Raw genomic sequence first — 49,049 nt, forward strand, 5'->3', positions numbered from 1 at the left:
GCACCTGCAGTATCCAGCACCACATCGCCGGTAAATTTGGCCTTGACCGGCCCCACCTTCAAGACAACCTTTGCCTCAAGTTCTGTGTCAGAGTGCTTGATCAGTTCTTCGCATCCGGGAATGCATTGCTGCAGGATTTCTGGGTTGTTCAGCGCCGCATAAACCTGATCTTTGGGGGCGTTGATGACGATCTCGTCAGAGAGTTCCATAGCGTGTCCTTTTCTTAACAACAGGGAAATCGGATCTGGTCTGCTTGCTCGCACGTCAGCGCGGCCTTTTTTCGCAGCTTACAGATGAGTTTAGTTATTTTTTTCATAAGGTTAAACCCTCTTCATGTGTAAGGTCTATATAGTCATCCGGCGTGTCTATATCCTTGTAAAACCCTTCGGCTCGCAACGTATGTCGCTGAACCAGCGCGGGATTTTCACGGGTGAACCGCATGCAGCCGGCGCGTGCGGGGTCGGCGGTTAGACCAGCACGCAACCCATGCGGCACGACGATTGGGTTCCCCCTTGTCTCGTCGCTCACCGGGATCGATATTTTACCACGACCTGCCGCGGCATGGGCATCCAACAACGCGCGAATGTCGGCAGCTTGCAGCACAGGTTGGTCGCCCAACCCGATCAACAAGGACGACGCATCGGGGGCATGCCGCAAGCCCACGGCGACCGACGTTTGCTGCCCGGTTTCATAGTCAGGATTGAACACGCATTGCACATCGCAATCCGCCAACGCGCGTTCTACGTCTGGGGCATCATGGCCTGCCACAACGACGATAGGGCCGTCAAAGGCCGCTTTGTATTGCCGCACAACATGGCGGATCATCGGGCACCCGGCGATTGGCAACAGCAGTTTGTTCTGCGCCCCCATGCGCCGTGACATCCCCCCGGCCAGTATGATCGCCGCAACATCACGCATGGGCGACGCCCACCTGCGCGCGTCGGATTTGCACAAGATCAGCCAGGATCGACAGCGCAATTTCTTCTGGTGTGACCGCGCCTAAATCAAGCCCCGCAGGTGCCTTGACCCCATTGACCCAATCAGCCGCGACCCCCAACCCCACGAGCTTTTCTGCGAGGGTTGCGAATTTCCGGGCACTGCCAACAAAGGCCACATGCACGGCTGGTACATCAGCCGACGCCTGCAAGGTCGCCACGTCTTTTTGCCCTTGGGTCGCGATCACGATCACCCTGTGGTGCGGACCAGCCGCATCGCCCGTCGCGGGCAAGTTGGTGACAACCGCCCAATGGAATTGCGGCGCCAGCGCGATCAGGGCCTGCGCGACGGGGGACCCGCCCAACACAACCAATTGCGGCATCGGCAAACACGGCTCGATGAAGATATCGACACTGCCCTTGGACGGGCATCCGTTGCGCGCAAAACTGGTGCCGTCTACCTCGTCGCCGGGGCTGACGCCCATTTCGGCCAATAACTCCTCGGGCGCGACCGAAACCAACTGCGGTTGGCCCGTTCTGAGCGCCGTCAGAGTGGCCTTTTTAACTGCCCCGCGGGTGCATCCGCCCCCCAACCAGCCGTGCAAAATCGTGCCGTCCGCGCCCAGCAACGCCTTGGCGCCCGGTTTGGCGGCCGTCGCACCGGCAGTGCGCACGATGGTGGCAAACGCAAAGGGTTCGTCTTTGGTTCGCAGGTCTTGGGCGACGTCGGCCAATTCGTCGGATAGAAATTCGGCGGGGGTCATATGCGCGTGACCTCTCGGTCTAATGCAGCCAGATCCGCAAGGGTGTTGGCCGCGCAAAACAGATCGAGGTGTGGCAAGGCGGCGGCCATGCCTTCGGCCACAGGTGCATACCCCCGCCAACCCTTCAATGGATTGAGCCAGATGATCTTGCAGCCACGTTTTTTCAGCGCTGCAAGCGCCGCACCCATTTCGGAGGCGGGCGCAGTATCGTACCCATCAGACAGGATCAACACAACGCTACGCCCGTCCACAAACCGCCGCGCGTAGGTTTTGGCAAAACGCGCGAGCGATGGCCCAATCTGCGATCCCCCGCCAAACCCATCCGCCATCAACGACATACGGCCAATCGCGCGCATGGTGTCTTTGTCACGCAGGGCTTCGGTGATCCGCACAAGGCGGGTGTGAAACAAATAGGCGTCAGACGTGGTATCGGCGCGCATCAACCCGGCCAAAAAGGCAAGGAATACGCGGCTATAAACCGTCATCGACCCCGACACATCACACAACGCCACGATCTTGCGCGGGCGGTCCGGGCGGTGCTTGCGCATCAACCGCAAGGGTTCGCCCCCGGTGGCAAGGCTGGCGCGGATCGTCTTGCGAAAATGCAGCCGGTCGCCCCTGCGTGCCGCGATACGCCGACGCGACCGCCTATCCCGCAAGGCGCACCCCAACCGGCGCGCAACAACTTCTGCCTCGGCGATGTCTTCGGGGCGCACCAGATCACGTAGATCCTTGCGCATCAAATTGCCGACCTGCGTGGCGATCAAACGGCCCTCGCCGTCGCTTTCGGTCTCGCCATCACCGCCGTCGGGTGTGGTCGCGGCCCCCGCGCCGCCCGCGTCTTGGCCCTGCGCATCACGGGACGAATGCATGTTATCGTCGGTGTTGCTGGGTTGGGTCGGGACGATCTTTTGTTTGACCCGCCCCGCATCCATCCAATAGCTGTCAAAGAGGGCATCGAACTGCTCCACCTCTTCTTTGCATCCGGTGCAAACCGCCTTCAGCGCCTGTCGGCTTTGCTCTGACTGGGCGGCGTCCACATGGCACAACGCCTCCAATGCCAACGCGGCCTCTGACACACCAAGGCGCAGCCCGTTTTCACGCAAATGCGCCACAAACCCCGACACCCGCGCAGCTGGGCCGGGATCGCGGCCCGCAAAACGGGTCACACGGGTCATGCCGCACGCCCCGCGATACGGCCCGCCACTTCGCGTGTGATCTGCGCGCGGTCGTTTTGGGTTTTCAGCAGCGTCGCAAGCGTGTGTTGCAGCGCTGCCGGGTCATCCGTGAGATCCGCAATCCCCAGCCCCATCACAGCGGCCGCAAAATCGAGCGTTTCCGCGATGCCAGGCACTTTTTCCAGCTCTTCTTCGCGCAGCTTTTGCACAAAACCCACGATCTGGGCGCCCAACCGGGCCTCTATACCGGGGCAGCGGGCGTTCAAAATAGCCAGCTCTGTGGTGCGGTCCGGGTAGTCGACATACGCATACAGGCACCGCCGGCGCAGCGCATCCGACAAATCACGAGTGCCGTTTGATGTCAGGATTACGATAGGTTTCGTGGTCGCCTTGACGGTCCCAAGCTCGGGGATAGTGATTTGAAATTCTGATAAAATTTCTAGAAGGTAGGCTTCAAATTCTTCATCTGCACGGTCGATTTCATCGATCAACAGGACCGGCCGTGCGTCTTGGGTAATGGCGGCCAGCAAGGGCCGTTCCAGCAAGAAATCCCGTGAAAAAATGCGATCTTCGACAGATTTCCCTGTCTCGCCATCCTCAGCCGCAGCACGGATCGTCAGCAACTGACGTTGGTAGTTCCATTCGTAGATGGCCTGCGCCGCGTCCAAACCTTCGTAGCATTGCAAACGGATCAGCTTGGCATCGCGGTGTCCGGCCAGAGCCGCAGCCAGCTGCGTTTTACCGACGCCCGCAGCGCCCTCCAATAGCAACGGCCGACCCAGCGTAAGCGCCAAATGCATCGCCACGCTCAAATCGTCAGATGCAACATATCCGTCAGCGGCCAGGGCCGTCTGTAGATCAGTCCAAGTCATCTCAAATTCCTAAAGTGCCCCCACCCTCATGCGATCCTGCGCAAGGGTGGGGTGTGCAACCGTTACTCGTGCAAGCCCAGCTCGTTGGCGGTGCGCCAAATGCGCCAATGGTCATGCGGCATATTGGTGTGCGTGTTGCCAAACGGGCGGAACGCATCCTGCACCGCATTGGAAAAACACGGCACGCCGCCGACATGGGGGCTTTCGCCGACACCTTTGGCCCCGATGGGGTGGTGCGGGCTTGGCGTCACGGTATAGTCGGTCTCGTAGTTGGGGACTTCCCACGCGGTTGGCAGGAAGAAATCCATCAACGTGCCCGTCTTGCAGTTGCCCATATCGTCGTAGGCGATCTCTTGACCCAATGCGACGGCAAGCGCCTCTGTCAGGCCGCCATGGATTTGCCCTTCGATGATCATCGGGTTGATCCGTGTGCCGCAGTCATCCAACGCGTAAAAACGGCGGATCTCTGGAACACCCGTGTCAACGTCAATGTCCATCACACAGACATAGGCCCCAAACGGGTAAGTCATGTTGGGCGGATCATAATAGCTGACCGCTTCCAAGCCCGGTTCAAGCCCCGGAATAGGCTGATTGTAGGACGCGTAGGCGATTTCCTTCATCGTCTTGAACTTTTCAGGCGCGCCTTTCACCACAAACCGATCTACGTCGAATTCGACATCATCGTCGTGCACTTCAAGCAGATACGCCGCGATCATCTGTGCCTTGGCCCGGATTTTACGCCCAACCATGGCAGCCGCGGCCCCCGCAACAGGTGTCGACCGGGACCCATAGGTGCCCAAACCGTAAGGCGCGGTGTCGGTGTCGCCTTCCTCGATGGTGATGCTGTCGGCAGACAGACCAATCTCGGTTGCGAGAATTTGCGCAAAGGTCGTCGCGTGACCCTGCCCTTGGCTGATCGTGCCCAGGCGCGCAATCGCAGACCCCGTTGGGTGAATACGAATTTCGCAACTGTCGAACATACCCATCCCAAGGATATCGCAGTTCTTCACGGGGCCCGCGCCCACGATTTCGGTAAAGAACGACAGCCCAATACCCATCAGTTTGCGCGTTTTGCCGGCCTTAAAGTCCTCGACACGCTGCGCTTGTTCCGCACGAAGCCCATCATAATCGACCGCCTTAAGCGCCTTGTCCCAAGCTGTGTGGTAATCGCCGCTGTCATATTCCCAGCCCAATGCGGCCGTATATGGGAACTGTTCTTTCTTGATGAAATTAATCCGGCGCAGCTCTGCGGCATCCATGTTCAACTTGATCGCCAGAACCTCGATCATGCGTTCGATGAAGTAGACCGCTTCGGTCACCCGGAACGAACACCGATACGAAACACCACCCGGCGCTTTGTTGGTATAGACCCCATCAACCGCCAAATATGCCGTCGGAATATCATACGACCCCGTACAGATATTCATGAACCCAGCCGGAAACTTGGTCGGATCGGCGCAAGCGTCAAACCCACCGTGGTCGGCGGTGACGTGGCAATGCAGACCGGTGATTTTACCCTCTGGCGTGGCCGATATCTTGCCGGTCATGTGATAATCCCGCGCGAATGCGGTGCTCATCAGGTTGTCCATCCGGTCTTCGATCCATTTGACCGGTTTGCCCGTCACAATCGACGCAACAACCGAACAAACGTACCCCGGATAGGCGCCAACCTTATTGCCAAACCCGCCGCCAATATCAGGTGAAATCACCCGGATATTGTGCTCTTCCAGACCAGAGATCAGCGAAACAATTGTACGGATCGCGTGGGGCGCCTGAAATGTTCCCCACAACGTCAGCTTGCCGTTGACCTTGTCCATAGAGGCAACAGACCCGCACGTTTCGAGCGGACACGGGTGCGTCCGGTGGTAGTACATCGTCTCTTCGGCCACCACATCGGCGTTGGCGATGACTTCTTCGGTTGGCTCTTTGTCGCCCGCTTCCCATGTGAAAATATGGTTGGGGTGGTTGCGCGGTCCGTGCGCCCCATCGGTGGCTTTGCCGTTTTCATCAACCGTGTCTTCGCGCAAAATCACGTCGGATTTCAGGGCCTCAAACGGGTTCACCAGCACTTCGAGCTCTTCGTAATCGACCTCGACCGCCTCGATGCCATCCGCTGCGGCATAGCGATCTTCGGCGACAACAAACGCAACTTCTTGACCTTGGAACAGCACTTTGCCGTCCGCCAAAACCATCTGTTTGTCACCGGCCAGTGTGGGCATCCAGTGCAAGCCCAGTGGCTCAAGATCTGCGGCGGTCAGAACGGCCAGAACACCAGGAACCTCAAGCGCGGCAGAGGTATCAATACCGTTGATCCGGGCGTGCGCATAAGGGGAGCGCACGAAATCGCCAAACAGCATTCCGTCAAGTTTCACGTCATCGACGTAGTTGCCCTTGCCTTGGGTAAACCGTGCGTCTTCGACCCGTTTGCGTGAGCAGCCCATCCCTTTAAGATTGGCGACGCGGTCTTCGCGGTTGTCTACGTCGTCTTTCATTCTGCGGCCTCCTTGGCTGCATTCATCTCGGCCGCGGCGGCCTGAATGGATTTCACAATATTCTGGTAGCCGGTGCAGCGGCAGATATTCCCGGCCATGCCAAACCGAATTTCTTCTTCGGTGGGGTTGGGGATTTCTTCCAGCAATTTGGTCGCGCGGGTGATCATCCCCGGCGTGCAGTAGCCGCATTGCAGACCGTGGTGTTCCTTGAACGCCTCTTGCAAGGGGTGCAGGTTATCCGGCCCGCCGATCCCTTCAATGGTGGTCACAGATTTACCATCCACCTGCGCCGCAAACAGCGTGCAGGATTTCACGGACTTGCCGTCGATCGTGACGGTACAGGCGCCACAATGCGAGGTTTCACAGCCGATATGCGGCCCGGTGATGTTCAGCCGCTCGCGCAGCGTGTAGATCAAAAGCTCGCGTGGTTCAGCGAGAAATTCCTCGTCCTTGCCGTTCACGTTCAGCTTGATGTGCATTTTGTTAGACATGGGGTTTCCTTTTTGGCCCTATCGCGTGGTTCCGTGAGGCAATGCCTCAGGCCCGCGACCAGGCGCGTTCGATTGCGCGACGCAGGATGACACCTGCCACGTGTTTCTTGAATGCGATGGGTCCGCGGTTGTCTTCCGTCGGATCAATGTCATCTAACATTGCCGCCATCGCAGCTTTTACCGTGGCATCATCCAGCGACGTGCCAACCAATGCAGCACCGGCCGCTTCGGAATAAACCGGCGTGTCGCTGAGGTTGGTCATCGCAATTGATGCAGACGTGCACATACCGCCATCCTTGGTGATCTGCACCGCCGCCGCCGCCGTGGCGTAGTCACCGATCTTGCGCTTTTGCTTTTCGTAGGCATAGCCGCCTTTGGGCAGCGGGAACGAGACACCCGTAAGCACCTCATCGTCTTCACGCGCCGTCATGTAGGCCGCTTCGTAGAATTCATGCGCCGGTACGTCACGCGCACCATCCGCCCCTACAAGGGAAAACGTTGCATCAAGACATTGCATCAATCCGGGCATGTCATTGCCGGGGTCGCCGTTTGCCACATTGCCGCCCACAGTGCCCATATAACGCACCTGCGGATCCGCGATTTGCAACGCCGCTTCGCGCAAAATCGGGGCTGCTACGCCAAGTGCCACGTGGTCAATGATGTCGGCTTGGGTGACGAGCGCACCAATGCGTACGGTGTCTGCGTCGATCTCGATGTCGGACATGCCGCCGACATCCTGAAGATCGATCAAATGAGGCACGTCAGCCATGCGCAGTTTCATCATGGGGATCAGGCTGTGCCCTCCCGCCATAACGCGCGCATCGTCTCCGTGTTCCTCGAGAACGGCCAAAACGCCGGCCATATCTTTGGGCCGGTAATATTCGAATGCCGCTGGAATCATCGGCTCTCCTCCCTAAAAGCGATTATTCTTGCTGGAGGTCAGGCTTGCATGCGGCTGTATGCAAGGCCCGTGAAATGTCATGAAATACAGGCGTTTTGCACGAAATGCGCCTTAGGTTGCATGAACTGCGCCGCGCTGCGCACCCAAAGCATCCTGAATCGACTTGAGCTTGGACCGGCTCACCGGAACGGCGGGCAAATCATCCGCTGAAAACAAACACCGCCCCTTATCTTTGGCCCGTTCAAAGCGGGCCACCTTGGTCGGGTTCACCAGATAACTGCGGTGGGTTTGCAAAAAGCCGGTACCGACCAGCCGTTTGGTCGCTTCGGTTATTGGCCACACGCAAAACAGCCGGTCATCTTCGGTGTAGACTTGGGTATAATGTCCATCGGCACGCACCAGTGCGACATCCTGCGGCGCAATAAAAATCCGCGCGCCGTCTCGTTCGCATGGGATCTGAAGACCCTGAGGCAGGGCCGGCGTGTCGTCTTTCTGGGCCGCCTCGGGCGTCGGTTGTGGGTCCGCAGGTGCGGCCACAAGATACGTGACACTGACCCACAAAAACGTACCGAACAAAAGAAAGCTCGAGACGATCACCCCCAGCGCCAAGACCTCGTTGCTCATTGTGGGGCCGAACTCGGTCAGGCTGGGCACAGCCGTGTAGTTGGTGCCTGCCATCGCGAAAAAATGGACGGAACACACCGCAATGGCAAAGCACACGGTCCCCAAAAAGATATTCCGGTTTTCGCGGCGACCATAGGCGACCCAAAACGCCACAACGCACAAACAGATCGCCACCACCGACGAGACCACCAGACCGACCGGTGTGTAAATCGCGCGGCACAGCTGCAACCCCGCCATGCCGATATAATGCATCCCCAGAATGCCCACGCCAACCATTCCGCCCGCGGCACTGATCACCAGCGGCGTCCGTTTGACGAAGTGCAACAACACCAACGCGGCCCCCACGATCAACACGGCCGTCAGCGCCGAGATCAACGTGATTGCGGCATCGTAGTAAAACAAGATCGGCAGTTTCAGCCCGAGCATCGCGATGAAATGCATCGACCAGATCCCACCGCCCAACGCGATAGAGGCCAGCGCAATAGACAGCTGTCGTTGCAAGACAGGTTTGCGCGACAAGTCTCGGGTCAACGACAGGCCGGTAAAGCCCGCAACCAGCGCAACAAGGCAGGACATGATGATCAAAAACACATCGTGGGTCGGTTCAAGAAGTTCCATGCGGCCCAACCTGACGCAATTGCACATTTTTGGCAAACACTCGCCGATACGTTCCGGCCTTTGCCGGTCACATTTCTGTGCTGCACGGTCGGTCGTCGTGAAACAGACGCAGGGTTGTCAGAGCCAGTCTGGGTCCATGTCGGCGATATCGGTGCGCATGGCGGCCATGGCAGAACCTATCTCGGACCCTGAAATCACCAGCTGAAAGCCCGTGCGCAGCAGATCTTGTGCTGATTTCCCGTCGCGGGGCACTGTCCCCAGTGGCATGTTGGATTGGTCCGCGATTTTCTGGATACCTGCGATCGCGGTTTCGACCTCGGAGCAGTTGGTCGCGCCCAGTTTTCCATATCCGCCTGACATATCGTAGGGTCCGACAAACAGCATATCGACCCCATCCACCTTGGCCAGATCTGCGGCGTTCTCGACCCCGATGGGGTCTTCGATTTGCAACATCACCGTCAGATTATCGTTGGCCGTCTCCACGTAGTCGGTCGCAGAGGCGTACCGGCTTGCGCGGATGTCCCCGGCGAAACCGCGCGTGCCCTGCGGCGGGTAGCGGCATGCGGCAACAGCTGCGCGTGCTTCATCGACTGTGTTCACCTGCGGGATCATGATAGACGTGATGCCGATTTCTAGCACCCGTTTCAAAAGCACCGGATCATTGGCCGCGACACGGACCATCGGATGCCCCCCAGCGGCCTCTATCGCGCGCGCCATATGGGCCGTCGTTTCTATTGATGCGGGCCCGTGTTCGTTGTCGATCAACAGAAACCGAAACCCCGCATAAACGGCAGCTTCGGCCATGACGGGGGACCCCGCCTCGAGCCAGAGCGCGCGCGTTTTAAGGCCCGCCGCGATGCGACGTTTGAGCGTGGACATGATGGTACCTCTTGTTTGAGAACGACGCCCTTGGCGCGCAGATGATCGCAAACCCCATGCGTGGATTGGGGGTTCATTCGAACGCTACTGCATGAAGGGCGCGCGGTCTACTGGCACAACTGGCGGGCTTTTTTAGGGGTTGGCCAAACGCGACAAGGCCGGAACGGGGGGGAATAATCCTGCCTGTATCGCGTGATAGATATCTGGCTTGCCCAAGAACTGCCGCGACACCGGGCGCCCGGTGTCATCAATTTCGGGGAACCATCCGCCTCGGTCATGATCGACAAAATGAGCGTCTGCAAAGGCCCAAAGCGCCCGGTACTGGTGTTCGTCTTGAGGCTGCGGCGCATACTTTTGCAGGGCTGCAAGCGCGCCGATTGCCTCTGTGACCGGCCACCAATACCGGTCTTGTTTTGCGGCCTGCCCGTTTTCCAACGTGTAAATAATACCGCCCTGCGGGTGGGCCCCATCGCGCAACGCTTGTTCGATCACGCGCCGGGCCTTTGAGGGCGCATGGGCGTCTGTGCGCCCGTTCAGGTCCCAGTATTGCAACAACAACCGCCCAAGCTCAAAGCTGTGGCCCGGCGTGCTCCCGGCAGGGCGAAACATCGGATTGCCCTCGTACCCGGCATCCACCGTCCAATCCTGATTGAAATGTTCCGGCAACCGCCACCCATGGGCCGGCGCGAGGTCATCAAAGAAAAAGCCCAAAATCTGCCCGGCGCGGTTCAGATATGCCGCATCATTTGTGGCTTCAAACGCGGCCAGATGTGCCTCGACCCCGTGCATGTTTGCGTTCAGGCCCCGGTAGGTCGAAAACGTGCTCCAATCGGCGCGGAATTCATCTGCAAAACGCCCATGCTCGGCCTCCCAATAGCGGGTTTGCAACGTTTCTGTCACATCTGCCAACATCCGGTCTGCATCCGGGTGGCCTGCGTCCTTGGCCGTGGCCGCGGCCAGTAAAACGAACATGTGACCGTAGGCCAGTTTCGTATCATCGGCGGGCGCGCCGTCATGGGTCACGGCGGAAAAATACCCCCCATGCGTTTGATCCCGATGCGCGCGCCACAGAAATTGCATGCCTGCGTCAATCACCGCATCACACCCCGCAAACCCAAATTGTTTGGCCAAAGCGAACGAATGCACCATGCGCGTTGTGGTGTGAAGCTCTTGCGGGCCGTCACCCAACGGGCGCCCCGCAAAATCGGGCACGTCAAAACCACCGTCCCCGCGCAGCGTCCCAACGAACAGATCCAACTGCCGTTGCACATCATTTCGCAGATACGCGTGATGCACCGGGTCGTGGATCCAGAGGCCGTCAAATTCGGGGTCGCCGATGGGGTGCCGGGTCATCGTGTCTGTCAAAGTGCCATCCATTCAATATGATCGTATATGGTGTGATATCAGATTTGGCCACCAATGCGACATCGCATGCCCCTCATCGCCATTGGCGCAGATTATTCCGGCAACCTTGCGTAAATGCATGCGCAGCAGTCACCAATCCTGCGATAATGGCAATACGCCCTTGTTGATCCCCCATATCCCGATACCTTTATTCGCATTCTATTTTCCATCTTGGGCAATACTGTTGCCCGACCTTATTTATGGGCCCCTGCAATGACCGACACGCGCACCACTCCGCCCTTGCTGGGCTATGCAGACCAACTTTCGGCCCGTCCGGGCGACACCATTGCATTCAAAGTATCGTCTTATGCCGCTGAACCGTTTCACGCGCGGCTTGTGCGTTCGATCTCGGCAGACCCGAACCCAGCCGGGCAAGGGATCGTTGAAGAAGACGCGGCGGATTATTTCACGCCCCGATCTGTGCCCTCCGTCGTACGCCCGTTTTTTGCGGGATCCTACGGTATCGCCAACGCCTACGTCACGGTGCCAACAGGCACCGCCGTAACGGTGGACGCAACGGTGTATCCAACGCGACGTTTGGACGGCTGCCAGTGCATTTTCAGTGTCGAAGATCTGGCCCTGCAGTTAGATGCAACAGGTGCCGCCAGCCTTCAGTTGGGCGCACAAACCGTATCCACGGATACGCCGCTAAAGTTGCGCCAGTGGTACCATATCAAAGCTCACATCGACGCCGATGGCACCGCCACGATCACGCAGACCCCATTGGGGCGCAATGCCCCTGCCCCCAGCCAGACCCATGGCCAATTGGCGCCGCACCCCACGTTGTCTGGGGCCCCGATGGTCGCGGCCCGCCTGCACGGTACCCAAGTGGTCGCGCATTTCAACGGCAAGATTGAGGCACCTTCACTTGCAGTTGACGCCACGCCCCTGTGCGCGTGGGATTTCAGCGCGGGGATCTCGTCAACAACCGCCCACGCGACCACCGGCCCGGACCTGACGTTGATCAACTTCCCCACGCGCGCGATGACCAGCGCCGATTGGGACGGATCAGAGATGAACTGGACCCACAAACCCGCCCATTACGCCGCGATCCATTTTCACGACGATGACATCTACGATTTTGACTGGGACACTGATTTTACCTTTACCGTGCCCGACAATATGCCCTCGGGCGCCTACCTGATGCGGCTTGAATGCGACGGCCACCAAGACGCGATCCCGTTTTTTGTGTGCCCACCTTTGGGCCAACGCCACGTTGACCTTTGCGTTTTGGTGTCGACGTACACCTATGCCATTTATGGCAACCATGCCCGGCCCGATTTTAATGCCTCATGGAAGGACAAAATAACCAACTGGGGCGCCTACCCTTACAACCCTGCCGAATTTCCGCAATACGGGCTATCGACCTATAACACCCACAGCGATGGGTCCGGCATTAGCCACGCCTCGCACCGTCGGCCGTTGTTCAATCTGCGCCCCGGATACGTCACCTTTGGCAATACGCCCTGTTCAGGCCTGCGGCATTTTCAGGCCGACAGTCACCTGCTTAGCTGGCTGCACGCCAAGGGCATTTCTTACGATCTGGTCACCGATCAGGACCTGCACACCCACGGCGCCGCCGCAGTTGCAGGCTACAAGGCGCTGACCACCGCCAGCCACCCCGAATATCACACCGCCGAAACCCTCGATGCGTTGCGCGATTACCGCGATACCGGGGGCGCGTTGCTCTATCTTGGGGGCAACGGGTTTTACTGGCGCATTGCCGTGCATTCCGAAAACGACAGCCTGCTAGAAATCCGCCGCGCCGAAGACGGCATTCGCGCGTGGGCGGCGGAACCGGGCGAATATTACAACGCCTTTGACGGTACCTACGGCGGGCTATGGCGGCGCAACGGGCGCGCGCCCCAAGATCTGGTCGGGGTTGGATTTACCGCACAGGGCGAATTCTTCGGCGACCCCTACCGCAGATTGTGCACAGACCCGCAATACGACTGGGTGTTCGAGGGCATCGAACATGACGTCATCGGGGATTTCGGGTTTTCCGGCAATGGCGCTGCGGGGTTTGAGCTTGACCACATCGACTACCGCCTTGGCTCACCCGAAAACACCGTGCATCTGGCCCGGTCTGTCACCCGCGAAAACGGGTTTATGTTGGTCCCCGAAGAACAGCTGACCCATTTGACCAACCTGACCGGGGGCCCCGAAAAAGAAGCGCTGCATGCCGATATGATTTTGGTCAACCACCCCGGCGGTGGGCGCGTTTTCGCAACCGGGTCCATCACCTTTTGTGGCAGCCTGCCGTGGAATAATTTTGACAACGATGTATCCACGTTGCTGCAAAATGTTCTGACAGAATTTCTGGCGTAGGGGCATATTCGGGGCATCTTGCCCGTGAAACGGTGCCTTATGTGTCTTGCGTATTGACGGGGCGGATCTGTTGGCGATCATACCACCAACCAGAGAGGATATAGTGTGAAACAGCCCCCCCGCGACCGCCTTACCAGAGCACATTGGGGCACCTATACCGTCGACACGCGTGACGGGGTCGTCACCGGATTGCGGCCCGTTGACCACGACGACGACCCGTCGCCCATTGGTCACGGGATCACCGATGTGTTGGACGGACCCACGCGAATTACGGCGCCGATGGTGCGCAAAAGCTGGCTAGAAGGCGGCCCCGGCACAGCCGGCCACCTGCGCGGCACCGACCCCTTCGTGCAGGTCACTTGGGCCGAAGCAGACCGTTTGGTGGCCGCTGAACTGGCCCGCGTGATCAAGACCCACGGCAATCAGGCGATATACGCGGGGTCCTACGGGTGGGCCAGCGCGGGGCGGTTTCATCATGCGCAAGGCCAATTGAAACGGTTCCTGAACTGCATTGGCGGCTATACGCGTTCCAAGAACACCTATAGTTTTGCTGCGGCCGAGGTCATCGTGCCCCATGTTCTGGGTGATTTTCGCGGCCCATTGGACACCACCACCAGCTGGCAATCCATCGCCAAAAGCTGCGAATTGTTTGTGGCCTTCGGCGGTGTGCCATTGAAAAACGGCCAGATCTGCCAAGGCGGCGTCGGCGCGCATATTCAAAAAGCGGGCATCACGGCTGCGGCGCAGGCGGGCGTGTCCTTTGTGTCTATATCACCGTTAAAAACCGACATGGATGCCGTCGCCAAGGCCGATTGGATCGCGCCGCGCCCGTCAACGGATGCGGCGTTTATGTTGGGTCTGGCCTATACGTTGCTGGACGAAAACCTGCTTGATCAGGCGTTTTTGGCCAAATACACCACCGGGTTCGACCAATTTGCAGCCTACCTGCGCGGTGACACAGACGGCATTCCAAAGACCGCACATTGGGCCGCCGACATCTGTGCCCTGCGCGCCGACGAGATCACATCACTGGCCCGTCGCATGGCCGCCAAACGCACGATGATTTCGGTAAGTTGGTCGTTGACACGCCAGGACCACGGCGAACAGCCCTATTGGGCCGCAATCGCATTGGCCGCAATGTTGGGTCAAATCGGGTTGCCGGGTACGGGCGTCGGCTTTGGCTATTCCGCGGTGAACAATGTTGGCGCACAACGGCGCCAGATAGACTACGCGGCTCTTCCTCAGGGCCAAAACCCGGTGCCCGACTTCATCCCCGTGGCGCGGGTGACGGATATGTTGGAAAACCCCGGCGCGCCTTTTGACTATGACGGCCAACAGCAGACCTACCCTGACATCCGTCTGGTCTGGTGGGCCGGCGGAAACCCGTTTCACCACCACCAAGACCTGAACCGCATGCGCCGGGCGTGGGCGCGCCCTGAAACAGTCATCGCCAACGAATGGTGTTGGAATAGCCTCGCGCGGCATGCCGACATTGTCTTGCCCTGCACCACGTCTCTTGAACGCAGCGATGTTTCATTCACGCCCAAGGATCCGTTTCTGGTGGCGATGGATCAGGCGATCAACCCCGTGGGGCAGGCCAAAAGCGACCACGATATTTTCTGTGGGATCGCATCAGAAATGGGCGTGGAGGCCGCGTTTACCGAAGACCGCAGCCCCGAAGACTGGCAACGTTGGCTTTATGATATCTCGCGTCAATCGGCGGCGCGCGAAGGGGTCACCCTGCCCGATTGGGACAGTTTTCAACGCGATGGCGTGTACCAAGTCCCCGCACCGGAACACGACACCATCATGCTCAAGAGCTTTCGCGACGACCCTATCGCAAACCCCCTCAAAACCCCCAGCGGCAAGATCGAGATCTTCTCGGAAACCATCGCGGGGTTTGGGTATGATGACTGCCCCGGCCATCCGGCATGGATGGCGCCCACCGAATGGCTGGGCGAAACGCGGGCCTATCCGCTGCATATGATCTCCAACCAACCGCGCAATAAACTGCATTCGCAGCTAGATCATGGGTCAGTCAGCCAATCGAGCCGCACGGATGGACGTGAACCCTGCGTGATGCACAGCACCGACGCCGCCGCGCGCGGGTTGGTGCAGGGTCAGACCATCCGCATATTCAACGACCGTGGGATGTGTATTGCGGGCCTGCACATTAACGACGACATCCTGCCCGGCGTGGTGCAGATCGCCACCGGCGCATGGTATGACCCCGACGCCACACTATGCCGAAATGGCAACCCCAACGTGCTGACCCTCGACAAGGGCACATCGCGGTTGGCGCAGGGGCCCACCGCGCATTCCTGTCTGGTAGAGATCGAAGCGGCCCCCGAAAACGTCGCGCGTTCGACCATCTATGACGGCCCAGAAATTATCAAACCCGCCTAAGGTCAGGACCTACCGTTTGGGGGGTGTCCTTCATCGGTGAACCACCCCTTGCCGGGCACCGCGCCCAACAATTCGGTGGTGTAGGGATGTTGCGGGTTGGCGAAAATATCGGCAGTTGCGCCCATCTCGACGACCTCGCCGCGCTGCATCACGGCGATCCTGTCGCAGACCTGCGCGGCCACACGCAAATCATGGGTGATAAAGATCATCGCAAGGTTCATCCGGTCGCGAATTTCATCCAGCAGCTCCAAGATCTGCGCCTGAATGGACACATCCAACGCCGACACGGGTTCATCCGCGACAAGGATCTTGGGTTCGAGCGCAAGCGCCCGTGCGATCCCGATACGTTGGCGTTGACCGCCGGAAAACTCATGGGGGAACCGGTCGTAGGCCCGGTCATCCAAACCCACAACCCGCAGCAATTCCAACGCCTTTTCGCGCGCCTCTTCGGCGCTGGCCCCATACATTTCGGGGCCTTGTGCGATGATCCGCCCGACCTTTGAACGTGGGTTCAGCGACGCAAACGGGTCTTGGAACACCATTTGAATATCGGCACGGTGGGGGCGCATCGCGGCGCGACCCAACGGGCGCAAATCTGTATCACCCAGCAGAATTTCGCCTGCTTCGGCATCAACCAAACGCACGATGCAACGTGCGACCGTCGATTTGCCAGACCCGGATTCGCCAACGATTCCAAGGGTTTCGCCCGGCGTCAGATCAAGCGTCACCTCTTTGGCCGCATGCACAACCCGCGCCTTGCCCCCAAAAAATCCACCACCGCCGGCATAGGTTTTGGTCAACCCATTGACCTTGAGCACCGGCGTGTCGGCGCGCGGCCGCGCGGGGCGTGGGATCAGGCTGGGTACGGCGGCCATCAAACCTTGGGTATAGGGGTGTTGAGGGTTGCGCAGGACCTCATCGGTGGTGCCCGTCTCGATCACCAAACCGTTTTGCATAACGGCCACACGGTCTGCGATATCGGCCACAACGCCAAAGTCGTGGGTGATAAACACCACGCCCGTCCCGTGGGTTTCCTGCATCTCTTTAATCAGACGCAAAACCTGCGCTTGGGTGGTCACGTCCAACGCTGTCGTTGGTTCATCTGCGATCAGGATTTTCGGGTCCAGCGCCAGTGCCATAGCGATCATCGCGCGCTGGCGTTGCCCCCCCGACAGTTGATGCGGGAACGCGCCCAAGGCTTGGTCCGGGTCGGGCAATTGCACGTCTTGCAACAGTTTCAACGCCCGGCTGCGCCGTTCATGGCCGGGCATTTTTTCATGGAACCGAAAGACTTCGTCGATCTGATTACCGATGGTCATGACCGGGTTCAGCGCCGTCATCGGTTCTTGGAAAATCATCGAAATTTCAGAGCCACGGATTTGGCGCAACCGGGCCTCGCTGATCGCCGCGAGGTCTTGGCCCAGGAAATTAACCTGCCCCTTGGCGATATGCACATGGGGTTTGGGCAGCAGTCCCATGATCGCGCGCGCAGTCAGCGATTTGCCTGACCCGGATTCGCCCACCACACACAGGATTTCGTTTGCGTCCAAGTGAAGATTTGCGGCCTCCACGGCGTATTTGCGTTGCCCTCCCGCAGGCAAGCCCACGTGCAGGTCGGTGATGTCGAGCAAACGGGTCATGAGCGGTCTCTCAGACGGGGGTTCAGTGCGTCATTCAGCCCTTCCCCCACAAGGTTGATGGCCAGCACAGTCAGCAAAATGGCGATGCCCGGAAAAGTGCACACCCACCACGCAGAGCGCAGCAAAGTGCGGCCCGCGCCGATCTGAAAGCCCCAGCTCATGATGTTGGGATCGCCCAGACCTAGAAAGGCCAACCCGCTTTCGATCAGAATCGCTGTGGCCACCATAAGGGACCCGATAACGATGATCGGCGACAGGCAATTGGGCAGCATTTCGCCCAACATGATACGCATATCGCCCATGCCAAGCGTATGACAAGCCTGCACAAATTCGCGGTTCTTAAGGCTCAGGAACTCGCCGCGCACCAACCGCGCGACCGCAGGCCATGACACGACCGCGATCGCGATAACGATGCTTTCGATCGAGGGCTTCATGATCGCGACCAGCAATATCGCAAAAAGAAACGACGGGATCGTCTGAAACATTTCTGTGGTGCGCATCAGCAGATTGTCGACGAGACCGCCGTAATACCCCGCCAACGCGCCCATAATCACGCCGATAAACACCGCGACCAGCGTCGCCAACAGGCCGATCAGCAGCGATGTTTTGGCACCATGGGCAATACCCGCGGCCACATCGCGCCCCAGTGAATCGCTGCCCAACAAAAAGCCGTTTTGGCCGGGCGGCGACATAGATTGTCCCGCCAGACTAAATGGATCCGCCGGGAAAAACAGTTGTGCGGAAATAGCCACCAGGAAGATCGCAACGAGGATCATCATCCCCATAACGGCCGAACGATTGCGGGCGAAGAGTTTCCAAAATGCCATGGGTCAGGCCATCTCGATGCGCGGGTCAAGGGTTGAATATATGATATCGACCACCAGATTGACGGCCACCACCAAAACAGCCGAGAGAAGGAAAATACCCAGCAACAAGTTCAGATCGCGGGCAAAAAGCGCCTCAAACGCGAGCATCCCCAAACCGGGCCACGCGAAAACGCTTTCGACGATCACTGACCCACCGATCAGCGCGCCCACCTGCACGCCCGCCATGGTCACAACCGGCAGCAACGCGTTGCGCAACACATGTACAAACACGATACGCCGTTCTGTCAGCCCCTTGGCACGGGCGGTGGTGACGTAATCCTGGCCCGCTTGTTCCAACATCGACGCCCGCATCAGGCGCGTGTAAAGCGCCAGATAAAAAAGCGATAGGGTGATCGTCGGCAGCACCAGATGATGCGCGATATCCACGACCCTATCCCAACCTTCATAGAACATAGAAAAATTCTCCATGCCCGACGTCGGGAACCACCCCAGGTTCAACGAAAACACCACGATTAACATCAGGCCCACCCAAAACAACGGGGTCGCATAAGTAATCAGCGCAAAGATCGAAATCACTGTATCGCGCCACGTGTTCAAACCCGAAGCGGCAACAAGCCCAAGGATAATCCCAAAACCCACGGCCAGAACGATCGTAGATGTCATTAACAAAAGCGTCGGAATAAAGCGGTCGAAGATCAGCTCACTGACGGGCATATCGTGGCGAAACGAATACCCCAGATCAAGGCTGACAACGTTCTTGAGATACACGCCCAGCTGCACAACCAGCGGCTTGTCGAGGCCGAATTTCTCGCGCAGTTCGGCCATGTATTCGGGCGTCGCGGACCCCGCCTCGCCGGCCAGCACATCCACCGCGTCGCCTTCGGCCAGTTGAAGCAAGAAGAAATTCAGCACCACAATCGCAAACACAATCGGGATAGCGTGCAAAAGACGCGTCACCACATATCGTGTGCGGCGCTTTGAACTGTCCATGATATTGGGACCTTTTTAGAGGTGGGGCACCGGCCAGCAAGTGTTGCCGGTGCCCTTTTGAACTGCGTGACCCTACAAGGTCACTCGGTGATCGTGGCCTTGTCAAACGGGCCATAGGCCCCCAACGCCGAGGTCGCATGATCAACCAGTTTCTCGTTATAGACGGTCAGGAACTCCATCTCGAACAGGTTCGCCACCGGCATATCCGTCGCCAAGATCGTCTGGATTTGGCCATAGATATCGGCGCGTTTCGCGGCATCTGGTTCCTGTGCACCAGCGGTCAGCAACGCATCAAGTTCGGGGTTAGAATACTGCGACGAATTCACAAAATGCGTCCCCTGACGGATTTGGTCGGTGCCGTAATGACGGTGAACGCCCAGCACCGGGTCAGGCAGCTGGTAGAAATAGTTCACGTTCATCTCAAAGTCATATTCGGCGTAGATCCGGTTGAGCCATGTTGGCACGTCTTCATAACGCAGCTCCACCTCGATGCCCAAAGGCTTCATCGCTTGTTTCATGTATTCGCCCGCACGCCGCCAGTCTTCGCCGTAGGGAATAAGATCAAGCGTGATGCTTGCGCGCACGCCATCCGCATCGGGCGCAATACCTGCGTCATCAAGCTCTTTGATCGCAGCTTCCAGATCCCCCGAGGCTGGGTAGTTTGGCAGACCAGATTTATACAAACCGACCTTGTCAAAATTCGATGATAACGCCGATGTTGCGGGTTTTCCGTACCCAAACCAGATGTTGTCGATCAAGAATTGACGGTCCATGACCAATGAAACCGCCCGGCGCATAGCAGGGTTATCAAACGGCGGCTTGGTGGTGTTGAATTCAATCAATGCCATCGGGTTGATCATCGAATAGCCATCGGTTGTCACCGAAAAGCCGTCCTTTTCACGCAGACGTACCGCGTCAATGTTTGGGATGGCGCCATAGGCCCCGTACATCACTTCGCCCTTTTCCATGGCCGCAGTCCGCGTGGACGCATCAGGCACAAAGCGGCCGACGATCCGGTCAATCTGGGGCTGGCCCACTTTCCAATAGTCTTCGTTTTTGTCCAACCGAATGTACTGGCCCTTTTTCCATTCGGTAAACTTGAACGCGCCGGTGCCGATAGGGTTTGTCGCCAGATCAGAGCTGCGCAGGTCGGTGCCGTCCAGCAGATGTTTCGCGACCATCGGGCTTTCGTAAGAAGACAACGCGCGCAGCATGTAGGGCGCCGGGTTCGCAAGGTTAAACACAGCCGTGTGGTCATCAGGCGTGTCGATAGACGTGACTTCGCGGAAGGTGTTGGGCCCGCGCGGATGCACCTTTTTCAGCACGTCCAGCACCGAAAACGCGACATCTGCCGATGTGAACGGCGTGCCGTCATGCCATTGAACACCCTCGCGCAGCTTGAACGTGACGGTCTTGCCATCTTCGCTGACGTCATAGCTTTCGGCGAGAGACGGCACGATGTTCAGGTCATTGTCGTAGTCAAACAGCCCGTCATAAATTTTGGGCGCGACAAGGCCGATTGGCCCAGATGTCGACAGAAACGACGCCAAAGAGGGGGGTTCTGGCTGCACCAAATACACAAGGTTTTGCGCTGTCGCAGTCAAAGGTGTCAGCGCAAGTCCTATCGCACATGACGCGCCCATAAGCAGGGTCTTAAGATTCATTCTGATATCTCCTTGTTGTCGATCCTTGCCCAACTGAGGTTGGACTTATTGTTATGTTTGACAGTTTTATGACTGATAGGCGGTCCTCGGCGACGTTACGTCAAATGAAAAAGTTAGCATTCTCGACTATGGCACCAAGGCGTGCGAAATTGCTACATTTTTAGGCGCGCGCGCTAAAAAGAACCGACGAATAGAATGACGTGCGCCTAGTTTCCATGCCCCTACAAGCGCACATCACGTTGTTTTTAAACGGCTATCATCCACACGCAGCCCCCTGCCTATCGTGTCAAAGCAACGGGGCACCCAACAGGCCACGATTTAGGTCACGCATCCGTCGTCCACAGCTTTGAAACAAACGCACGCGCCAGCGAACCGCAGCGCCCTCACGGGCTTGCACGCGCCAAATCATCGGGCGTATTTAAAGACCCTAAATTTCGCGTAAACCGCCCCGAATACATGTGCAATTCGCCATATGATTGTGTAACGTTGGTTAACTATTTTGGGAAACGATCGCTGATGCTCATTCATGCACTGACGCCGCGACACCAGGTAACAGGCTGGATGCGGTCCCTTGTCTGGTGCTTTCTGCTGGGGATGTCCGGCGCGTTTTACAACACCCCGCAGGCCATCGCGCAAGACACAACCGTACCGGAGAACGAGCCTCCCCTCATCGTGGGCGCATCTATTTTTCCGCCCATTTCCGTGCAAAATGCCGATGGCACATGGTCTGGATATGCCGCTGACCTCGCGCGGGCGCTGTCCGAAGAAACCGGTATTGCCATAGAATTCAAGGCCTTCGAAAACCCCGCCGACGTGATTGGCGCGCTGATAGCGGGTCAGGTGGACATGCTGCCTGCTCTTGTCAAATTGCCGGTCACACTGGAGACAACCGTCTTCTCGACACCCGTCGCCGTTGAGTTTTTGCGGTTGATTGCCAAACCCGCGCTGGCTGCGTCTTTATCGCACCAACCCATCCACGAGTTGCGGATCGGGGTTATTCCACCGGTTATCGGGTCCGATATGGAAACGTTGTTTTCACATAACACCCCGGTCGAATTTGCGTCGGTAGACGCGTCGCTGGTCGCGCTTTTGGTCGATGAAATCGACGCCCTCCTTATCCCCAATTCACTGGCCTACACACGGTTTCGCGCCGCTGATCTTGAACATCTGTTTGGGTTTATCGACCCGCCCATCCGCACCGTCGAACGTTACATGCCGCTGCACAAAAGCCGTGCGAACCTGATGCTCGCGATCAACGCGGGGCTTGCGCGCATGCAGGCCGACGGGCGGCTTGAACGTCTGTCGCGCCAATACGTCATCGATATCCCGCCCTACAAACTCCACAACGACGACGGCACGTTTTCGGGGTTTTCGGTCGAAATGATACAAGATCTCGCCGAATTGCCGATCTGAAGATCGAATTCCTACCAATCACACAGGAAAAAATCACGCAAACCGGCGTTAGCCCGGATCGCCTGCAACAGATGGATTTCGCGTTAGCCGTGGAGCGGTTTGAAATCGAGATCTTTTCACGTTCCGGTGAGACCAATTGTTTTTCAGACCTTGATAGCCTTGCCGGGCTGACTGCCTGCGTGCAAACAGACAACCTTGGAGAGACCTTCGCGGACAATCACGGGGGCTTGGATGTCGTCCGGTTCGACACATTGCCTCGCCTCGTGGATGGGCTCGAAGACGGTTCTGTCGATGTGATGCTGTTTCCGCGCCGTGCTGCGCATGCAGAAATTCAACGTCGCGGCACTGATGGCCACGATATTCTGCACGCGATCAAATCCGAAGAGATCACCCGCAAACTGCCGATTGTCGTCATGACAAGTTCCCGCGATCAGGCCGATATTGATCGCGGTTATGACGCGGGTGCCAATAGCTATGTTGTAAAGCCGGTTGATCTGGAAGGGGTCCTTGGGGCTATCGCACGGCTGCGCGAATATTGGCTGAAGATCGTCGTGTTGCCGAGGGTTGGATGGCGTCTATCTTGATCATCGATGACTACCCCGAAGATCGCGAGTTGCTCGCAGATCTGCTGAACGACGCGGACCCCGACACGACGGTACAGTCCTGCACGGACGGGACTGCTGACTTGGCGAAGATCACCGCGTGTGCGTTGGATTGTGTGTTGCTCGACATGTGCCTTGATGGCGAAGACGGCCTGCAGGTTCTTGCATCCATTGGGGGTGTACGCAGATCGTTGCCAGTGATTGTGCTCACCGGCCAAGGCAGCGAAAAAGACGCGGTCGAGGTGTTCGTCGCGGGGGCGGCCTATTATTTACCCAAACGGAACCTCACCACAAAAACGCTTTGCACCGCTGTTATGCGTGTTCTCAAACAGGCCCAGATCGAACGCGAACTGAAAGAAAAGCGCGTTGCGTTGGAACGGTCGAACCGGCTTGATGCGGTTGGGCAATTGGCTGCGGGCATTGCGCATGATTTCAACAATCAACTGGGTGCTCTGAGGATGAGCGTCGAGCTGATCAAAGACGCCGTTGTGACAGACCGTGCCCAGTCACATGTAAACGCGGCACTGAAGGTAATAGCAGAGGCGTCGCATCTGGCGACGCGGTTGCTGTCCCTGTTCCGTCAGGGGGAACTGGTGGGTAAAGACGTCGCGCTGGTCGATGTGTTCAGTGATTTCCAAACATTGGCGTCCAGATCTGTCGCAGACCCTGTGCTGCTGCATATTTCTGACATCACCGATGATATGGTCGTGCATTGCGACCCAAACCACCTGCTGAACGCGTTGTTGAACCTGGTCATGAATGCCAATGACGCCATCCTTGAAAAGGAAGTCATTGGCACCATTCGCGTCACCGCAGAACGTATCGACAACGAGGTGCACATTGTTGTCGCAGATGACGGCGCGGGCATGTCCGAGGACGTTTTGCAGACATGCAGCGACCCATTTTTCACAACCAAGCTGGATCGCAACGGGACAGGCCTTGGTTTGGCGATGGTTCAAAACTTTGCGGTCGAAGCACGGGGCGCGCTTTTTTTCCAATCGACCCTCCGCGAGGGGACGGCAGTGACCCTTGTTTTGCCCAAAGGCGCGCGTATGGCCATGGCGCATCCTTCTCCACCACAAGACAACATGCTTCCGCATTCCGGCGCCCATATTTTGTTGGCAGAAGATCAGCTGATGTTGGCGATGATGACAAAAGAGCTGCTAGAGAGCGAAGGAATGCAGGTCAGTTTGGTGAATGATGCCGCCGACGCCCTCGAGTTTCTCACAACCAACTCTGCGGTGGATTTGTTGATCACGGATCTCAAAATGCCCCGTATGAGCGGCATCGAACTGGCAAAAGAAGTGCGCGTGCAGTGGCCGCACATAAAGATCATCTACACCACCGGATACGCCGACAACCCAGACCATAACGCAAGCGAAATACTCGGCCCGATATTGCAAAAGCCGGTTGAGCCGAATGAACTTATTGCGCGCATACTAACGGCGCTCAATACAGACAGCTGACATCATGGACCGGCCCCTGTTGAAACGGGGTGCCGCGCCCGGTCAGCTGTCTTCAAAGACCCGAACGCGGGCATTGATGACGTGATCGCGCATTGCCTGCCGTGCGACGTCGGCATTTTGGGCCTGAATACCGTCAAAGATCGCGTAGTGCTCAGCCTGAACCATCTCCAACCGCGATTGGGTTTTGGACAATGACAGGCTGCGTGTCAGGTTCATCCCGGTGAGGATGTTTGTCTTCATCGAATTGCGCGCGGCTGAGAAATATTTATTGTCCGATGCCTCGCATATCACTGCGTGAAAGGCCTCGTCTGCATCAACGCCAAGCTCGCCGTATCGGATGCACCGGTCCAGTTCTTCCAGAATTTCGCGCATTTTGGCCAAATCGCTTTCGCTGCGCCGTTGGGCGGCAATATAAGCCGCCTCCCCCTCTATTGCTGCGCGAAATTCGAACGTGCGTTGGATATCCGCAATGGACCCCACTGGCGCAAATTCCAAAACTACGCCTTCGGGGCGCCGTTGCACAAACGACCCCGACCCTTGGCGGGACACAATCACACCATCTTCGCGCAGCTGTTTCAACGCCCGGCGCAGGATGGGGCGCGACACCGACAGACGTTGGCTCAGATCATGTTCCGTCGGCAACCGGGTCCCGACGACAAAGTCCCCCTCGACGATCATAGCCAACACTTGTTCGTAGGCCTGATCCGCCAACGATCGGTCTTTCACGGGCCGTTCTCGCTTAAATAGAATATCGCCAGATTCGGATTGGCTGTGGTTGTTTTGCATAGCTAAGCGTCGTTCTCTTGGGGTCCGCGCGGCGAGAACAATCAGACTGTGGGACCCGTGATAAGTTATGGTACCCGTAACCCTCGCCCCCCGCGCGGCAAATTTTCTTGTGTCTGAGGCGTACCCCTCGCAATAATCAAATCACTGTAAACAAGAGACGAATTTGATCCGTGCCTATTAGACAGGCAAAGCTACTGGGCTTGGATCGAGCATTCCACCCCTTTTCAACGTTTACAACTATTTACAAATATTTTCGAATATGAACAACCTGACACACCGAGAAGGCGCTGGCTATAATTATCCTGTCGCTTAAAAAAATATGAATTCTGGGAGGAATCTTATGTTACATTTCAAATCCATCAAAACCATTGCGACCGGCACCGCCGTCGCGGCATCGCTTCTGGCGACATCTGTTGCAGCCGAAACCGCGCTGCGCGGTGCGAGCCTTTTTGATGAAGAGCACGCCTACACAAAAACGCTGCGCGAATTTGAACGGCTGGTTGGCGACAAATACGAAGGCGACGTGTCTTTTGACATCAGCCTGAATGGCGAATTGGGCGACGAAAGCGATTTCGTGACCTTCCTGCAGCAAGGCGTGGCAATCGACTATGCGATCATGGCCCCGTCCAACATGGCGACATTCGCGCCGTCTATCCCATTGATGGACATGCCGTTCCTGTTCCGCGATCTGGATCACTGGAACAACGCATTGGCCAGCGGCGTTATGGCCCCCCTCGAAGCGGAATTGCTGGAAAAAGCCAACATCCGCGTGATCGGGTATGCAGGCGGCGGTGTGCGCAACCTGGCATCGGCCGCGCCTATCGGCACAATGGAAGAGCTGGGCGGCCACAAGATGCGCGTCATGGGTGCTCCGATCCAAGCGCAGATCTTTGATGCGGTCACAGCAGCCCCATCCGCGATTGCATATAACGAAGTGTACAACGCGATCCAAACCGGCGTTATCGCAGGGTTTGAAAACGAAGCGGCCTCTATCCAGAACCTCAAGTTCTACGAAGTCGCACCGCACATCACCTTGACGCGCCACGCAATCACCGTGCGCCCATTGGTTATGTCTGAAAGCACGTTCAGCGGCTTGTCTGCCGACCTGCAGACTGCGGTTCTCGAAGCGGGTGCCGAAGCAGGTGCCTTCGGTCGCGAGCTGGAAAGCCGTCAAGACGGTGAAAAAATGCAGGAAATGATCGACGCTGGTCAGGTTCAAGTGCAGGAATTCGCCGAACGCGGCACATTGCTGAAATTGGTTGGCCCGGTCCAAGACGCCTACGCCGCCGAGCTTGGCGCCACTGACTTGCTTGAAGCGATCCGCGCTCAATAATCGCGCACTCCACGATACCCTAAAGCTATCGGCACTTATCGTAGTGTCGGTAGCTTCTTTTTTGAAACGGACACCCCCCATGATCGGACGTATGTTGAACACCCTTTGCGACGGCTTACGCGTGTTGCTTGGTGCTCTGATCGCAGCCCTTGCCATTCCTGTCGGCATGCAGGTACTTGCCCGCTACACTGGCGTTATCCCTGTCTATCTATGGACAGAAGAACTGGCGACTTTCATCTTTGTCTGGGTCGTCATGATCGGCGCGATGATCGCCGTCTGGGATCAGACCCATTTTGATGTACGCGTCATGCCCGACTCCAAATACCCGTTGCTCAAGCTGCTGCAAGACGGCTTCGTCTTGATCATGATCGGCGGGTTTGCCGTTATTTTCGCCTGGTACGGGATAGAATATGCGCAATTCGGCGCGATCCAAAATTCTGTCATGATGCGGGCGAATATGTTGATCACCCATATCTCTGTCCCCATCGCAGGGATCCTCTGGACCATATTCACCAGCTACCGACTATATGAGGCCGTCATGGTCTACAAAAACCGCGCAGGAACCAGCACATGATTATTTCGACAGGGCTTGCCTGCGCCATCCTCGTGGGCGGGTTTATCTTTCTTGTGGCCATGCGCGTGCCGGTGGCCTTTTCCTTGGCCATCGCTGCGGTCCCCATTGTACTGCTGGAAATCCGGCTCACACCGTTCATCGTTTTGGATCGGATGTTCCAATCATATAACTCGTTCATCCTGCTGGCGGTGCCATTTTTCTTGCTGGCCGCCAACCTGATGAATTCCGGCAAAGTCACTGACAAACTCATTGATCTGGCGCGCGTCCTCACCGGCTGGATGCCCGGCGGATTGGGTCACGTGAACGTGGCAGTGTCGATGCTGTTTGCGGGCATTTCGGGCTCCTCCACCGCCGATGCGGCGGGCTGCGGCAAAATCCTCATCCCCGCGATGATCAAAGAAGGCTACGACCGCCGGTTTGCCATCGCGATCACCGCCTGTTCCGCCGTGATGGGCGTAATCATCCCGCCCTCGATCCTGATGATCGTCTGGGGCGGCGTGATGCAAACATCTGTCGGCGCGTTGTTTTTGGCCGGTGCGATCCCCGGCATTATGATCGGGCTGGCCCTCATGGGCACGGTGTTTGTCTACGCCAAAGTCTACAATTACCCCATCATCGGCAAGCCTACATTGGCCGAAGTCATCACCGCGTTCAAAGGCGCCTTCCTCGCCATGCTGACACCGATCCTCGTGATCGGCGGTATCGTGGGCGGCATCGTCACCCCAACCGAAAGCGCTATCATCGCGGCGGGTTATTCCTTGATCTTGGGGATGTTCGTGTACCGGACCGTGACGGTCAAAGACCTTGGGCACATCTTTTACGACACCGGGCGCTTTGCCTCGATTTCGTTGTTTGCCATCGGGTCTGCATCTGCCTTTGGTTGGCTGTTGGCCTTCTATCACGTGCCGCAACTGGTGGTCGACACAATGACCAGCCTCGAATTTGGGCCTTTCGGCACGGCGCTTGTCATCGCCGGGTTGTTCCTGTTCTTTGGCCTGTTCATTGACGCGATCCCAACGATCATCATCTTGGGTACGGTGCTGTTGCCAGTTGCCACGGCGGCTGAAATCCACCCTGTGGTGTTTGCGATCATCGGGATCGTATCGCTGGCATTTGGCTTGGTCACACCGCCCTATGGCCTCTGTTTGCTGATATCCGCAGCGATCGGCGGGTTGAACGTCGTACAGGTCATGCGCGAAGTCGTGATCATCCTGATCCCGATGCTGCTGATCTTGCTACTAATCATTGTGTTCCCCGAAATCGCACTATGGCTCCCCAGAGCCCTGATGCCCGACACAATCAATTAACCGCAGGCAGCGCACCCGCTGCCATGCCTCTGCCCCCCAAATGCCCAAACGCGCCCAACGCGGGGCATTGGGGGGCGGATATTTTCAAACCACCACAAACGGCATCGCACTACGCCCACGCGCGTATTCGATACGCCGGGTGCGTTATTAACCTTTCATATCAAACGCTTTTGACAAGCATTCATATCGTGCCATGGGCGCGGTTTGATTATGCGATCTTGGTATCGTAAATCCTGATCAATACTGATTGAAAAATACGTCTGCAGCTTATGGCAGAAAATGTGGCACTCTGTCTTAACATCAGGAGCCCCACATGGAATCGAACCTCGCATCACAGCCTATGACGCACGCGCAGCTTGCAAAAATGAGCGTGCACAGTGTCAGAAATGCCCTGCGTGCGAATGTCTATTCCGGACATACTGCGGGGCTGTGTACCGGTCGGCTACAGTGCAACCTTGTTATATTACCCGCCGCTGAAGGTGCCGATTTTCAACGTTTTTGCGCCGAAAACCCTGTTTTTTGCCCGCTGACAGGTGTCTCGGAACGCGGTCAACCCAGCATGCCCAACCTCGGCACCGGGATTGATCTGCGCAGCGACCTACCGATGTATTTCGTGTACCGCAAAGGGCAAACCGTCGAACAGGTGCTAGATATCAACGCCCTGTGGCGCGACGATTTTATGGCGTTTGCCGTTGGGTGTTCGTTTACGTTCGAACATGCGTTGATGCGCGCGGGCATTGAGATGCGCCACATCACAACGGGCGTGACGGTCCCGATGTTCCACACGAACATCCCCACCGTTCAGGTGGGCCCCTTTGGCGGGCCTGCGGTGGTCAGCATGCGCCCCATCCCCGAACACCGCATTGATGACGTAAAAACCATTTGCGCGACTTTTCCCCATGCACACGGCGCGCCGATCCATATCGGGGATCCCGCAGATATCGGCATTGCGGATATGCACGCGCCAGATTGGGGCGCCGCGGTGCCCATCAAAGATGGCGAAGTGCCGGCCTTTTGGGGCTGTGGTGTAACCACGCAGGTGGCCCTGTCGCACGCAGAACCCGATATCGCCATCACCCACGCGCCGGGGGCCATGTTGATCACCGACGCTGACGAAACGGCACCGCGTGATGTGCCGTCGCTTTGACCACACTGACCTTTCAAAACCGTAAAAAACGTACCAACCAGGAGAGACCTCATGAAATCCACGATCAGCCTAATGGCGATGACCCTTGCCCTGACCAGCAGTGCCGCCTTCGCTCAGGAACTTGCCGTTGTCGGCAGCTGGAGCGGCCTGCCCCTGCACAAACAATACGAAAAGCCATTTTGGGAAGACAAAATGCCCGCCGCCAGTGATGGTGAAATCACCGCTGCGCTGACAACCCACGACCAGATGGGCATCGGCGGCGGCGACGTGTTCCGCATGCTGAGCCAAGGCATCTTTGATGTCGGCATGACCGTCGCAGATTATGCGGTGTCCGATTCCGCCGCCCTCGAAGGGTTCGACGTGCCGCTGATCGCCACGGATGCCGATGCCGCACAGGCAATGGTTGCCGCGGGCCGTCCGTTGATGGACGAAATCTTTGCCGATGTGTTCAATGCCAAGGTTCTGGGTGTGGCCCCCTACCCGCCTCAGGTCGTGTTTTGCAATGCCGAAGTCGGGTCGCTGGCCGATCTCGAAGGTCTCAAAATTCGCGCCTCTGGCCGCATGACCGGCAAATTGCTCGAAGCTTTGGGCGCCGAAGCCGTCAGCGTCAGTTTTGGCGAGGTTCCCGGTGCCTTGCAAAAAGGTGTCGTTGATTGCGCCGTTACGGGGGCCGGTTCGGGGTATAGCGCCGGGTGGTGGGAAGTCTCCACGCACCTGATGCCGATCCCATTGGGCGGTTGGGACCCTGTCGTCACGGCCATCAATCTGGACAAATGGAACGATATGAGCCCAGAGGCCCAGACCCTGCTTGAAACAACCGTTGTAAATGAATTGCAAACGCCTGCGTGGGCCACGGCACAAACCGCGTTGGCCACCGATGTGGCGTGCCTGACCGGTCAAGGCGACTGCCCCGGCGCCGCGCATTCCATGACCCTGGTCGAAGCCACTCCCGCAGACGAGGCAAAGGCGCGCGATATTCTGGTGTCGCAGGTGTTGCCCGACTGGGCCGAACGCGCGGGCGGTGATTGGGGCCAACGTTGGAACGCGACCGTCGGCGAAGCCACCGGCGTCCAGATTGACCTGAAATAGACGGCAGGTCTGAACATGACAAAGCTCCTCTCGCACCTTCGGGCGCTCAACGAAAAGCTGGCAATTGCGGCGGGTCTGCTGCTGTTGCTGAGCGTCTGCGTCACGCTCTATGACGTGATCGCCAGACCGTTTGGCGCATCCCTTGGCGGCACTGACGAACTGTCGGGCTATGCCATGGCAATCGTTGCGAGCTGGGGCGTCAGCTATGCCCTGACAGGTCTGGCCCACGTGCGCATCGACATCGTTCGCGCGCGCGGTGGGTCAGCCGTCAGGGCGTGGTTCGATGCGGTCTCTATCTTGTCGCTGGCGGCGGTGGCATTGGCCGTCGCCTACCGCGCATGGCCGGTGTTGGAAAAATCAATCTCCAACGGCTCGACGGCCAACACCACGCTGGAAACACCCCTGTGGATCCCACAAACGTTGTGGATGGCCGGGTGGGTCTGGTTTGCCGTCTCGGCGGTGGCCATGGCAGGCGCGGTGTGCCTGTTTCTGATCACGGGCCGCAACGATGACATCGAAGAATACGCCGGATCACGAGGTGAAGCATGATCCTGTTCACATCCGCCGGGCTCTTGGCTCTCTTGGCGCTGTCGATCCCGGTGGGCGCGGTGCTGTTTCTGCTGTCCTTTGGCATTGATTTCTTCTTTAGCCCCTTCCCGTTGATGCGTGGCTTGGGGCAGGTCGTCTGGTCGTCTTCCAACAGCGCCACCTTGATCGCGATCCCGTTTTTCGTACTGCTCGGCGAGATCCTCGTACGCAGCGGTGTCGCCCAGCGCACCTATGCGGCCCTTGAATCGTGGGTCTCGTGGATGCCCGGCGGGTTGATCCACGCCAATATTGCCACGGCCACGTTGTTTTCGGCGACGTCTGGGTCTTCGGTGGCCACGGCGGCGACCGTCGCATCTGTGGCCACACCGCAAGCGGAAAAGCTAGGCTATGACCCCAAACTGTTTTCAGGTGCCATCGCAGCTGGCGGCACGTTGGGCATTATGATCCCGCCGTCTATCAACCTGATCGTCTATGGGTTTCTAACCGAAACCTCGATCCCCAAGCTGTTTTTGGCGGGGTTGATACCGGGGTTCGCGCTGGCGCTGTTGTTCATGGTGGTGACGGCCATATTCTGCACCATCCGGCCTTCGTTGGGGGGCCCCGGCATTTCTGCCAGCTGGCACAAACGCATCAAGGGTCTCGTTGACCTCATCCCGCTTTTGGGCCTCTTTGGTGCGATTGTCGGGTCAATTTACGCCGGTTGGGCCACGCCAACCGAGGCCGCCGCAATTGGGGTGGCCATGGCGTTTGCCATCGCCGCGACCCAACGCGCGATTACGGTCAAAATGATCATCGAAAGCCTCAAAGGCACGATCCGCACCACGTCTATGATCATGCTGGTGGTGATCGGCGCCTATGTGCTGAACTTTGTGCTCACCGCTGGGGGCGTCAGCCGCGCCTTGCAGGATTTCCTGTCAAACCTTGGGCTGGGCGCGCTGGCCACGCTTTTGATCATCGTGCTGATGTACATCATTTTGGGGTTCTTCATCGAAACGCTCTCGCTGATGGTCGCCACCATCCCGATTGTTGTGCCGATCATCGAACAACTGGGCTATGACAAGCTGTGGTTTGGGATTTTGATGATCATCCTCGTGGAAATGGCCTTGATCACCCCGCCCGTCGGTCTGAACCTTTATGTGGTGCAAGGCGTGCGCAAAAAGGGCAAACTGGTCGAGGTCATGTTGGGCGTGATCCCCTACGCGCTGGCCATGTTGGTGATGGTTGGCCTGCTGATCCTGTTTCCCGCTATCGCTCTTTATCTTCCCGAACATCTTTAGGACATACCTATGCAAGTGACCCATGCCGGGCAGGCGATGACCCTGTCAGTTGATACCGTTTTCGTGGCTGGCTGGACGGGCCGCGACCCCGCCGCCGTGCAGCACCACATTGACGAATTGGCCGAATTGGGGATCGCTCCGCCCTCGCAGGTGCCGCTCTATTATCGTGTCTCGAATGCGCTGCTGACGCAGGACCCGCTGATTGAGGTTCTGGGTGAGACCAGTTCCGGCGAAGTAGAACCCCTGTTGGTGCAGCAGGACGGGAAACTGTGGTTGGGGCTCGCCTCTGACCACACCGACCGCGCGTTAGAGGCCCATTCGGTTGCGGCCTCAAAACAGGCCTGCCTGAAACCCATGGGCTATGAAGTCTGGGCGTTTGACGACATCAAAGACGACCTTGAAACCATGATCTTGCGCTGCAACATCCGCGAAAACGGCGGTTGGGTGACGTATCAAGAAGGCACGCTCGCGGCGATCCGCCCCTTGGCAGACCTGATGGCGGGGGCGGATTTCACCGGCAACGCGGCGATGCTGTGCGGCACTTTGGGGGCCATCGGTGGCGTGCGCCCGGCAGCAGCGTACCAAATGACGCTGGAAGACCCCAAACGCGGGCGCACCATCACGCTGGACTACTCCGTGCGCACGCTTCCTATTGTGGCCTGACCGCCGTGATGCTGGCGGATGACATCGCACGGCGTCGCGCCGCACTTTGGCGGGCCCTGCCGGATGACGTCCGCGCGGTGTTGGTCTTTGGGTTTGGCGATGCCCTTGGTGCGGGCACGATGTCCCATGGGGCGTTGCGGTATTTGACCGGCTGGAACAGCCACGAGGCCCAAAGCCTCGCAATCCTGACCCCGCAAGGGTGCCGCCTTTTGGTCAGCAGCCCGTTTCTTGCACCACCCAGCGACCTTGGCGCGCAAAGCCTCCCATCCAACCGGTGGGGAGAGGCAATTGCGGCGCATGTCGGGCCGTCTGGCCCCCTCGCAACCATAGGGTTTGGTGAAATGCCCCATGCGACACATAGCACCCTTTGTGCCGCGCTGGGGGGGCATGCCGTCACGCAAGCCGATGATATTTTATCCACGCTGCGCATGGTTAAATCCCCCACAGAGCTTGCCTCTCTGACAAAAGGCGCGGCTTTGTGCGACGATCTGTTTGATCGGTTGCCCGTGCACATGCGATCCGGCGAACCGGTTTGGAAAACCCAGCTGCGGCAAGAAACCCACGCGCGATTGTCCGGGGCCGACTATTGCCGCACATGGCTGACCGTGCGCCCCATCGCCGACCGCCCGCGGTACTGGCCCGAAGAAAACCGCAACATCCCGCAAGACGGCGATCAGGTGTTGTTCGGGATTGCCCTGACCGTCAATGGCTATTGGGCCCATGGCATTCGTATGGGCACGGTCGGCCCTGCGCGCGCAGAACACGAGGTGCTCTGGAGCATCGCCCACGACGCCCTGTTGGCAGGCGAGGCCGCGCTGACACCGGGCTGCCCGGTGGGCGATATCGAAACCGCCATGTCTGGTGTGGTGTTATCGCGCACTCGGGGCAGCGCGGATCTGCGGCGGTTTCGCAATGGGCATGGCCTTGGCGTGTCCTACGAAGACCCGATGCTGTCGGATCATTTTCCACAGCATTGGGGCCCAGAACAGTTTCGAACCGCGCCGCCAGATGCACAAACCATCGAAACCGGCATGGTGTTTGAACTGCACCCCAATCTGTTTATCCCCGGCCTTGGTGGTGCCGCGTTGGGCGATATGATGACGATAGAACCGGCCGGCGCGCGCGCGATGCTACACTTCCCACGGCGGCTGTTCTTGTCATGACAGAGCCAACCGTGACATCCTGTGACCACCCCCAGGTCGCCGCAATAGGATCACGACACCCATGACATTGGACCAATTAATGACCTTTCTATGGGTCTCGCGGTTGGGCGGTGTGCGTCGCGCGGCCCAAGAGATGAACATCTCGCAACCGGCCGTATCAGGCCGCATCGCGGCATTGGAACAATCGCTGGGGACGCGCCTGTTTGACCGGGCACAACGGGGCGTGACCCTGACCAAAAAGGGCGTATTGCTGCAAGAGTATTCCGAAAAAATTCTGGATCTTGTCGAAGGCATCAAGGCCGACATCACCCCACCGGACGCCGAAGACAGCCTGCTGCGCGTGGGGGTCGCGGAAACCATCGTGCAGCTGTGGCTATCGCAATTTCTATCCGCGCTCTATGAGGCATACCCCAAAATCCGGGTCGAGATCGTGGTGGATGTGTCCGTCAATCTGCGCCAGCAACTGTTGGAACGCAACATCGACATCGCGCTGCTGATGGGCCCGATTTCCGAATACACCGTCGATAACGTCGACCTGCCCAGCGTGGCGTTGACCTGGTTCAAACCCGCGGGCCGTCCCGACCCTGATTTGCGCGACACGCCTGTCGTGACCTACAACCGCAATTCCCGCCCCTACCGCGACCTGCGGCGCCAGCTGATTGACCGCTATGGCCATTCCACCCAGTTGTTCCCGACCAGTTCCATTCACGCAGGCTTAGAAATGGTCGCAACGGGTATCGGCGTGGCGCTGTTTCCCCATCAATTCGCGGAACACTTCGTCAGGCAAGGGCGTATCGTGCCGTTTGACCCCGGCTGGAAGCTCGATGACCTCGGGTTCACCGCGTCCTTTCTAGGCGATCCACGCAATGCCCTGTGCGCGCGTGCCGCAGATATCGCCGCGCTTTGCGCCAACACATACCTAAAAGAGTAATCACAATGCCCACTGCCTTTCCATGGTCCGCCGAAACCGCCGCCACCCGCCTTGCCGACGTGCAGGCCCGCCTTACCGCAGACACGCCAGACGTCCGGCATGTCTACACCCATGTGTTCCACAACGAACCGGTTGTGCAAACGGCATCGGTGCTGAGTGGGGCCTTGGTTTCCATCAAAGACCTCTTTGATGTGAAAGGGCATGTCACCCACGCGGGGACAACCTTTATGGCGCGCAACCGCCCCGCCACCGCCGATGCAGATGTTGTAGCAAAGCTGCGGGCGCAGGGTTGCGTGCTGGTCGGTCACACCAATATGACCGAGCTGGCCTATTCGGGGCTGGGGCTGAACCCCCATTATGGCACGCCTGAAAACGCGCTCTATCCGGGGTGCATTCCGGGGGGCTCGACGTCAGGTGGGGCCATCAGCGTGGCACGCGGTTTGGCCGATATTGCGATCGGCACGGATACGGGTGGGTCGCTGCGGATCCCTGCGGCCTTCAACGGGATCACCGGTTTTAAACCAAGCCAGACGACCATGTCCCAAAGGGGCTGTTGCCCGCTTTCCGCCAGTCTGGATAGTGTGGGGCCGATGGCGCGTGATGTGGCCACCTGCCGTGCCGCGTGGCAGGCGATTTCGGACCCTGATATAGATAATTTCCAGGAGGTTAAGCCAGAATTTATTGTCCTTGATAACTTCGGCATGGATGATCTGGAGCCAGCAGTACGCGCCGGTTTTGATGCCGCAGTCAAGCTGCTCCAAGAGGCCGGATGTACCGTAAAAACGCAATCCTTTGCATCCCTTGAGGCAATGAAAACACTGGCTGTCTGGCAGTTTTCAGCCGTCGAAAGCCGCGCTGTTTATGACGAGATGTTTCAAGCCCAACTTGACCAGTTTGACCCCCGTGTCGCCAGCCGGATGGCCCGCGCCGACGAGGTATCAGCCGTGGCCTACAGGCAGACCTTAAACCAACGGGCACGGCTGATCAGGGCGTTTGAAGCGGATCTGGCCGGTCGTGTGTTGTTGATGCCAACGGTGCCTATTTTGCCGCCAAAATTCGATACGATGACCTCAGATGCAGCCTATGGGCGGATCAACCTACAAGCCCTGCGCAACCCGACCATCGCCAATGTCATGAATGGCTGCAGTATTTCCATGCCGTTTTCCCACAATGCCGAAACGATCGGGATTATGCTAATAGCGGCCGGCCTGAGCGATCATAGCCTGCTGGATCTGGCCGCCCGTTGCGAGGCCGTTTTTTAGGATATTCTGGCGGCCAGATGGACCGCCGCAGACCGTATGCGCAGATCGCGCGGATTGCTTGTAAAGCTCTGTGTGTAGAAAATTCTACAGACCAAGCATCGTATTGATTTTTCACGAAGTCGTGGGCCCTTAAATGTATTCGAAAGACTTCCCTTCTAGCAGTTAGCAAAGACTGATTCGAGGGAGACGAAATGTCTATCGTAATGCGTATTTATCTAAGTATGGGGGCGATGGTTGCCCTAATGCTCGTGGTTGGCGGTTTTGGTGCGTACCAAACAAGCAGGCTCGCAAGCACGTTTGTTGATTATAGGTCTACGGCCAAAGAGAGCCTGATTGCAGGCGATATCATGGAAGATATCTTTGAGGCACGCCTGGCATCGTCCAAATACCGTTTGACGGGTGATCCTGCGCACCTCGAATCCGTACGCGAGAACATTGCAGAGGTTCTGGAGTTCGAAGGGCAGCTCCGCGAGATGATGACGGGGTATGAAGGTTTAGAAGAGCTGGAACAAATTCCCGCTGCCCTCGAAGAATATGAGCAAAGCATGGCTCAGGCCGTTGAGCTACAGGCCCAACGCAACCAGTTGGTGGACAAAGCTTCAGCGTCGGGTCTGAAGGCTCGGCGGCAGCTGTCTGACGTGATGGAAACCGCATTGCAGGATAACGATGCCAGTATCAGTTCTGCTGCCGGGCTGGCCGCTACGAATTTGCTTTTGGGGCGTCTGTATTTTGAGCGTTTTCTGGTTTCAAACGACCCAGATGATGCGGCACGCTCGACCAAAGAAATCGACACCGCCCGCGTAGGTTTGAACACCCTTTTGGGAGAGCTAGAAAACCCTCGCCGTCGTGAGTTAACGCAAATGACCATGACCGACCTTGATGATTTTGACACAACCTCATCCGAGGTGGCCGACGTAATATTCGCGCGTAACGCGCTGTACGGCCGTGTGGACAACATCGGGCCAGAGGTTTTAACAGCAATCGAACACACTGTGGATTATGTGGTTGATCAGCAAAACACATTGGGCCCCGCAGGTCAGGTCGCAGCACAGAGATCCATCATCATCGTCGCGGTTTTTGCAATCCTTGGCAGTGTGTTGGGCGGTGTCTTGGCGTTTGTCACCGGGCGCATCATCTCGCGCAACTTAACGACCATTACCGAGAATATGAAAGAGCTGGCAGACGGCAATCTCGAGGTGGATATCCACCCGACCCAGGATGACCATGAGGTTGGCAAGATGACCAACGCAATGGTCGTATTTCTAGACAATGCTCGCCACGCCAGAGATCTAGACATTGAGGTTAAGGAAAAGGAAAAACTGGAGCGCGAGCGCGAAGCTGCGGATCGAGACCGCGATGTCGCGTTGGAAAAGGAACGCCGCACCGCCGAAGAAGAAGAGCGCAGAAACGAACGCGAACGTATGGAAATTTTGCAGAATTTCCAAACAGATATGGAGCGTGTCCTTGGCGAAGCTGCATCGGGAAATTTTTCCAACCGCATGTCTGATAGTATGGATGACGAAAGCCTTGCCGGACTGGCCGATGTTATCAACCGTCTGCTTGAGGCCACTGAAACGAACATTTCTGATGTCGTCAGCAGCATCGGTGAACTGTCCAAAGGCAACTTGGGTATCCGCATCGACGGCCACCGCGAAGGCGTGTTCGAACGCATGCAAAGTGATTTCAACCAAGCACTGACAACACTATCGCATACCATGGCGCAAATCATGAACAATGGGCAAAGCGTGTCGTCCACTGCGGCCGAATTGGAATCGTCTTCAGGAAGCATGGCAAAGCGCGCAGAGGACAGTGCAGCTGCGGTCGAGGAAACATCTGCAGCCGTAGAACAAATCACGGCGAGTATTCGCCAAGTTGTTCAAAACGCCAAAGCAGCCGACGATGCAACGCATAGAGTCCGAGAGCGTGCAGCCAAAACGCGAGAGGTTTCGAATGAAACTGAGGCCTCTATCAACGCGATGATAGACGCATCAGCGCAGATTGATCGCGTGGTGAAGGTGATCGAGGATATCGCATTCCAGACCAATCTGCTGGCGCTCAACGCAGGCGTAGAGGCAGCGCGTGCAGGTGAGGCGGGTCGTGGGTTCTCGGTTGTCGCCTCTGAGGTCCGTGCGCTTGCACTCCGGTCGCAGGAAGCCGTTCAAGAAATCAGCCAAGTGATCGAGAGGAACACTAAAAGTGTCGAGGCAGGTGTTGAACAGGTCGGACTATCCCGGCAGGCGCTAGAAGGCATCATCAGCGAAGTCGAAGTCGCTTCGGGGCAGATCAGCGATATCGCCACCGCAGTCGAACAACAGTCGGGAGGTATCGATGAGGTGAATACCGCCATTCAGTCTATCGACTCTGCGTCGCAAACCAACGCGGCCGCGCTCGAAGAAATGACAGCATCAAGTGTTTCTCTAAGCGGCGAAGCAACAGCCCTTGCGAACGCATTGCGTCAGTTCCACGGGGTGTCTTTAGCCGCTAAACCAGACGCGCCCGAACAAAAAATAACACCGCCAGATGCAAGCCTGCCTGAACATATAGAACCGCAAAAAGCTGTGGTTGGAGCAACATCGACCCAGACTGGATGGGAAGAATTTTAAACCAAGGCGGTTCTTGGAAGGTCATCTTTCCGAGAACCGCCAACAAGATATGGCTAACTTACATTCCTGCCCTGCCGGCGCTTCGAACGGTCTCTTTTTTGAACGCAGATCGGAACAATGCAACCTAACCCCTTTTGCAATTCCCGATCAGACCGCTCGTTCAAACGTGAAGGTCACGCACCGACATCTTACACAATGACATCCAGCGGCACCTGATCTCCGACACCGAAAACCTGTTTATATCTGGCGATTTCATCCTCTGGCCCCATTGCTTTGTTAGGATTGTCCGACAATTTGACCGTGGGCGCGCCATTGGCCTCAACTGCTTTACACACCAATGAAAACGGAGCCAGTCGATTGCCAGGAACCAGACGGCGAAAATCATTCGTCAGCAAGGTGCCCCATCCAAAAGACACATTCGTGCGCCCCGAAAACTGGCTGTGCAGCAGCCGGATTTTGTCGACATCAAGCCCATCGCTGAAGATGATCCGTTTGTCAGCCGGATTTTCGCCGCGCTTGCGCCACCAATCAATAGCCAGTTCGGCCGCCGTGGCAGGGTCGCCGCTGTCGATCCGAATGCCTGTCCAACCTGCCAGCCAATCAGGGGCTTTGTCCAAAAACCCCTTCGTTCCGAACGTGTCGGGCAAGATGATCCGCAAGTTGCCTTCGTGTTCGTCGTGCCAGTCGGACAGGACGTCATAGGGGGCCTGCGCCAATGCTGTATCGGTCGCAGCCAATGCGGCGTAAACCATCGGCAATTCATGCGCATTCGTACCGATCGCTTCCAATTCGCGGGTCATGGCGATTTTGCAATTGGACGTGCCTGTAAAGGCTGTCCCCAAACCCTCTTGCATGGCTTGAACACACCAATCTTGCCACAAATAACTATGCCTGCGGCGGGTGCCGAAATCGGCAATCGAAAGGTCCGGAATATCGCGCAGCGCTTCGATTTTCTCCCATACGCGCGTCATTGCGCGGGCATACAAAACCTGCAGCTCGAATTTGCCCATAGTGTTTAGAACCGCTCTGCCACGCAATTCCATCAGCACCGCCAATGCCGGGATTTCCCACAACATAACTTCCGGCCAGCTGCCTTCAAACGTCAGCTCGTATTGATCGCCTTTGCGTTCCAAATGGTAGGGCGGCAAACGCAGTTTCTCGAACCACTCCATGAAATCCGGGCGAAACATTTGGCGTTTGCCGTAGAATGTATTGCCGCGCAGCCATGTGCTTTCTCCGCGTGACAGCGACAGTGACCTGATGTGGTCCAATTGCTCGCGCAACTCGCCTTCGTCGATCAAATCCGCAAGCGGTACATCTTTGGACCGGTTGATCAGGCTAAAGGTCACCCGAGTATTTGGCTTGTTGCGAAACACGGACTGACACATCAGCAATTTGTAAAAATCCGTATCGATCAGGGACCGCACGATCGGGTCGATCTTCCACTTATGGTTCCAGGCGCGGCGAGCAATATCAACCATCAGACGCCTCCAACCGAACACCTGCCGCCCGCATCCCATCACGGGCTGCTCCCAAAGACCCGTCCAGGTCAATCGCGCGGCACAGGTCCTCGCGGACGGTTACGGCAAACCCCAACTGCGCGGCATCCACCGCCGAGAAGTTAACGCAAAAATCCAGCGCCAGCCCTACGATTACCACTTTATCGATGCCCCGGGTGCGCAGGTATCCTTCTAGCCCGGTGGGGGTTTTATGGTCATTTTCGAAAAAGGCCGAATAGCTATCAATCGCTGCGTTGTAGCCCTTGCGGATGACCATCTCAGCGTGATCTGCGTGCAATTCCGGGTGGAATTCAGCACCCGGTTGGCCTTGAATGCAATGATCCGGCCACAAAACCTGCGGCCCGTAGGGCATATCTATCAGGTCATATGGGGCTTTTCCCTCATGCGATGTCGCAAACGAGGAATGGCCCGCGGGGTGCCAGTCTTGCGTGAAAACGACGGCCTGAGAGTCGGCCATCAACGCATTGATAGGTGAAATGATACGATCCCCGTCAGGGACAGCCAGCGCCCCCCCTGGACAAAAATCCTGTTGCAGATCGATCACGATTAGCGCCTGAGACATATGCACCTCCTCTTCGTTTGCCTTTGGGTACGGGGCCACGTGCGACGCGTCAATGGCAAGGGATACGTCCCGTGAGACATCTGAGGTCTTGCTTGGCGCGCGCGCAGGGCATATTTGACCGCATATGTACACGATTGCCGCACTTTATCATTTCACCCGGTTTGAAGATCCGATGACCTTCAAGCCAGATCTATTGGCTCTATGCATCGACCAAAAGGTCGAGGGCACGCTGTTGTTGGCCCCGGAAGGGATCAACGGCACGATTGCCGGGCCGCGTGCAGGCATAGATGCGGTTATTGCCCATCTGCGCGGGCTTCCGGGGTGCGAGGCACTTGAGTGGAAAGAAGCGCAAAGCGACCATGCGCCCTTTGGCAAAATGAAGGTACGGATCAAGCGCGAAATCGTCACAATGGGCCAGCCGGACGTGGATCCACAGGCCTCTGTGGGGCAATATGTTGACCCACAGGCGTGGAATGCGCTGATTGCGTCACCCGATGTGGCCGTGATCGACACCCGCAATGACTACGAAGTTGCGATTGGCACATTTGAAGGTGCGATCGACCCCAAAACCGAGAGCTTCAGTGATTTTCCGACGTGGTGGGAAGACAACAAAGACCGGTTTCACAACAAGAAAATCGCGATGTTTTGCACCGGTGGCATCCGCTGCGAGAAATCGACGAACTATTTGTTGGGGCAAGGGGTAGAGGATGTGTACCACCTCAAGGGCGGTATTTTGAAGTACCTCGAAGAGGTTCCCGAAGAAGAAACCAGTTGGAATGGATCCTGCTTTGTTTTCGATAATCGGGTCAGTGTGGAGCATGGGCTGCGTGAAGGGCCGCACATGCTATGCCACGGCTGCCGGCGCCCAATTGCGCCGGACGACACGAAACACCCCGATTATGAACATGGTGTCAGCTGCCACCATTGCGCCGCAGAGACGTCGGACTGGGACAAAGATCGGTTTCGCGAGCGTCAAAAACAGATCGCGCTGGCCAAATCGCGCAAGCCCTAAGCCACCTGCCCCACCGATACCCCCAAACATCGACGACTGTGGTTAAGGAGAAATTAAACACCTAATTTCAAAAAGATACACTAAAAAACGCGGTGACCCATGGGCGGTTTTTGGCGTTGATTTGAACAAACACAGGGCCTGTTAAGGAGGTAGAAAGACCTTCGAAGGTATCCCTGTTGTTGGGTGAATATGAGAATGGTGAGTTATGGCTGCGCAGAGCAATCTGGCACCGGTCATCATCAAACGGAAAAAGATCATTGCAGCAGGCCACCATGGTGGCGCGTGGAAGGTCGCTTATGCGGACTTCGTGACGGCGATGATGGCCTTTTTCATGATGATGTGGCTGTTGAGTGCGACGACCGAAGAACAACGGGCTGGGTTGGCGGACTACTTTGCGCCGACCATTCCGGTAAACCGTGTTTCCGGCGGGGGCGATGGTGCCTTCGGCGGGGAGAGCATCTTTTCCGAAGAGACGCTACCGCAGAACGGTCTGGGTGCAACCAGCGAATATGCCGCGCAGCAAGACCAATCCCGCGGGGACAGCGGCACCAGCAGCGATGATGGTGAGCAAGATGCGTCTCAGGATGCATCGGTCGATCAATTCGAAGATATCGTTGAGGCACTGACCGCCATGGGTGGCGAGAGCACGGTGATGGAAGAGGCGCTCAAGCATGTTGTGACGCGTATCACGGATGAAGGTCTTGTGATTGAGCTCTTTGCGCTTGATGGTTTGCCGCTGTTCGTCGCGGGGACAGATCAGCCCACAACTCTGATGACAACCCTGATGGATATGGTCGCGAGTGTCAGCCAAACCGTCACAAATGCCATCGCGGTCGAAGGTCATGTCAGCGCAGGGGCGGTGGTCTTGGCCAGCAACCCGGTGTGGGACAATTCGACAGACCGCGCGACGCGTACACGTCTGATGTTGCAGCAAAACGGCATAGGCAACGAACGGATACAACGCGTCACGGGGCACGCCGACAGAGAACCTGTGCACCGCAATCCGATGGCGACGCGCAACAACAGAGTGGAGATCGTGCTACTGCGATAAATTGTGGCTTAAATAGGGCGCATTTTATCTGTTAGCCCGGTGTTAAGTCGGGACGTCTATCTGAGTGTTCAATGGATGATCACATCAGAAAGGCGTGCCCATGACAATTTCATCTTCGCTCAATGCGGGTGTTGCAGGACTACAAACAAACGCACAGCGTTTGGCCTCCATCTCCGACAATATCGCGAACTCATCGACCTACGGCTATAAGCGCGTAGAGACGGATTTTGAATCCATGGTGTTGTCCTCTGGCGGTGGGTCGTACGCAGCGGGCGGTGTTCGGGCGAATACGCAGCGTCTCATCGACGAACGCGGTACGTTGATTACGACGTCAAACGCCACGGACCTTGCCGTTCGTGGTGGGGGCATGTTGCCAGTCGCGCAAGCGGCTCAAGTCCAGACCGCCGGGACAGACGCCCCCATGTTTCTAACGACGACGGGCTCGTTCCGAACCGATGCAGAGGGATATCTGACCTCGCAGTCTGATTTGGTACTCATGGGCTGGCCCGCAGGTCCCGATGGCACAATTCCAAATCAACCCAGAGACACAGCCGATGGTCTGGAGCCAGTTCGGATCGACACAAACGCATTGGCGGGCAATCCGACGTTGAACATGAAGCTCGGCGTGAACCTGCCAGCAACAGAGACTGAATATGGCGCCGACGCCGAAATAGAACAGCTTTCAGTCGAATATTTCGACAACTTGGGTACATCTCAAAGCGTCAGCATCACGTTTGAGCCTACAGCCCCTGCGACAGCTACTGACCCGGCCACCAATGAATGGACGATGGTCATGACCGACTCCGCGCAAGCAGGTGCCGAGATTGGGCGGTATACATTGACATTTACAGATGCACGGACCGATTCCGGTCTCTTGGCATCCGTCACGCCAGTCGGTGTCAGCCCGGCCTATGATGCCGCAACAGGCCTTGTAACCATCGACGTTGCAGCGGGCCCAATCTCACTTGATCTCGGGACGATTGGTGACAGCGATGGTATGTCCCAACTGTCCTATAGTTTCACGCCGGGCAACACGACCAAAGATGGCTCCGCTATCGGTAACTTTGTTGGTTTGGATGTCGATGCCAACGGTTATGTTCGTGCCAGTTTCGATACCGGTGAGATCCGCGTTGTATACCAAATTCCGCTGGTCAACGTCGCAAATCCCAATGGGTTGAGTGCGTTTGATAGCCAGACCTACCTACCTTCTAACGATAGTGGCTCGTTTTTCCTTTGGGATGCCGGCGATGGTCCAACAGGAGATATCGTCTCTTTCGCGCGTGAGGAATCAACCACTGACGTCGCAGGCGAATTGACCGATATGATCAAAACACAACGCGCCTATTCGTCAAATGCAAAAGTGATCCAGACCGTTGATGAGATGTTGCAGGAAACGACCAATATCAAACGGTAATTAGATCAAGCGACCGTAAACCTAAAAGAGAGAGAGCCGGATATGTCGATTTCATCCGCATTGACCAATGCCATGACCGGGCTGCGTGCCGCTGGCCACACTTCGGAAACGATTTCAGCCAACATCGCAAATGCGATGACCCCAGGGTATGGCGTGAGAACCGTAGCGCTTTCGTCATCCGAATTTGGTGGTGTAAGTATCGATGGTGTCACACGAAACGTCGATCCGGCCCTCCTTGGCGACAGAGGTCTCGCTAGCGCAGCATCGAATAATGCGAGCGATAGAACTGAATTTTTGACCAATTACGAGGATTTTCTAGGGATTGCCGATGATCCCAATTCGCTCGCATCACGGATCGCGCAATTCGAAAGTAGCCTCATCACAGCGGCCAGTCGGCCCGACGCACCGGAACGGTTAGACAGTGCAGTGAACGCTGCGAAAGACTTGGCTACGTTGATTTCGACCGCGTCGAAAGACATTCAAGACGCGCGGAGCGAGGCCGATAGAAATATTGAGCTACAGATAAATCAGCTCAACTCAAACTTAAGCAGTGTTCAGGAATTAAACCGCCAAATAACCAGAACCACGGTACTTGGTGGCGACACATCAGCGTTAGAAGATAACCGTCAAGCGCTTGTAGATGAAATCAGCGCAATTGTACCTGTACGCCAAATTGATCGAGACAACGGACAGATCGCTCTTTATTCGACAGGCGGCGCAATCCTTCTCGATGGCGGCACTGCAGAAATTGAGTTCACGGCTGCCAACCGAGTTACAGCATATATGACAAAGTCCGGCGGTCAGCTGTCTGGGCTCACCATTAACGGTTACGATGCGCGAACAGGTAGTGAAAATGGTAGACTGGGTGGTGGTTCTCTAGGTGCACAATTCGAGATTAGAGATGAGCTCGGCGTTGAGGCTCAAACACAGCTAGATGCTCTTGCACGCGATATCATCGAACGATTTCAGGATCCCGCAGTGGACTCAACGCTCGCCACAGGCGACGCGGGTTTGTTCACTGATGATGGTGCCGCATTCGATTCCGTGAACGAAGTGGGTATTTCGGATCGCCTGGGGATCAACGTCGCCGTAGATAAACAAGAAGGCGGAGAGTCCTGGCGCCTGCGCGACGGCATCAACGCGGTGACGCAGGGTGACGTTGGCGATGCTAGACAGCTGCAAGCTCTTTCCGAAACGATGTTAGTCAACAGAACGCCGGCATCTGGTGATTTTGGGGCAGGTTCATTTTCGCTGATCGGCCTCGCATCGACCCTGACGTCACAACTCGGTGCAACTCGAGGGCAAGCTCAGCAAACGCAGGCATTTACCTCAACGCAGTACAATGAACTGAACCAACTTGTACTCGCTGAAGGCGTAGACACCGATCAAGAACTACAAAGGTTGATGTTGGTCGAACAAACTTACGCTGCCAACGCGCGGATGATCCAAGCCGTAGACGAAATGATGCAAACAATTTTGGGGCTATAGTAGATGTCAGCAACTTCTCTTGGCGATCTCGCGCAATCTTTCTTGTTTCAACGGCGTAGCATTTCGTTGCGGCAGGACTTAAATCGACTAACGGACGAACTCTCGAGCGGCAAAGTTTCCGACATCAGAGAAGTTATGTCTGGAAACCACGGATACCTGACTGACCTAGAGCGCTCTTTAGAGGTTTTGGAAAGTTACTCGGTCGCCAATATCGAAGCCGCTTACACAACCGATGCAATGCAAGTTTCATTGGAACGGGTTCAAGATTCAGGCGGTACCCTTGGCCTCGACCTTCTCTTGGCCAGTGCTGGGCCACTAGGTGTTATTTCAGGGAACCCATCCGAAAACGCAGCGACTCAGCTTGAGGGTGTCTTAAGCTATCTGAACGATGACGTCGCAGGACGGAGTTTGTTTGCTGGCACTGCAACCGATACGGCTCCGCTTCCAGATGCCGAAACACTTATCGCATTTGTAAGGACAGCCGTTGCGGGGCAAACGACACCCGAAGATGTTGTTACAGCGGCTGAAGCTTGGTTTGCAGACCCCGCTGGGTTTGATGCACTAGCTTATTCTGGTTCAACGACCGCTCTTGCGCCCTTCGCATTGTCAGATACCGAGAATGTAACACTCGACATACGTGCTGATGACGATGCGATCAAAGAACTCCTAACACACATAACGGTCGCCGCATTGGCCAGCGATGCGACACTGGGTTTCGAAGTGGATGAGCAGTCGGAATTATTTGGCCTAGCTGGACTGGGTTTGCAAAAAAACCAAGACAACCTGACAAGCCTGCGAGCGAGCATCGGTTTTGTCGAAGAACGCATCGAAATGATTTCCGCCCGAAATGGTGCTGAAGAGACCAGCATAGAAATCGCGCGCGGTGGGTTGCTCGCGGCTGATCCCTTTGAAACGGCGACTGAATTAGAAGCCGTTCAATTTCACTTGCAAAGCTTGTACTCGGTTACAGTTCGGAGTTCGCAACTTTCATTGGTAAATTTCTTATGAGAGTATTTTGGATTATTTTCGCGGCATTATTTTCTGTAATCACAGCCGCTGAAGCTGGCCCAGTCCGCATTAAAGATCTCGTAGAGTTCGATGGTGTTCGAGGCAATGATTTAGTCGGATATGGCCTTGTCGTTGGCTTAAATGGTACAGGTGATGGCCTGCGAAACTCGCCGTTCACCGAAGAAATAATGTCAAACATTCTTGAACGTCTTGGCGTGAACGTGACCGGCGAGCAATTCCGGCCGCAAAATGTGGCGGCAGTATTGGTAACCGCAGTACTTCCGCCCTTTGCCAGAGGAGGTGGGCAAATTGACGTCACTGTTTCCGCTATAGGAGACGCAAACAGCTTGCTTGGCGGGACGCTTATTATGACGCCTCTCAATGCCGCTGATGGTGAAATCTATGCCGTCGCACAAGGGACGATCATCGCCGGGGGAGCAGTCGCGGAGGGGGATGGCGCCATCGTTACTCAGGGTGTACCGACCGCTGGGGTGATCCCCTCTGGCGCACGTGTAGAGCGCGAAATAGAATTTGATCTCTCTACTCTAACCAATCCTAGATTAGCCTTACGAGATGCGGATTTCACGACAGCGGCGAGGATAGAACAAGCTATAAACGCAGATTTCAACCGACCCGTTGCGTTAATGCTAGACTCAGGAACAGTTCAGTTGGATATTCCGCTAACGCAAATGGCATCGGTGGCTCATGCATTAGGCCGCATCGAGAACATTTCAGTTTTGCCCGAACGCAAGGCCCGCGTGGTCGTCGATCAAAGGTCGGGCACGATAGTGATGGGCGAAGATGTTCGAATCTCACGCGTAGCGGTCTCCCAAGGCAATCTCACATTGCGAATTCAAGAAGCACCAATCGCAGTTCAACCGAACCCTTTTGCTGACGGCGAGACAGTTATTGTACCAAGGACAAACGTGGAAATCGAAGAAGAACCGGGAATAGGGCTTGCCGAAATACCCACAGGAACATCTCTTTCAGAAGTAATCTCTGGATTGAATGCGCTCGGCGTAGCTCCCAGAGATATGATAGATATCCTGAAAAGTATAAAAGCAGCCGGAGCATTGCATGCCGAGTTCATCGTGCGATAAACGCTGGGATTGTGGCGGCATTCTGAATAGCCCTTAGTTTCCGAGACACCTTCTTGGTTCATATTACGCTGCCTGTTTTCGAAGTCGACGGGCGACAGTATATCGTTCCTGACATGTTTGCGTTTCGGGTTATCGAACATTTCCATGTAGTCGAAGATGTCCTGTCTGGCTTGCTCGGGGGTTTTGTCGGTGCGGCGACGAATGCGTTCACGTTTGAGCAGATTGAAGAAGCTTTCGGCCACAGCATTGTCATGGCAATTTCCGCGCCTACTCATTGAATGTTCGGGGTTGTGGGCCCGCAGAAATGCGGCCCAGTCTCGGCTGGTGTATTGCCCTGACCACCGGGTCTGTCGCGATGATTCGAAACATTTTCCTCATCTTGCGATCGTCGAAGTAGACCTCAAGCAAAGCGGGACGAAGTTCTTGCGGTGTTCGTTCGTATTGTACCAAGCAAAAATCGTACGAAGTCATGATATATCCACTTTGGACCTGTCGCGATTTGATGCCGCTCCTTTGGTAGCATTTACTGCAACAAAGGAGACTGACTATGGGACTGAAACGGACGGACGAATTTAGCCAAACCAGAAGTGGGCTGGTGACATCAGCTACGTCTGGACGCGTGAGGGCTGGCTGTATCTTGCTGTCATTCTGGATTTGCATTCGTGCCGTGTCATTGGTTGGGCGGTCAGCAATCGCATGAAACGCGACCTTGCGAT

The 49,049-nt window shown here is 56.9% G+C and carries 41 protein-coding genes and 2 pseudogenes (1 of these 43 running past the window's edge); 24 read left to right on the forward strand and 19 right to left on the reverse strand.

Features of this window, described 5'->3' with window-relative positions; all coding sequences use genetic code 11:
- The 11 genes from ABJH13_RS11845 to ABJH13_RS11895 all read right to left on the reverse strand — a co-directional run.
- A protein-coding gene (locus tag ABJH13_RS11845; RefSeq protein ID WP_348406421.1) for a carbon monoxide dehydrogenase subunit G crosses the window boundary here: on the reverse strand, window positions 1–209 show its beginning. The gene continues 244 nt to the left of window position 1, outside the view; 209 of the gene's 453 nt are visible here — the first part of the coding sequence; its start codon is at window positions 207–209; its stop codon lies beyond the left edge, outside the window.
- Window positions 210–312: 103 nt separating this feature from the next.
- Complete coding sequence (locus tag ABJH13_RS11850; protein WP_348406422.1) at window positions 313–918, reverse strand: nucleotidyltransferase family protein; 606 nt, start codon at window positions 916–918, stop codon at window positions 313–315.
- A complete protein-coding gene (locus tag ABJH13_RS11855; protein ID WP_348406423.1) occupies window positions 911–1,699 on the reverse strand; it encodes an XdhC family protein in 789 nt (262 codons plus the stop codon). The genes ABJH13_RS11850 and ABJH13_RS11855 overlap by 8 nt, the downstream gene beginning before the upstream one ends.
- Window positions 1,696–2,877, reverse strand: coding sequence for a VWA domain-containing protein (locus tag ABJH13_RS11860; protein ID WP_348406424.1), 1,182 nt, complete (start codon window positions 2,875–2,877; stop codon window positions 1,696–1,698). Before ABJH13_RS11860 ends, ABJH13_RS11855 begins: the two co-directional genes overlap by 4 nt.
- Window positions 2,874–3,749 (reverse strand): MoxR family ATPase, encoded by an 876-nt coding sequence (locus ABJH13_RS11865; RefSeq protein ID WP_348406425.1) that lies wholly within the window; start codon window positions 3,747–3,749, stop codon window positions 2,874–2,876. The genes ABJH13_RS11860 and ABJH13_RS11865 overlap by 4 nt, the downstream gene beginning before the upstream one ends.
- 62 nt (window positions 3,750–3,811) lie before the next feature.
- Window positions 3,812–6,241: an aerobic carbon-monoxide dehydrogenase large subunit gene (locus ABJH13_RS11870; protein WP_348406426.1), complete on the reverse strand. Its 2,430-nt coding sequence runs from the start codon at window positions 6,239–6,241 to the stop codon at window positions 3,812–3,814.
- Window positions 6,238–6,732, reverse strand: coding sequence for a (2Fe-2S)-binding protein (locus ABJH13_RS11875; protein ID WP_348406427.1), 495 nt, complete (start codon window positions 6,730–6,732; stop codon window positions 6,238–6,240). The genes ABJH13_RS11870 and ABJH13_RS11875 overlap by 4 nt, the downstream gene beginning before the upstream one ends.
- Window positions 6,733–6,778: 46 nt before the next feature.
- A complete protein-coding gene (locus tag ABJH13_RS11880; protein ID WP_348406428.1) occupies window positions 6,779–7,633 on the reverse strand; it encodes a xanthine dehydrogenase family protein subunit M in 855 nt (284 codons plus the stop codon).
- Between the two features lie 111 nt (window positions 7,634–7,744).
- Window positions 7,745–8,875 (reverse strand): MHYT domain-containing protein, encoded by a 1,131-nt coding sequence (locus tag ABJH13_RS11885; protein WP_348406429.1) that lies wholly within the window; start codon window positions 8,873–8,875, stop codon window positions 7,745–7,747.
- Between the two features lie 117 nt (window positions 8,876–8,992).
- Window positions 8,993–9,754 carry an aldolase/citrate lyase family protein gene (locus tag ABJH13_RS11890; RefSeq protein ID WP_348406430.1) on the reverse strand — a complete coding sequence of 254 codons (762 nt, stop codon included), beginning with the start codon at window positions 9,752–9,754 and terminating at the stop codon, window positions 8,993–8,995.
- 132 nt (window positions 9,755–9,886) lie between these two features.
- The gene (locus tag ABJH13_RS11895) at window positions 9,887–11,119 is read right to left on the reverse strand and encodes an AGE family epimerase/isomerase (RefSeq protein ID WP_348406431.1); all 1,233 of its coding nucleotides are present in this window, start codon (window positions 11,117–11,119) and stop codon (window positions 9,887–9,889) included.
- 252 nt (window positions 11,120–11,371) lie between these two features.
- Between ABJH13_RS11895 and ABJH13_RS11900 the strand changes: the two genes are divergently transcribed.
- Together ABJH13_RS11900 and ABJH13_RS11905 are read left to right on the forward strand one after the other, a co-directional pair.
- On the forward strand, window positions 11,372–13,486 hold the full coding sequence (locus ABJH13_RS11900) for a N,N-dimethylformamidase beta subunit family domain-containing protein (RefSeq protein WP_348406432.1): 2,115 nt from the start codon (window positions 11,372–11,374) through the stop codon (window positions 13,484–13,486).
- 105 nt (window positions 13,487–13,591) lie between these two features.
- Entirely contained in the window at window positions 13,592–15,892 is a 2,301-nt protein-coding gene (locus tag ABJH13_RS11905) for a molybdopterin guanine dinucleotide-containing S/N-oxide reductase (RefSeq protein WP_348406433.1), read from the forward strand.
- A 2-nt stretch (window positions 15,893–15,894) separates the two neighbouring features.
- Here the strand turns inward: ABJH13_RS11905 and ABJH13_RS11910 are convergent, their stop codons facing one another.
- The 4 genes from ABJH13_RS11910 to ABJH13_RS11925 all read right to left on the reverse strand — a co-directional run bounded on the left by ABJH13_RS11910 (window position 15,895) and on the right by ABJH13_RS11925 (window position 21,013).
- The gene (locus ABJH13_RS11910; protein ID WP_348406434.1) at window positions 15,895–17,532 is read right to left on the reverse strand and encodes an ABC transporter ATP-binding protein; all 1,638 of its coding nucleotides are present in this window, start codon (window positions 17,530–17,532) and stop codon (window positions 15,895–15,897) included.
- Window positions 17,529–18,359 carry an ABC transporter permease gene (locus tag ABJH13_RS11915; RefSeq protein WP_348406435.1) on the reverse strand — a complete coding sequence of 277 codons (831 nt, stop codon included), beginning with the start codon at window positions 18,357–18,359 and terminating at the stop codon, window positions 17,529–17,531. Before ABJH13_RS11915 ends, ABJH13_RS11910 begins: the two co-directional genes overlap by 4 nt.
- Window positions 18,360–18,362: 3 nt before the next feature.
- Window positions 18,363–19,349 (reverse strand): ABC transporter permease, encoded by a 987-nt coding sequence (locus tag ABJH13_RS11920; protein ID WP_348406436.1) that lies wholly within the window; start codon window positions 19,347–19,349, stop codon window positions 18,363–18,365.
- Between the two features lie 80 nt (window positions 19,350–19,429).
- Entirely contained in the window at window positions 19,430–21,013 is a 1,584-nt protein-coding gene (locus ABJH13_RS11925; RefSeq protein ID WP_348406437.1) for an ABC transporter substrate-binding protein, read from the reverse strand.
- 561 nt (window positions 21,014–21,574) lie between these two features.
- Between ABJH13_RS11925 and ABJH13_RS11930 the strand changes: the two genes are divergently transcribed.
- From ABJH13_RS11930 to ABJH13_RS11940, 3 genes are read left to right on the forward strand one after another with little or no spacing between them, the layout of a single operon-like run.
- Window positions 21,575–22,426, forward strand: a complete 852-nt coding sequence (locus ABJH13_RS11930) for a transporter substrate-binding domain-containing protein (RefSeq protein ID WP_348406438.1) — start codon at window positions 21,575–21,577, stop codon at window positions 22,424–22,426.
- 32 nt (window positions 22,427–22,458) lie between these two features.
- Window positions 22,459–23,010 carry a transporter substrate-binding domain-containing protein gene (locus ABJH13_RS11935; RefSeq protein WP_348406460.1) on the forward strand — a complete coding sequence of 184 codons (552 nt, stop codon included), beginning with the start codon at window positions 22,459–22,461 and terminating at the stop codon, window positions 23,008–23,010.
- Complete coding sequence (locus ABJH13_RS11940) at window positions 22,962–24,494, forward strand: response regulator (protein ID WP_348406439.1); 1,533 nt, start codon at window positions 22,962–22,964, stop codon at window positions 24,492–24,494. The genes ABJH13_RS11935 and ABJH13_RS11940 overlap by 49 nt, the downstream gene beginning before the upstream one ends.
- Before the next feature lie 42 nt (window positions 24,495–24,536).
- On the opposite strand, the gene ABJH13_RS11945 is transcribed toward ABJH13_RS11940, so the two are convergent.
- A complete protein-coding gene (locus ABJH13_RS11945) occupies window positions 24,537–25,220 on the reverse strand; it encodes a FadR/GntR family transcriptional regulator (protein ID WP_348406440.1) in 684 nt (227 codons plus the stop codon).
- 400 nt (window positions 25,221–25,620) lie between these two features.
- Here ABJH13_RS11945 and ABJH13_RS11950 point away from each other — a divergent pair, with 400 nt between their 5' ends.
- The 12 genes from ABJH13_RS11950 (at window position 25,621) to ABJH13_RS12005 (ending at window position 39,178) form a co-directional block, all read left to right on the forward strand.
- On the forward strand, window positions 25,621–26,613 hold the full coding sequence (locus ABJH13_RS11950; RefSeq protein WP_348406441.1) for a TRAP transporter substrate-binding protein: 993 nt from the start codon (window positions 25,621–25,623) through the stop codon (window positions 26,611–26,613).
- A 79-nt stretch (window positions 26,614–26,692) separates the two neighbouring features.
- Window positions 26,693–27,187, forward strand: a complete 495-nt coding sequence (locus ABJH13_RS11955) for a TRAP transporter small permease (protein ID WP_348406442.1) — start codon at window positions 26,693–26,695, stop codon at window positions 27,185–27,187.
- Window positions 27,184–28,494, forward strand: a complete 1,311-nt coding sequence (locus tag ABJH13_RS11960) for a TRAP transporter large permease (protein WP_348406443.1) — start codon at window positions 27,184–27,186, stop codon at window positions 28,492–28,494. Before ABJH13_RS11955 ends, ABJH13_RS11960 begins: the two co-directional genes overlap by 4 nt.
- A 313-nt stretch (window positions 28,495–28,807) precedes the next feature.
- Window positions 28,808–29,641 carry a putative hydro-lyase gene (locus ABJH13_RS11965; protein ID WP_348406444.1) on the forward strand — a complete coding sequence of 278 codons (834 nt, stop codon included), beginning with the start codon at window positions 28,808–28,810 and terminating at the stop codon, window positions 29,639–29,641.
- Between the two features lie 51 nt (window positions 29,642–29,692).
- Complete coding sequence (locus ABJH13_RS11970; RefSeq protein WP_348406445.1) at window positions 29,693–30,730, forward strand: TRAP transporter substrate-binding protein; 1,038 nt, start codon at window positions 29,693–29,695, stop codon at window positions 30,728–30,730.
- A 15-nt stretch (window positions 30,731–30,745) separates the two neighbouring features.
- Entirely contained in the window at window positions 30,746–31,279 is a 534-nt protein-coding gene (locus ABJH13_RS11975) for a TRAP transporter small permease (protein WP_348406446.1), read from the forward strand.
- Window positions 31,276–32,556: a TRAP transporter large permease gene (locus ABJH13_RS11980; protein WP_348406447.1), complete on the forward strand. Its 1,281-nt coding sequence runs from the start codon at window positions 31,276–31,278 to the stop codon at window positions 32,554–32,556. The genes ABJH13_RS11975 and ABJH13_RS11980 overlap by 4 nt, the downstream gene beginning before the upstream one ends.
- Window positions 32,557–32,565: 9 nt before the next feature.
- Window positions 32,566–33,219, forward strand: a complete 654-nt coding sequence (locus ABJH13_RS11985; RefSeq protein ID WP_348406448.1) for a DUF2848 domain-containing protein — start codon at window positions 32,566–32,568, stop codon at window positions 33,217–33,219.
- Window positions 33,220–33,227: 8 nt separating this feature from the next.
- Complete coding sequence (locus ABJH13_RS11990; protein ID WP_348406449.1) at window positions 33,228–34,382, forward strand: M24 family metallopeptidase; 1,155 nt, start codon at window positions 33,228–33,230, stop codon at window positions 34,380–34,382.
- Window positions 34,383–34,461: 79 nt separating this feature from the next.
- Window positions 34,462–35,313, forward strand: coding sequence for a LysR family transcriptional regulator (locus ABJH13_RS11995; RefSeq protein WP_348406450.1), 852 nt, complete (start codon window positions 34,462–34,464; stop codon window positions 35,311–35,313).
- A gap of 5 nt (window positions 35,314–35,318) precedes the next feature.
- Complete coding sequence (locus ABJH13_RS12000) at window positions 35,319–36,575, forward strand: amidase family protein (RefSeq protein WP_348406451.1); 1,257 nt, start codon at window positions 35,319–35,321, stop codon at window positions 36,573–36,575.
- A 203-nt stretch (window positions 36,576–36,778) separates the two neighbouring features.
- Window positions 36,779–39,178 carry a methyl-accepting chemotaxis protein gene (locus ABJH13_RS12005; protein ID WP_348406461.1) on the forward strand — a complete coding sequence of 800 codons (2,400 nt, stop codon included), beginning with the start codon at window positions 36,779–36,781 and terminating at the stop codon, window positions 39,176–39,178.
- A 188-nt stretch (window positions 39,179–39,366) separates the two neighbouring features.
- Here ABJH13_RS12005 and pncB read toward each other — a convergent pair whose 3' ends face one another.
- Entirely contained in the window at window positions 39,367–40,659 is a 1,293-nt protein-coding gene (gene pncB, locus ABJH13_RS12010) for a nicotinate phosphoribosyltransferase (protein WP_348406452.1), read from the reverse strand.
- On the reverse strand, window positions 40,652–41,260 hold the full coding sequence (gene pncA, locus ABJH13_RS12015) for a bifunctional nicotinamidase/pyrazinamidase (protein WP_348406453.1): 609 nt from the start codon (window positions 41,258–41,260) through the stop codon (window positions 40,652–40,654). Before pncA ends, pncB begins: the two co-directional genes overlap by 8 nt.
- A 124-nt stretch (window positions 41,261–41,384) precedes the next feature.
- On the opposite strand from pncA, the gene ABJH13_RS12020 reads away from it, so the two are divergent.
- The 6 genes from ABJH13_RS12020 (at window position 41,385) to ABJH13_RS12045 (ending at window position 48,333) form a co-directional block, all read left to right on the forward strand.
- Window positions 41,385–42,272, forward strand: coding sequence for a rhodanese-related sulfurtransferase (locus ABJH13_RS12020; protein ID WP_348406454.1), 888 nt, complete (start codon window positions 41,385–41,387; stop codon window positions 42,270–42,272).
- 205 nt (window positions 42,273–42,477) lie between these two features.
- Complete coding sequence (locus ABJH13_RS12025; protein ID WP_348406455.1) at window positions 42,478–43,323, forward strand: flagellar motor protein MotB; 846 nt, start codon at window positions 42,478–42,480, stop codon at window positions 43,321–43,323.
- 100 nt (window positions 43,324–43,423) lie between these two features.
- Window positions 43,424–44,737, forward strand: a complete 1,314-nt coding sequence (locus tag ABJH13_RS12030; protein ID WP_348406456.1) for a flagellar hook-basal body complex protein — start codon at window positions 43,424–43,426, stop codon at window positions 44,735–44,737.
- A gap of 42 nt (window positions 44,738–44,779) precedes the next feature.
- Entirely contained in the window at window positions 44,780–46,225 is a 1,446-nt protein-coding gene (gene flgK, locus ABJH13_RS12035) for a flagellar hook-associated protein FlgK (protein WP_348406457.1), read from the forward strand.
- Between the two features lie 3 nt (window positions 46,226–46,228).
- Window positions 46,229–47,233: a flagellin gene (locus tag ABJH13_RS12040; protein WP_348406458.1), complete on the forward strand. Its 1,005-nt coding sequence runs from the start codon at window positions 46,229–46,231 to the stop codon at window positions 47,231–47,233.
- Window positions 47,230–48,333 carry a flagellar basal body P-ring protein FlgI gene (locus ABJH13_RS12045; RefSeq protein ID WP_348406459.1) on the forward strand — a complete coding sequence of 368 codons (1,104 nt, stop codon included), beginning with the start codon at window positions 47,230–47,232 and terminating at the stop codon, window positions 48,331–48,333. The genes ABJH13_RS12040 and ABJH13_RS12045 overlap by 4 nt, the downstream gene beginning before the upstream one ends.
- Window positions 48,334–48,377: 44 nt before the next feature.
- Here ABJH13_RS12045 and ABJH13_RS12050 read toward each other — a convergent pair.
- Window positions 48,378–48,665: pseudogene (locus ABJH13_RS12050) on the reverse strand (IS3 family transposase); the annotation flags it as partial.
- 244 nt (window positions 48,666–48,909) lie between these two features.
- Here ABJH13_RS12050 and ABJH13_RS12055 point away from each other — a divergent pair.
- A pseudogene (locus tag ABJH13_RS12055) lies at window positions 48,910–49,049 on the forward strand (DDE-type integrase/transposase/recombinase); the annotation flags it as partial.

The sequence above is a fragment of the Roseobacter sp. genome (assembly GCF_039970775.1).
Taxonomy (GTDB): domain Bacteria; phylum Pseudomonadota; class Alphaproteobacteria; order Rhodobacterales; family Rhodobacteraceae; genus Roseobacter.

Bases quoted from the DNA above. Each gene is read 5' to 3' on its own strand.
- ABJH13_RS11850 (WP_348406422.1), bottom strand. From the start codon at position 918: ATGCGTGATGTTGCGGCGATCATACTGGCCGGGGGGATGTCACGGCGC.
- ABJH13_RS11855 (WP_348406423.1), bottom strand. From the start codon at position 1,699: ATGACCCCCGCCGAATTTCTATCCGACGAATTGGCCGACGTCGCCCAA.
- ABJH13_RS11860 (WP_348406424.1), bottom strand. From the start codon at position 2,877: ATGACCCGTGTGACCCGTTTTGCGGGCCGCGATCCCGGCCCAGCTGCG.
- ABJH13_RS11865 (WP_348406425.1), bottom strand. From the start codon at position 3,749: ATGACTTGGACTGATCTACAGACGGCCCTGGCCGCTGACGGATATGTT.
- ABJH13_RS11870 (WP_348406426.1), bottom strand. From the start codon at position 6,241: ATGAAAGACGACGTAGACAACCGCGAAGACCGCGTCGCCAATCTTAAA.
- ABJH13_RS11875 (WP_348406427.1), bottom strand. From the start codon at position 6,732: ATGTCTAACAAAATGCACATCAAGCTGAACGTGAACGGCAAGGACGAG.
- ABJH13_RS11880 (WP_348406428.1), bottom strand. From the start codon at position 7,633: ATGATTCCAGCGGCATTCGAATATTACCGGCCCAAAGATATGGCCGGC.
- ABJH13_RS11885 (WP_348406429.1), bottom strand. From the start codon at position 8,875: ATGGAACTTCTTGAACCGACCCACGATGTGTTTTTGATCATCATGTCC.
- ABJH13_RS11890 (WP_348406430.1), bottom strand. From the start codon at position 9,754: ATGTCCACGCTCAAACGTCGCATCGCGGCGGGCCTTAAAACGCGCGCG.
- ABJH13_RS11900 (WP_348406432.1), top strand. From the start codon at position 11,372: ATGACCGACACGCGCACCACTCCGCCCTTGCTGGGCTATGCAGACCAA.
- ABJH13_RS11910 (WP_348406434.1), bottom strand. From the start codon at position 17,532: ATGACCCGTTTGCTCGACATCACCGACCTGCACGTGGGCTTGCCTGCG.
- ABJH13_RS11915 (WP_348406435.1), bottom strand. From the start codon at position 18,359: ATGGCATTTTGGAAACTCTTCGCCCGCAATCGTTCGGCCGTTATGGGG.
- ABJH13_RS11920 (WP_348406436.1), bottom strand. From the start codon at position 19,349: ATGGACAGTTCAAAGCGCCGCACACGATATGTGGTGACGCGTCTTTTG.
- ABJH13_RS11925 (WP_348406437.1), bottom strand. From the start codon at position 21,013: ATGAATCTTAAGACCCTGCTTATGGGCGCGTCATGTGCGATAGGACTT.
- ABJH13_RS11930 (WP_348406438.1), top strand. From the start codon at position 21,575: ATGCGGTCCCTTGTCTGGTGCTTTCTGCTGGGGATGTCCGGCGCGTTT.
- ABJH13_RS11950 (WP_348406441.1), top strand. From the start codon at position 25,621: ATGTTACATTTCAAATCCATCAAAACCATTGCGACCGGCACCGCCGTC.
- ABJH13_RS11955 (WP_348406442.1), top strand. From the start codon at position 26,693: ATGATCGGACGTATGTTGAACACCCTTTGCGACGGCTTACGCGTGTTG.
- ABJH13_RS11960 (WP_348406443.1), top strand. From the start codon at position 27,184: ATGATTATTTCGACAGGGCTTGCCTGCGCCATCCTCGTGGGCGGGTTT.
- ABJH13_RS11965 (WP_348406444.1), top strand. From the start codon at position 28,808: ATGGAATCGAACCTCGCATCACAGCCTATGACGCACGCGCAGCTTGCA.
- ABJH13_RS11970 (WP_348406445.1), top strand. From the start codon at position 29,693: ATGAAATCCACGATCAGCCTAATGGCGATGACCCTTGCCCTGACCAGC.
- ABJH13_RS11975 (WP_348406446.1), top strand. From the start codon at position 30,746: ATGACAAAGCTCCTCTCGCACCTTCGGGCGCTCAACGAAAAGCTGGCA.
- ABJH13_RS11980 (WP_348406447.1), top strand. From the start codon at position 31,276: ATGATCCTGTTCACATCCGCCGGGCTCTTGGCTCTCTTGGCGCTGTCG.
- ABJH13_RS11985 (WP_348406448.1), top strand. From the start codon at position 32,566: ATGCAAGTGACCCATGCCGGGCAGGCGATGACCCTGTCAGTTGATACC.
- ABJH13_RS11990 (WP_348406449.1), top strand. From the start codon at position 33,228: ATGCTGGCGGATGACATCGCACGGCGTCGCGCCGCACTTTGGCGGGCC.
- ABJH13_RS11995 (WP_348406450.1), top strand. From the start codon at position 34,462: ATGACCTTTCTATGGGTCTCGCGGTTGGGCGGTGTGCGTCGCGCGGCC.
- ABJH13_RS12000 (WP_348406451.1), top strand. From the start codon at position 35,319: ATGCCCACTGCCTTTCCATGGTCCGCCGAAACCGCCGCCACCCGCCTT.
- ABJH13_RS12005 (WP_348406461.1), top strand. From the start codon at position 36,779: ATGCGTATTTATCTAAGTATGGGGGCGATGGTTGCCCTAATGCTCGTG.
- pncB (WP_348406452.1), bottom strand. From the start codon at position 40,659: ATGGTTGATATTGCTCGCCGCGCCTGGAACCATAAGTGGAAGATCGAC.
- pncA (WP_348406453.1), bottom strand. From the start codon at position 41,260: ATGTCTCAGGCGCTAATCGTGATCGATCTGCAACAGGATTTTTGTCCA.
- ABJH13_RS12020 (WP_348406454.1), top strand. From the start codon at position 41,385: ATGTACACGATTGCCGCACTTTATCATTTCACCCGGTTTGAAGATCCG.
- ABJH13_RS12025 (WP_348406455.1), top strand. From the start codon at position 42,478: ATGGCTGCGCAGAGCAATCTGGCACCGGTCATCATCAAACGGAAAAAG.
- ABJH13_RS12030 (WP_348406456.1), top strand. From the start codon at position 43,424: ATGACAATTTCATCTTCGCTCAATGCGGGTGTTGCAGGACTACAAACA.
- flgK (WP_348406457.1), top strand. From the start codon at position 44,780: ATGTCGATTTCATCCGCATTGACCAATGCCATGACCGGGCTGCGTGCC.
- ABJH13_RS12040 (WP_348406458.1), top strand. From the start codon at position 46,229: ATGTCAGCAACTTCTCTTGGCGATCTCGCGCAATCTTTCTTGTTTCAA.
- ABJH13_RS12045 (WP_348406459.1), top strand. From the start codon at position 47,230: ATGAGAGTATTTTGGATTATTTTCGCGGCATTATTTTCTGTAATCACA.